The 57,671-nt window shown below is 69.5% G+C and carries 53 protein-coding genes, 1 tRNA gene and 3 rRNA genes (2 of these 57 running past the window's edge); 42 read left to right on the forward strand and 15 right to left on the reverse strand.

Features of this window, described 5'->3' with window-relative positions; all coding sequences use genetic code 11:
- Positions 1 to 44 carry the 5' portion of a DUF1844 domain-containing protein gene (locus DEI93_RS04660; protein ID WP_111011148.1) on the reverse strand. It extends 304 nt beyond the left edge of the window, so 44 of the gene's 348 nt are visible here — the first part of the coding sequence; the start codon lies at positions 42 to 44; its stop codon lies off the left edge, out of view.
- Positions 45 to 368: 324 nt separating this feature from the next.
- Here DEI93_RS04660 and infC point away from each other — a divergent pair, with 324 nt between their 5' ends.
- The 18 genes from infC to rrf all read left to right on the forward strand — a co-directional run bounded on the left by infC (position 369) and on the right by rrf (position 22,459).
- Positions 369 to 1,001, forward strand: coding sequence for a translation initiation factor IF-3 (gene infC, locus DEI93_RS04665; RefSeq protein ID WP_111011149.1), 633 nt, complete (start codon positions 369 to 371; stop codon positions 999 to 1,001).
- A gap of 88 nt (positions 1,002 to 1,089) precedes the next feature.
- Positions 1,090 to 1,284 (forward strand): 50S ribosomal protein L35, encoded by a 195-nt coding sequence (gene rpmI / locus DEI93_RS04670; protein WP_111011130.1) that lies wholly within the window; start codon positions 1,090 to 1,092, stop codon positions 1,282 to 1,284.
- Positions 1,285 to 1,330: 46 nt separating this feature from the next.
- Positions 1,331 to 1,717 (forward strand): 50S ribosomal protein L20, encoded by a 387-nt coding sequence (gene rplT / locus DEI93_RS04675; protein ID WP_111011131.1) that lies wholly within the window; start codon positions 1,331 to 1,333, stop codon positions 1,715 to 1,717.
- A gap of 175 nt (positions 1,718 to 1,892) precedes the next feature.
- Positions 1,893 to 2,714: a TrmH family RNA methyltransferase gene (locus tag DEI93_RS04680; protein ID WP_111120427.1), complete on the forward strand. Its 822-nt coding sequence runs from the start codon at positions 1,893 to 1,895 to the stop codon at positions 2,712 to 2,714.
- A gap of 98 nt (positions 2,715 to 2,812) precedes the next feature.
- Positions 2,813 to 3,853, forward strand: coding sequence for a phenylalanine--tRNA ligase subunit alpha (pheS, locus tag DEI93_RS04685; protein ID WP_111011132.1), 1,041 nt, complete (start codon positions 2,813 to 2,815; stop codon positions 3,851 to 3,853).
- The gene (gene pheT / locus DEI93_RS04690; RefSeq protein WP_111120407.1) at positions 3,853 to 6,345 is read left to right on the forward strand and encodes a phenylalanine--tRNA ligase subunit beta; all 2,493 of its coding nucleotides are present in this window, start codon (positions 3,853 to 3,855) and stop codon (positions 6,343 to 6,345) included. The genes pheS and pheT overlap by 1 nt, the downstream gene beginning before the upstream one ends.
- A 77-nt stretch (positions 6,346 to 6,422) precedes the next feature.
- Positions 6,423 to 7,481: an N-acetyl-gamma-glutamyl-phosphate reductase gene (gene argC / locus DEI93_RS04695; RefSeq protein ID WP_111120406.1), complete on the forward strand. Its 1,059-nt coding sequence runs from the start codon at positions 6,423 to 6,425 to the stop codon at positions 7,479 to 7,481.
- Entirely contained in the window at positions 7,478 to 8,674 is a 1,197-nt protein-coding gene (gene argJ, locus DEI93_RS04700; protein ID WP_258368720.1) for a bifunctional glutamate N-acetyltransferase/amino-acid acetyltransferase ArgJ, read from the forward strand. The genes argC and argJ overlap by 4 nt, the downstream gene beginning before the upstream one ends.
- Positions 8,674 to 9,651 carry an acetylglutamate kinase gene (argB, locus tag DEI93_RS04705; RefSeq protein ID WP_111011135.1) on the forward strand — a complete coding sequence of 326 codons (978 nt, stop codon included), beginning with the start codon at positions 8,674 to 8,676 and terminating at the stop codon, positions 9,649 to 9,651. Before argJ ends, argB begins: the two co-directional genes overlap by 1 nt.
- On the forward strand, positions 9,648 to 10,844 hold the full coding sequence (locus DEI93_RS04710; protein WP_111120405.1) for an acetylornithine transaminase: 1,197 nt from the start codon (positions 9,648 to 9,650) through the stop codon (positions 10,842 to 10,844). Before argB ends, DEI93_RS04710 begins: the two co-directional genes overlap by 4 nt.
- Positions 10,841 to 11,770, forward strand: coding sequence for an ornithine carbamoyltransferase (argF, locus tag DEI93_RS04715; protein WP_111011137.1), 930 nt, complete (start codon positions 10,841 to 10,843; stop codon positions 11,768 to 11,770). Before DEI93_RS04710 ends, argF begins: the two co-directional genes overlap by 4 nt.
- A gap of 59 nt (positions 11,771 to 11,829) precedes the next feature.
- Positions 11,830 to 13,026: an argininosuccinate synthase gene (locus tag DEI93_RS04720; protein ID WP_111011138.1), complete on the forward strand. Its 1,197-nt coding sequence runs from the start codon at positions 11,830 to 11,832 to the stop codon at positions 13,024 to 13,026.
- A gap of 14 nt (positions 13,027 to 13,040) precedes the next feature.
- Complete coding sequence (argH, locus tag DEI93_RS04725) at positions 13,041 to 14,480, forward strand: argininosuccinate lyase (RefSeq protein WP_111013996.1); 1,440 nt, start codon at positions 13,041 to 13,043, stop codon at positions 14,478 to 14,480.
- A complete protein-coding gene (locus DEI93_RS04730) occupies positions 14,477 to 15,136 on the forward strand; it encodes a DNA-3-methyladenine glycosylase (RefSeq protein ID WP_258372317.1) in 660 nt (219 codons plus the stop codon). The genes argH and DEI93_RS04730 overlap by 4 nt, the downstream gene beginning before the upstream one ends.
- A gap of 37 nt (positions 15,137 to 15,173) precedes the next feature.
- Positions 15,174 to 16,484, forward strand: coding sequence for a tyrosine--tRNA ligase (tyrS, locus tag DEI93_RS04735; RefSeq protein ID WP_111120425.1), 1,311 nt, complete (start codon positions 15,174 to 15,176; stop codon positions 16,482 to 16,484).
- Positions 16,485 to 17,084: 600 nt separating this feature from the next.
- Positions 17,085 to 18,604, forward strand: a 16S ribosomal RNA gene (locus DEI93_RS04740).
- Between the two features lie 502 nt (positions 18,605 to 19,106).
- Positions 19,107 to 22,235, forward strand: a 23S ribosomal RNA gene (locus DEI93_RS04745).
- Between the two features lie 107 nt (positions 22,236 to 22,342).
- A 5S ribosomal RNA gene (gene rrf / locus DEI93_RS04750) occupies positions 22,343 to 22,459 on the forward strand.
- Together the 16S, 23S and 5S rRNA genes form the textbook arrangement of a ribosomal RNA operon.
- 338 nt (positions 22,460 to 22,797) lie before the next feature.
- Here rrf and DEI93_RS04755 read toward each other — a convergent pair.
- A complete protein-coding gene (locus DEI93_RS04755; RefSeq protein WP_181436125.1) occupies positions 22,798 to 23,709 on the reverse strand; it encodes a hypothetical protein in 912 nt (303 codons plus the stop codon).
- A gap of 111 nt (positions 23,710 to 23,820) precedes the next feature.
- Here DEI93_RS04755 and DEI93_RS04760 point away from each other — a divergent pair, with 111 nt between their 5' ends.
- The 12 genes from DEI93_RS04760 to scpB all read left to right on the forward strand — a co-directional run bounded on the left by DEI93_RS04760 (position 23,821) and on the right by scpB (position 35,806).
- Positions 23,821 to 24,648 carry a hypothetical protein gene (locus DEI93_RS04760; RefSeq protein ID WP_258372335.1) on the forward strand — a complete coding sequence of 276 codons (828 nt, stop codon included), beginning with the start codon at positions 23,821 to 23,823 and terminating at the stop codon, positions 24,646 to 24,648.
- Positions 24,649 to 24,745: 97 nt separating this feature from the next.
- Positions 24,746 to 25,732: an HAD-IIA family hydrolase gene (locus DEI93_RS04765; RefSeq protein ID WP_258372334.1), complete on the forward strand. Its 987-nt coding sequence runs from the start codon at positions 24,746 to 24,748 to the stop codon at positions 25,730 to 25,732.
- 10 nt (positions 25,733 to 25,742) lie between these two features.
- On the forward strand, positions 25,743 to 25,895 hold the full coding sequence (locus DEI93_RS04770) for a hypothetical protein (RefSeq protein ID WP_181434694.1): 153 nt from the start codon (positions 25,743 to 25,745) through the stop codon (positions 25,893 to 25,895).
- Positions 25,896 to 26,019: 124 nt separating this feature from the next.
- Complete coding sequence (locus tag DEI93_RS04775; protein WP_258372333.1) at positions 26,020 to 26,925, forward strand: TlyA family RNA methyltransferase; 906 nt, start codon at positions 26,020 to 26,022, stop codon at positions 26,923 to 26,925.
- On the forward strand, positions 26,922 to 27,845 hold the full coding sequence (locus tag DEI93_RS04780; protein ID WP_111011366.1) for an NAD kinase: 924 nt from the start codon (positions 26,922 to 26,924) through the stop codon (positions 27,843 to 27,845). The genes DEI93_RS04775 and DEI93_RS04780 overlap by 4 nt, the downstream gene beginning before the upstream one ends.
- Positions 27,842 to 29,536: a DNA repair protein RecN gene (gene recN, locus DEI93_RS04785; RefSeq protein ID WP_111120525.1), complete on the forward strand. Its 1,695-nt coding sequence runs from the start codon at positions 27,842 to 27,844 to the stop codon at positions 29,534 to 29,536. The genes DEI93_RS04780 and recN overlap by 4 nt, the downstream gene beginning before the upstream one ends.
- Positions 29,537 to 29,713: 177 nt before the next feature.
- On the forward strand, positions 29,714 to 31,438 hold the full coding sequence (gene pyrG / locus DEI93_RS04790) for a CTP synthase (RefSeq protein WP_284158620.1): 1,725 nt from the start codon (positions 29,714 to 29,716) through the stop codon (positions 31,436 to 31,438).
- A 146-nt stretch (positions 31,439 to 31,584) separates the two neighbouring features.
- Positions 31,585 to 32,190 (forward strand): NUDIX domain-containing protein, encoded by a 606-nt coding sequence (locus tag DEI93_RS04795; RefSeq protein ID WP_258368754.1) that lies wholly within the window; start codon positions 31,585 to 31,587, stop codon positions 32,188 to 32,190.
- Between the two features lie 114 nt (positions 32,191 to 32,304).
- Positions 32,305 to 33,312: a site-specific tyrosine recombinase XerD gene (locus DEI93_RS04800; RefSeq protein WP_258372332.1), complete on the forward strand. Its 1,008-nt coding sequence runs from the start codon at positions 32,305 to 32,307 to the stop codon at positions 33,310 to 33,312.
- A gap of 86 nt (positions 33,313 to 33,398) precedes the next feature.
- Positions 33,399 to 34,262: a ParA family protein gene (locus DEI93_RS04805; protein WP_111011364.1), complete on the forward strand. Its 864-nt coding sequence runs from the start codon at positions 33,399 to 33,401 to the stop codon at positions 34,260 to 34,262.
- Complete coding sequence (locus DEI93_RS04810) at positions 34,246 to 35,100, forward strand: segregation and condensation protein A (RefSeq protein WP_111120524.1); 855 nt, start codon at positions 34,246 to 34,248, stop codon at positions 35,098 to 35,100. Before DEI93_RS04805 ends, DEI93_RS04810 begins: the two co-directional genes overlap by 17 nt.
- Positions 35,090 to 35,806: an SMC-Scp complex subunit ScpB gene (gene scpB / locus DEI93_RS04815; protein WP_111027425.1), complete on the forward strand. Its 717-nt coding sequence runs from the start codon at positions 35,090 to 35,092 to the stop codon at positions 35,804 to 35,806. Before DEI93_RS04810 ends, scpB begins: the two co-directional genes overlap by 11 nt.
- A 304-nt stretch (positions 35,807 to 36,110) precedes the next feature.
- Here the strand turns inward: scpB and DEI93_RS04820 are convergent, their stop codons facing one another.
- Complete coding sequence (locus DEI93_RS04820) at positions 36,111 to 36,386, reverse strand: hypothetical protein (protein WP_258372331.1); 276 nt, start codon at positions 36,384 to 36,386, stop codon at positions 36,111 to 36,113.
- A gap of 249 nt (positions 36,387 to 36,635) precedes the next feature.
- On the opposite strand from DEI93_RS04820, the gene DEI93_RS04825 reads away from it, so the two are divergent.
- The 8 genes from DEI93_RS04825 (at position 36,636) to DEI93_RS16460 (ending at position 44,578) form a co-directional block, all read left to right on the forward strand.
- Positions 36,636 to 37,409 (forward strand): pseudouridine synthase, encoded by a 774-nt coding sequence (locus tag DEI93_RS04825; RefSeq protein WP_258372337.1) that lies wholly within the window; start codon positions 36,636 to 36,638, stop codon positions 37,407 to 37,409.
- A gap of 123 nt (positions 37,410 to 37,532) precedes the next feature.
- Positions 37,533 to 38,693 carry a prephenate dehydrogenase gene (locus tag DEI93_RS04830; protein ID WP_111120522.1) on the forward strand — a complete coding sequence of 387 codons (1,161 nt, stop codon included), beginning with the start codon at positions 37,533 to 37,535 and terminating at the stop codon, positions 38,691 to 38,693.
- A gap of 254 nt (positions 38,694 to 38,947) precedes the next feature.
- Positions 38,948 to 39,664, forward strand: coding sequence for a (d)CMP kinase (gene cmk, locus DEI93_RS04835; RefSeq protein WP_111120529.1), 717 nt, complete (start codon positions 38,948 to 38,950; stop codon positions 39,662 to 39,664).
- A 3-nt stretch (positions 39,665 to 39,667) separates the two neighbouring features.
- A complete protein-coding gene (gene der / locus DEI93_RS04840) occupies positions 39,668 to 41,215 on the forward strand; it encodes a ribosome biogenesis GTPase Der (protein WP_111011359.1) in 1,548 nt (515 codons plus the stop codon).
- A 227-nt stretch (positions 41,216 to 41,442) separates the two neighbouring features.
- The gene (locus DEI93_RS04845; RefSeq protein WP_111012816.1) at positions 41,443 to 41,736 is read left to right on the forward strand and encodes a hypothetical protein; all 294 of its coding nucleotides are present in this window, start codon (positions 41,443 to 41,445) and stop codon (positions 41,734 to 41,736) included.
- Positions 41,733 to 43,493, forward strand: a complete 1,761-nt coding sequence (locus tag DEI93_RS04850; RefSeq protein WP_111120521.1) for a coiled-coil domain-containing protein — start codon at positions 41,733 to 41,735, stop codon at positions 43,491 to 43,493. The genes DEI93_RS04845 and DEI93_RS04850 overlap by 4 nt, the downstream gene beginning before the upstream one ends.
- A 74-nt stretch (positions 43,494 to 43,567) precedes the next feature.
- Positions 43,568 to 44,026, forward strand: a complete 459-nt coding sequence (locus tag DEI93_RS04855; protein ID WP_146244475.1) for a hypothetical protein — start codon at positions 43,568 to 43,570, stop codon at positions 44,024 to 44,026.
- Between the two features lie 186 nt (positions 44,027 to 44,212).
- Positions 44,213 to 44,578 carry a hypothetical protein gene (locus DEI93_RS16460; protein WP_349815072.1) on the forward strand — a complete coding sequence of 122 codons (366 nt, stop codon included), beginning with the start codon at positions 44,213 to 44,215 and terminating at the stop codon, positions 44,576 to 44,578.
- Here DEI93_RS16460 and DEI93_RS16465 read toward each other — a convergent pair.
- The 3 genes from DEI93_RS16465 to DEI93_RS04870 all read right to left on the reverse strand — a co-directional run bounded on the left by DEI93_RS16465 (position 44,575) and on the right by DEI93_RS04870 (position 47,379).
- Positions 44,575 to 44,739 carry a hypothetical protein gene (locus DEI93_RS16465; protein ID WP_349815073.1) on the reverse strand — a complete coding sequence of 55 codons (165 nt, stop codon included), beginning with the start codon at positions 44,737 to 44,739 and terminating at the stop codon, positions 44,575 to 44,577. The two genes, DEI93_RS16460 and DEI93_RS16465, sit on opposite strands and share 4 nt — an antisense overlap.
- A 119-nt stretch (positions 44,740 to 44,858) precedes the next feature.
- Positions 44,859 to 47,003 (reverse strand): RecQ family ATP-dependent DNA helicase, encoded by a 2,145-nt coding sequence (locus DEI93_RS04865; RefSeq protein ID WP_111120519.1) that lies wholly within the window; start codon positions 47,001 to 47,003, stop codon positions 44,859 to 44,861.
- Between the two features lie 82 nt (positions 47,004 to 47,085).
- Complete coding sequence (locus DEI93_RS04870; protein WP_111011354.1) at positions 47,086 to 47,379, reverse strand: DUF503 domain-containing protein; 294 nt, start codon at positions 47,377 to 47,379, stop codon at positions 47,086 to 47,088.
- 79 nt (positions 47,380 to 47,458) lie between these two features.
- Here DEI93_RS04870 and DEI93_RS04875 point away from each other — a divergent pair, with 79 nt between their 5' ends.
- Together DEI93_RS04875 and DEI93_RS04880 are read left to right on the forward strand one after the other, a co-directional pair.
- Positions 47,459 to 48,250 carry an alpha/beta fold hydrolase gene (locus DEI93_RS04875; RefSeq protein WP_111120528.1) on the forward strand — a complete coding sequence of 264 codons (792 nt, stop codon included), beginning with the start codon at positions 47,459 to 47,461 and terminating at the stop codon, positions 48,248 to 48,250.
- 131 nt (positions 48,251 to 48,381) lie between these two features.
- Positions 48,382 to 48,458 (forward strand) — tRNA-Pro (locus DEI93_RS04880).
- A gap of 818 nt (positions 48,459 to 49,276) precedes the next feature.
- On the opposite strand, the gene DEI93_RS04885 is transcribed toward DEI93_RS04880, so the two are convergent.
- Entirely contained in the window at positions 49,277 to 49,486 is a 210-nt protein-coding gene (locus DEI93_RS04885; protein ID WP_111027418.1) for a hypothetical protein, read from the reverse strand.
- Between the two features lie 2 nt (positions 49,487 to 49,488).
- Positions 49,489 to 49,812 carry a DUF7882 family protein gene (locus DEI93_RS04890; RefSeq protein ID WP_111012803.1) on the reverse strand — a complete coding sequence of 108 codons (324 nt, stop codon included), beginning with the start codon at positions 49,810 to 49,812 and terminating at the stop codon, positions 49,489 to 49,491.
- Positions 49,813 to 49,977: 165 nt separating this feature from the next.
- On the opposite strand from DEI93_RS04890, the gene DEI93_RS04895 reads away from it, so the two are divergent.
- Positions 49,978 to 50,694 carry a hypothetical protein gene (locus DEI93_RS04895; RefSeq protein ID WP_284158621.1) on the forward strand — a complete coding sequence of 239 codons (717 nt, stop codon included), beginning with the start codon at positions 49,978 to 49,980 and terminating at the stop codon, positions 50,692 to 50,694.
- Between the two features lie 273 nt (positions 50,695 to 50,967).
- Here the strand turns inward: DEI93_RS04895 and DEI93_RS04900 are convergent, their stop codons facing one another.
- The 6 genes from DEI93_RS04900 to DEI93_RS04925 form a co-directional block, all read right to left on the reverse strand.
- Positions 50,968 to 52,005 carry a GAF domain-containing protein gene (locus DEI93_RS04900; RefSeq protein WP_146244474.1) on the reverse strand — a complete coding sequence of 346 codons (1,038 nt, stop codon included), beginning with the start codon at positions 52,003 to 52,005 and terminating at the stop codon, positions 50,968 to 50,970.
- 200 nt (positions 52,006 to 52,205) lie between these two features.
- Positions 52,206 to 52,427: a cold-shock protein gene (locus tag DEI93_RS04905; protein WP_111027414.1), complete on the reverse strand. Its 222-nt coding sequence runs from the start codon at positions 52,425 to 52,427 to the stop codon at positions 52,206 to 52,208.
- 105 nt (positions 52,428 to 52,532) lie between these two features.
- A complete protein-coding gene (locus DEI93_RS04910) occupies positions 52,533 to 53,642 on the reverse strand; it encodes a fatty acid desaturase family protein (protein ID WP_111027413.1) in 1,110 nt (369 codons plus the stop codon).
- Between the two features lie 212 nt (positions 53,643 to 53,854).
- Positions 53,855 to 54,334, reverse strand: a complete 480-nt coding sequence (locus DEI93_RS04915) for a hypothetical protein (RefSeq protein ID WP_111012799.1) — start codon at positions 54,332 to 54,334, stop codon at positions 53,855 to 53,857.
- A gap of 200 nt (positions 54,335 to 54,534) precedes the next feature.
- Positions 54,535 to 55,416, reverse strand: a complete 882-nt coding sequence (locus tag DEI93_RS04920; protein WP_146244473.1) for an NmrA/HSCARG family protein — start codon at positions 55,414 to 55,416, stop codon at positions 54,535 to 54,537.
- 84 nt (positions 55,417 to 55,500) lie between these two features.
- The gene (locus tag DEI93_RS04925) at positions 55,501 to 56,394 is read right to left on the reverse strand and encodes an alpha/beta hydrolase (protein ID WP_220037911.1); all 894 of its coding nucleotides are present in this window, start codon (positions 56,392 to 56,394) and stop codon (positions 55,501 to 55,503) included.
- A 154-nt stretch (positions 56,395 to 56,548) separates the two neighbouring features.
- Here DEI93_RS04925 and DEI93_RS04930 point away from each other — a divergent pair, with 154 nt between their 5' ends.
- Positions 56,549 to 56,995, forward strand: a complete 447-nt coding sequence (locus tag DEI93_RS04930; protein ID WP_258372330.1) for a MarR family transcriptional regulator — start codon at positions 56,549 to 56,551, stop codon at positions 56,993 to 56,995.
- Here the strand turns inward: DEI93_RS04930 and DEI93_RS04935 are convergent.
- Positions 56,958 to 57,671: the 3' portion of an aldo/keto reductase gene (locus tag DEI93_RS04935; RefSeq protein ID WP_111012891.1), read on the reverse strand. Its footprint extends 165 nt past the window's final position; the window shows 714 of its 879 coding nt (coding positions 166–879); its start codon lies off the right edge, out of view; its stop codon occupies positions 56,958 to 56,960. The two genes, DEI93_RS04930 and DEI93_RS04935, sit on opposite strands and share 38 nt — an antisense overlap.

Here is a 57,671-nt window from a genome sequence, read left to right on the forward strand (position 1 = left end):
TCCCGGGCGGCACCGCCCTCCTCGGGTGACTCGTCCGTCGCGATGGGCTGGGCCTCGTCCGGGCTGTTGGTCACGGTGCTCCTCTGCTAGACTCTGAGCGGCAGTTGCTGTCCACGTGCTCACGCACCGGCAGCAGCGCGAACAAGAGGAGTCTCTCCCACCCGCGACCGCGCACCACAGGTTACCGGGTCACAACCGCTCCGCCGACGGTGGCGTCCTGTCCGACAGGGCGTCCCGACGGTCGTCCGGCCCCACGGGCCGGGGTCGGGCGGGTACCACGGGTCGATCCGTGCGTACGAACTCCTCGCATCGCGTGCCCCGTCCCGGCCGAACCGCCGGACGGAGACCACTTCACGAAGGAGTTCCGCATCAGCGATCCCCGTACCAACGACCGAATCCGTGTCACCGAGGTCCGACTCGTCGGCCCTGGTGGTGAGCAGGTCGGCGTTGTCCCCATCGCCGTCGCCCTCCGCCTCGCGCAAGAGGCAGAGCTGGATCTGGTCGAGGTTGCTCCGAACTCGAAGCCGCCCGTGGCCAAGATCATGGACTACGGCAAGTTCAAGTACGAAGCCGCGCAGAAGGCCAAGGAGGCCCGGCGCAACCAGGCGAACACGATCCTCAAAGAGGTCCGGTTCCGTCTGAAGATCGACGCACACGACTACGAGACCAAGCGCAAGCGCGCCGAGGGCTTCCTCGCGGCGGGTGACAAGGTGAAGGCCATGATCCTCTTCCGCGGCCGTGAGCAGTCGCGTCCGGAGCAGGGCGTGCGTCTCCTCCAGCGCTTCGCCGAGGACATCGCGGAGTACGGCGTCGTCGAGTCGCGACCGACCCAGGACGGCCGCAACATGACGATGGTGATCTCGCCGCTCAAGAACAAGTCGGACGCCAAGGCCGAGTCGAACGCCAAGAAGGCCGCCGTCCGCGCCGCCAACCGCGCGCAGTCGAACCCCGAGGGCGCGAAGGCAGCCGCCGAGGCCGAGGCGCCGAGCGCCGCCGAGTAACACCGCTCCGAGCACCACCCGGGCCGTCCGGCCCCGTCGCAGCGCTGCGGCACCACGACCCCCACACCCCGTACGGAAAGGCACCCACATGCCCAAGCAGAAGACCCACTCCGGGTCCAAGAAGCGCTTCAAGATCACCGGCTCCGGCAAGATCATGAAGCAGCAGGCTGGTATGCGTCACAACCTCGAGGTCAAGGCCGCCAAGCGCAAGGCCCGCCTCAACGAGGACCAGGTCCTCGCGAAGGCCGACGTCAAGGCCGTCAAGAAGCTCCTCGGCCACTGATCGGCCCTCGCCGACCATCGCCGACCCGGAACGTTAGGAAACCACCATGGCAAGAGTGAAGAGGGCGGTCAACGCCGCCAAGAAGCGTCGCGTCGTTCTCGAGCGCGCCGAGGGCTACCGCGGTCAGCGGTCGCGCCTGTACCGCAAGGCGAAGGAGCAGGTCACCCACTCCCTCGTCTACGCGTACCGCGACCGCCGCGCCAAGAAGGGCGAGTTCCGTCGCCTCTGGATCCAGCGCATCAACGCCGCGTCGCGCGCGAACGGGCTGACCTACAACCGCCTCATCCAGGGCCTCGGGCTCGCGGGTGTCGAGGTCGACCGCCGCATCCTCGCCGACCTCGCGGTCAACAACCCGGAGACCTTCGCGGCGCTCGTCGAGACCGCCAAGAACGCGCTCCCGGCGGACACGTCCGCGCCGAAGGCCGCTGCCTGAGCCATCGCGCACCCGAGAGGGCCCGACCACGTCACGTGGTCGGGCCCGCTCGCTGTCCTGGGGGCGGTCGGGAGGTCCGGTGCGGGCCCGGCCCGCGCCTCCCGGCCCGCGCCTCCCGGCCCGCGGCTCGGACGGGCGTGACGGCAGTCCCTGCCAGACTGGGCGGGTGACCGAACTGCTCGACAACCCCCGCTCCTCCCGCGTCCGGACGGTCGCACAGCTGTCCCGCAAGGAGGTCCGCGCCGAGACGCGGCGGTTCCTGCTCGAGGGGCCCCAGGCCGTGTCCGAGGCCCTGCGCTTCCGGCCCGAGCTGCTCCACGACCTGTTCGCGACCCCCACGGCTCTCGAGCGCCATCCGGAGCTCGGCGAGGCCGCGGCGGCCGCCGACCTCCCGGTCGTGTTCGTGACCGAGCAGGTCCTCGAGGCGATGGCCGACACCGTCACGCCGCAGGGTGTGGTCGCCGTGTGCGAGCAGTTCCCGACGTCGGTCAAGGACGTCTTCCGGCCGGGCGCCGGCGAGGACGCGGGTCTGCCCGGTCTCGTGGCGATCCTCGAACAGGTGCGCGATCCGGGCAACGCGGGCGCGATCATCCGTGCCGCGGACGCCGCGGGCGCGCAGGCCGTCGTGATGACCGGTCGGAGCGTCGACCCCTACAACCCCAAGGTGGTGCGGTCGACGACGGGGTCGCTGTTCCACGTCCCCGTGTCCGTCGGTGTCGAGCTGGCCTCGGCGGTGGACCGAGCACGCGCCGCGGGCTACACCGTGCTCGCGGCGGACGTGTCGGGCGACGAACTCCCGGTGGTGCGGAGCGACGGCATGCTCGACGGTCCGACCGCCTGGGTGTTCGGCAACGAGGCCCGCGGACTCACCGCCGCGGACCTGGCCCTCGTCGACCGCGCGGTCCGGGTGCCCATCTACGGCCAGGCGGAGTCGATGAACCTCGCGACGGCGGCGTCGGTCTGTCTGTACGAGAGCGCGTTCGCGCACCGGTCCTGACCGCTGGTGGTCCTCCACCGTCCGGCAGCCCATGCCGCTGTCCACGGTCCGGACGGTGTACCGGGAGGCCCGACGCCTGCCCGGTAGGCTTGCGTACCGTGTCAGAACCACTCGAGATCAGCGAGCCGGCGGTCGCCGCTGCCGTGGAGTCGGCACTCGTCGCCGTCCGCGCCGCGACGACGGTCGCGGAGCTCAAGCACGCCCGCGCCGAACACACCGGCGAGCAGTCGGTGCTCGCGCGGCTCAACGCGTCCATGCGGACGGTGCCGAAGGAGCAGAAGGCCGAGGCCGGCAAGCTCGTCGGCCAGGCGCGGGCCCGGGTGAACCAGGCGATCGCCGAGCAAGAGGCCGTCCTCGCCGTGGCCGAGGAGCGCGCCCGCCTCGAGTCGGAGCGGGTCGACGTCACGGCGCTGCCGGTGCGCCACCAGCCCGGCGCGCGACACCCGCTGTCGTTGCTGCAGGAGACGATCGCGGACATCTTCGTCGGCATGGGGTGGGAGGTCGCCGAGGGCCCCGAGCTCGAGCATGAGTGGTTCAACTTCGACGCCCTCAACTTCGACCAGGACCACCCCGCTCGCGCGATGCAGGACACGCTGTTCGTCGAGCCGGTCGAGCGGCACCTGCTCATGCGCACGCACACGTCGCCCGTCCAGGTCCGATCGCTCCTCGGGCGCGGTGTGCCGCTGTACGTCATCGCGCCCGGACGCGTGTACCGGTCGGACGAACTCGACGCGACGCACACGCCCGTCTTCACCCAGGTCGAGGGCATCGCTGTCGACCGGGGACTGACCATGGCGCACCTGCGCGGCACGCTCGAGCACTTCGCGCGGCAGATGTTCGGCGCCGACGCCCAGATCCGGCTCCGGCCCAACTACTTCCCGTTCACCGAGCCCTCCGCCGAGATGGACGTCTGGCAGCCGAACGCCAAGGGCGGCGCGCGCTGGGTCGAGTGGGGTGGGTGCGGCATGGTCAACCCGAACGTGCTCCGCTCGGCCGGCATCGACCCGTCCGAGTACCAGGGCTTCGCGTTCGGCATGGGGATCGAGCGGACGCTGCAGTTCCGCAACGACCTCAACGACATGCGTGACATGGTCGAGGGCGACATCCGCTTCTCGCAGCAGTTCGGAACGGTGGTCTGATGCGCGTCCCACTCCGATGGCTCGGTGAGTCCGTCGACCTCCCCGAGGACGCGACCCTCGAGCACGTCCACGCCGCCCTCGTGTCGGTCGGGTTCGAAGAAGAGGCCGAGCACGCGTTCGACCTGACGGGGCCGATCGTCGTCGGCCGAGTCCTCGAACGCGTGCCGGAGCCGCAGAAGAACGGCAAGACGATCAACTGGTGCCAGGTCGACGTGGGCGAACCGGAACCGCGGGGCATCGTCTGCGGCGCGCACAACTTCGACGTCGGTGACCTCGTGGTCGTCACGCTGCCTGGTGCCGTGCTGCCCGGTCCGTTCCCGATCGCCGCCCGGAAGACGTACGGACACGTGTCCGACGGCATGATCGCCTCCGCCCGCGAGCTCGGCCTCGGCGAGGACCACGACGGCATCCTCCGCTTCGCGGACCTCGGCATGGAGCCCGAGGTCGGCGCGGACGCCGTCGCGCTCCTCGGGCTCGACGACGCCGCGGTCGAGATCAACGTCACCCCCGACCGCGGGTACGCGTTCAGCATCCGTGGCGTGGCGCGCGAGTACGCCCACGCCACGGGGGCGACCTTCCACGACCCCGCCGAGCGTCCGGCTCCGCGGTCGGGTGACGGCTTCGCGGTCACCATCGCGGACGACGCACCGATCCGCGGCAACTCGGGCGCCCGGACCTTCGTGACGCGCGTGGTCCGCGGCATCGACCCGACCCGCCCGACGCCCGCCTGGATGATCGCGCGGCTCCGACTCGTCGGCGTCCGGAGCATCTCGCTGCCGGTGGACATCACCAACTACGTGATGTTCGAACTGGGCCAGCCCCTGCACGGCTACGACCTCGGCGCGCTGCAGGGCGGGCTCACCGTCCGCCGCGCGACGCCGGGCGAGACCCTCGTGACCCTGGACGACGTCGAACGCCGACTCGACCCCGAGGACCTCGTCATCGCCGATGACGCCGGCCCGGTCGGGCTCGCGGGCGTCATGGGCGGCGCGCGCACCGAGATCGGAACGGGGACGACCGATGTCCTCATCGAGGCCGCCGGATTCGATCCGGTGTCCATCGCTCGGTCGGCCCGTCGGCACAAGCTCCCGAGCGAGGCCTCGAAGCGGTTCGAGCGGGGTGTGGACCCCCTCGTGGCCGAGGCTGCGGCGGCCCGCGCCGTCGAGCTCCTCGTCGAGCTCGCGGGTGGCACCGCGGACGACCTCGGATCGACGCTCGTCGATCGCTCGCCCCGCCCGGCGGTGTCGATGCGTCTCGATGCGCCCGAGTCCGTCGTCGGCGTGGCCTACACCGAGGCCGAGGTCGTCGAGACCCTCCGGTCCGTCGGCGCCGAGGTCACGACCGACGCGGATCTGCTCACCGTCACGCCGCCGTCATGGCGGCCGGACCTCGTCGACGACGTCTCGCTGATCGAGGAGGTCGCGCGCATCGTCGGCTACGCGCGGATCCCGAGCGTGCTGCCGGTCGCGCCGCCCGGACGTGGCCTCAGCCGTGCCCAGCGTGCCCGTCGCCGCGTCGTCGCGGCACTCGCGGCCCAGGGCCTGGTCGAGGTCGTGACGGCCCCGTTCGTCTCCACGGCGACGGCTGATGCGTTCCCCGGGATCGACGCGGCCGGCGGTCCGAGCGTCGCACTGGCGAACCCACTCGACAGCGAGCTGCACCTGCTCCGTCGTTCCGGTCTGCCCGGGCTCGTCGACATCGCCCGTCGCAACACGGCGCGAGGCCTCGTCGACGTCGCGGTGTTCGAGGCGGCCTCCGTGTTCCTGCCCGCCGTGGGGGCCGAACTCGGCACGACGACGATCCCGCGCGGTGCGGAGCGTCCCGACGACGCCACCCTCGCCGCGATGACCGCGTCGCTCCCGGCGCAGCCCACCCACGTGTCGGCCCTGCTGACGGGGTCGCGGCTCCTCAAGCAGCCCGGTGTGGCGGCCGAGCCGTACGGCGTCGCCGACGCGCTCGACGTGGCGCGGACGGTCGCGTGGGCGGTCGGCGCCGAGCTGACCGTCGCGCAGACGGAACACCCGTCGATGCATCCCGGCCGTGCGGCCCTGGTGTCGGTCGGCGATCACCCCGTCGGCGTGGTCGGCGAGCTCCTCCCGTCGACGACGGCCGACGCCGACCTGCCGCGCGTGGTCGCGGTGGTCGAACTCGACCTCGACGCCCTCGTGGCTGCGGCCCCCGCCGCGGTCCTGCCCGAGGCGATCGTCTCCTACCCCGCGGCGACGCAGGACCTGTCGCTGGTGGTCGACGTGGATGTCCCGGCGGGCGCGGTGCTCGACGCCGTCCGCGATGGCGCCGGTCCGCTGCTGGAGTATGCTCGCCTCGTGGACGACTACCGGGGCGCCGGCGTGACGGAGGGACAGAAGTCCCTGACCTTCGCGCTGCGGTTCCGCGCCACGGACCGCACGCTGACCGCCGCCGAGGCCACCGAGGCCCGAGACGGCGCCGTCCGACGTGCCGGCGAGCGATTCGGGGCGACCCTGCGCGACTGATCCACTCGGGATCAGCCTCGCCCGGGGTCGCCGCCTCCGACTCCCTCGACCGAAGTCCGATCATCAAGGTGGAACCCATGTCCGTATCCGTCGCCGTGGCGGGAGCCAGCGGCTACGCGGGTGGGGAGCTCCTGCGCGTGCTCTCCGCCCATCCCGAGTTCGACGTCAGGACGGTGACGGCGTTCTCGAACGCCGGACAACCGCTCATCGCGACACAGCCGCACCTCCGCTCGCTCGCACACCTCACCCTGACCGAGACCACCCCGGAGCAGCTGCGCGGGCACGACGTCGTGTTCCTCGCGCTGCCCCACGGCCAGTCCGGCGCGATCACCGAGCAGCTCGGGGACGACGCGCTCGTGGTCGACTGCGGTGCGGACCACCGTCTGACGGACCCGGCCGACTGGTCGGCGTTCTACGGCGGTGCGTACCACGGCGCGTGGACGTACGGTCTACCCGAACTCGTGCGGGCCGGCGGATCGGGCACCGCCGCCAAGCAACGGTCCGAGCTCGTCGGGACGAAGCGCATCGCAGTACCGGGGTGCAACGTCACCGCCGTGACCCTGGGGATCGCGCCCGGGGTCGCCGCGGGCGTCGTGGAGACGGACGACATCGTCGCGGTGCTGAGCGTCGGGCCGTCGGGTGCGGGCAAGAAGCTCGCGACGACCTACCTGGCCGCCGAGATCCTGGGGTCCGCGTCCGCCTACGCGGTCGGGGGCACGCACCGGCACGTGCCGGAGATCCAGCAGAACCTCCGCGTCGCCGGGGCCTCGTCGGTGCGGGTGTCCTTCACACCCGTGCTCGTCCCGATGGCCCGGGGCATCCTCGCGACCACGTCCGCGCGGCTCGCGCCCGGTGTGGGCGCGCACGACGTCCGGCTGGCCTGGGAACAGGCGTACGCCGACGAACCGTTCGTCCACCTCCTGCCCGAGGGCGAGTACCCGCGCGTCGCGGACACGGTCGGTGCGAACACGGCGCTCGTGGGCATCGCGGTCGACGAGGCCGCTCGACGCGTCGTCGCGATCTCGGCGCTCGACAACTTGGCCAAGGGCACGGCCGGTGCCGCTGTGCAGTCCACCAACATCGCGCTCGGTCTGCCGGAGACGCTCGGTCTCTCGATCGACGGAGTCGCCCCGTGAGCGCGGTGACCGACGGGACCGCGGTGCCGTCCCTCCAGGGCGTCACGGCCGCGGCCGGGTTCCGCGCGACGGGCGTGACCGCCGGCTTGAAGCCGAGTGGCAAGCCGGACGTCGCCCTCGTCGTCAACGACGGTCCGTCCGACGCGGTCGCCGCGGTGTTCACGAGCAACCGGGCGAAGGCGAACCCGGTCATCTGGTCCCAGCAGGTCGTCGCGGACGGCGTCGCGCGTGCGGTCGTCCTCAACTCGGGCGGTGCGAACTGCTTCACCGGGTCCTTCGGGTTCCAGACGACGCACCAGACGGCCGAGGCGGTGGCCGACGTCATCGGTGTCGGTGCAGCTGACGTCGTGGTGTGCTCGACCGGCCTCATCGGGGTCGGGGGCGAGGCCTTCCGCGAGGGCGTGCTCCGCGGTGTCGGACTGGCTGCCGCCGGGCTCAGCACGGACGGCGGTCCGGCGGCGGCCGAGGCGATCATCACCACCGACACGCACGCCAAGCAGTCGGTGGTGTCCGTCGACGGCTGGACGATCGGTGGCATGGCGAAGGGCGCCGGGATGCTCGCGCCCGGGCTCGCGACGATGCTCGTGGTGATCACGACGGATGCCGACCTGGCGTCGGACGCGCTGGACCAGGCCCTCCGCGCGGCAACACGCGTCACGTTCGACCGCGTCGACTCCGACGGCTGCATGTCCACGAACGACACGGTCGTGCTCATGGCCTCCGGCGCCTCCGGGACGACCCCCGAGGTCGGTGACTTCCAGGAGGCCCTCACCGCGGTGTGCGCGGACCTCGCGCGTCAGCTCCAGCAGGACGCCGAGGGCGCGAGTCACGACATCGCGATCGAGGTCGTCGGCGCGGCCAGCGAGGACGACGCGGTGACGGTCGGGCGCAGTGTCGCCCGCAACAACCTGTTCAAGGCCGCCGTGTTCGGCAACGACCCCAACTGGGGGCGGGTGCTCGCGGCGATCGGCACGACGGACGCCGAGTTCGACCCGTACGCGGTCGACGTCAGCATGAACGGGGTTCGCGTGTGTCACGCCGGCGCTCCGGACCGCCCGAGCGACCAGGTCGACCTGACGCCGCGCGACACGCACGTGCACATCGACCTCGGGGTCGGCCCCCACGCGGCGACGATCCTGACGAACGACCTGACGCACGACTACGTGCACGAGAACAGCGCGTACTCGAGCTGATGGCGAACGGAACACACGTGGACAACGACGGACTCCTCACCGAGGACCAGGAACTCGCCGCGGTCAAGGCCGCCACGCTCATCGAGTCGCTGCCCTGGATCAAGCGCTACTCCGGCAAGGTCGTCGTCGTGAAGTTCGGCGGCAACGCGATGGTGAACGACGACCTCAAGCGCGCGTTCGCCGAGGACATGGTCTACCTGCGCTACGCGGGGCTCCACCCGGTGGTGGTGCACGGTGGCGGCCCGCAGATCTCGGCCGCGCTCGAGCAACAGGGCATCGCGTCGGAGTTCCGTGGCGGGTACCGCGTGACCACGACCGAAGCGATCACGGTCGTGCGCGACGTCCTGGCCGGTGAGGTCAACCGCGAGATCGTCGACCTGCTCGACGAGCACGGCGCGGGACTCGGGGTCGGCGTGTCCGGCGACGGCGGCTCGTTGTTCTCCGGGCACAAGCGCGGTGTGGTCATCGACGGCGAGGAGTTCGACCTCGGTCACGTCGGCGACATCACCGAGGTCGACCCAACCGAGGTGCTCGCCGCGATCGAGGCCAACCGGATCCCGGTGGTGTCGAGCATCGCGATCGACGAGAGCGATCCGGAGCAGGCCCTCAACGTGAACGCCGACGCCGCGGCGGCAGCCCTGGCGATCGCGCTGCGCGCGTCGAAGCTCATGATGCTGACCGACGTGCCGGGGCTGTACCGGAACTGGCCCGACCGGGACTCCGTGATCGACCTCATCTCGGTCGACGAACTCCGGGAACTCCTGCCGAGCCTCGAGTCCGGCATGATCCCGAAGATGACCGCCTGTCTCGATGCCGTGGTCGCGGGCGTCGGCGGCGCGACCATCATCGACGGCCGTATCCCGCACTCCATCCTCCTCGAGGTGTTCACCCTGCGCGGTGCCGGCACCGAGGTCATCCCCAACGAACGACGCGCGCCCGGACACCCGGCCGCTGCTGACGAACGGAACGAAGCATGAGCATGACGACCCAGACTGGCTGGAACGACCGGTTCGGCGCGTCGCTCATGCGATCGCTGACCCCACCGAAGATCATGCTCGAGCGTGGCCGCGGCTGCCGGGTGTGGGACGTCGACGGCAAGGAGTACCTCGACTTCCTGGCGGGCATCGCCGTGAACTCGCTCGGTCATGCCCACCCCGCGGTGGTCGAGGCCGTGACGGACCAGGCGTCGAAGCTCATGCACGTGTCGAACTACTTCGCCACGCCGCCGCAGCTCGAGCTCGCGGAACGCCTCAAGCGCATCACCGGCGCGGGGGACGCGGGTCGCGTCTACTTCGGTAACTCCGGGGCCGAGGCGAACGAAGCCGCGTTCAAGCTCGCACGGCTGAACAAGGGCGACGGGTCCCGCACGCGGATCCTCGCGTTGCAGAACTCGTTCCACGGACGCACGATGGGTGCCCTCGCGCTCACCGGCAAGCCCGCCCTCCGCGAGGACTTCGAGCCGATGATCCCCGGGGTCGAACACATCGACTCCACCATCGAGGCGCTCGAGGCCGCGATCGACGACCATGTCGCCGCACTCGTGCTCGAACCGATCAAGGGCGAGGCCGGCGTCGTCGACCTGCCCGAGGGCTTCCTCGCGGCGGCGCGAGCGCTGACGGAGCAGCACGCCGCGTTGCTCATCCTCGACGAGATCCAGACCGGCGTGGGACGCACCGGGTCGTGGTTCGCCTTCCAGGGGCACGGGATCACGCCCGACGCGATCACGATCGCGAAGGGCATCGCCGGAGGCTTCCCGATCGGCGCACTCGTCACGTTCGGGTGGGCGTCCGACCTGTTCTCCGCAGGCCAGCACGGGTCCACCTTCGGCGGGAACCCGTTGGCGACGCGGGTCGCGAACGCAGTGCTCGGCGAGATCGAGACCACCGGGCTCGTGGAGGCGGCGCGCGGCAAGGGCGAGCGCATCCGCGCCGGGATCGCAGCCATCGGCAGCCCGCTCGTCGACGAGGTGCGGGGCGAGGGCCTCCTCGTCGGGATCGGACTCACCCGACCCGTCGCCCCCGCGATCAACACGGCCGCGCTCGAGCGCGGGCTCATCGTCAACGCTCCGAACGAGTCATCCATCCGGATCGCACCGCCGCTCATCGTGTCCGACGCCGAGATCGACGAGTTCCTGGTGATCCTCGCGCAGGCGATGGAGGCAGCGGCATGACCCGCCACTTCCTCCGGGACGACGACCTCACCCAGGCGGAGCAGCTCGAGATCCTCGACCTCGCCGCGGCGATGAAGGTCGACCGCTGGGGCGCGAAGCCGCTGGCGGGGCCCCAGAGCGTGGCGGTCATCTTCGACAAGTCCTCCACCCGGACGCGCGTGTCGTTCCACGTCGGCATCAGCGACCTCGGGGGCAGCCCGCTCATCATCTCCACCGCCAACAGTCAGCTCGGCGGCAAGGAGACCCCGTCCGACACGGCGCGCGTGCTCGAACGGATGGTGTCCGCCATCGTCTGGCGCACGTACGCGCAGGCCGGGCTCGAGGAGATGGCCGCCGGGACCACGGTGCCGGTCGTGAACGCGCTGTCCGACGACTTCCATCCCTGCCAGCTCCTCGCGGACCTCCTGACGATCCGCGAGCACCGGGGCACGCTCGCCGGCCAGACGATCGCCTTCGTCGGCGACGGCGCGAGCAACATGGCCCAGTCCTACCTGCTCGCGGGGACGACCGCGGGCATGCACGTCCGTGTCGCGGCCCCCGTCGCGTTCGCACCCGACCGGCAGGTCGTCGCCGACGCCGAGCGCGTCGGCGCGCGGACCGGTGGCTCCGCCCTCGTCGTGACGGATCCCGTCGCGGCGGTGAGCGGTGCCGACGTCGTCGTCACCGACACCTGGGTGTCCATGGGCAAGGAGGACGAGAAGCAAGCGCGCCTCGAGACCTTCGCCGGGTACCGCGTCGACGACGAGCTCATGGCGCACGCCGCCGACGACGCCGTGTTCATGCACTGCCTGCCCGCCGACCGCGGCTACGAGGTGACCGAAGCGGTCATCGACGGTCCGCGGAGCATCATCTGGGACGAGGCCGAGAACCGACTGCACGCGCAGAAGGCCCTCCTCGCCTGGCTCCTCGACCACGCGGCCGACTGACCTCGGCCCGCGACGACATCCACCACCCCGCACCCCCGCATCCCCTGAGAAGGAGAACCATGGCAGACCGCGTCGTACTCGCGTACTCCGGAGGGCTCGACACCTCCGTCGGCATCGGATGGCTCAAGGACGCCACCGGCAAGGAGGTCGTGGCACTCGCCGTCGACGTCGGCCAGGGTGGCGAGGACATGGACCGCATCCGTCAGCGCGCGCTCGACTGCGGCGCCGTCGAGTCGATCGTCGTCGACGCCAAGGACGAGTTCGCCGACGACTACCTGATGCCGGCGCTCAAGGCGAACGCCCTCTACCAGAAGCGCTACCCGCTCGTGTCCGCCCTGAGCCGGCCGCTCATCGCGAAGCACCTCGCCCTCACCGCCAAGCAGCTCGGCGCGGACAGCGTCGCCCACGGCTGCACCGGCAAGGGCAACGACCAGGTCCGGTTCGAGGCAGCGGTCGCCGCGATCGCCCCCGACCTGACGAGTGTCGCGCCGGTCCGGGACCTCGCACTCACGCGCGACAAGGCGATCGTGTACGCGCAGGAGCACGACCTGCCCATCGAGCAGAGCAAGAAGTCGCCGTACTCGATCGACCAGAACGTCTGGGGCCGCGCCGTGGAGACCGGGTTCCTCGAGGACCCGTGGAACCCGCCGATCGAGGACCTGTACTCGTACACGCAGGACCCGACGGTCGAGCGCGCCGCGGACGAGGTCACCATCACGTTCGAGCACGGCGTTCCGGTCGCGATCGACGGACAGCGCTTCAGTGCACTCCGCATCGTGCAGGAGCTCAACGCACTGGCGGGCAAGCACGGCGTCGGGCGGATCGACGTGGTCGAGGACCGGCTCGTCGGCATCAAGAGCCGCGAGGTCTACGAAGCGCCCGCCGCGATGGCGCTCATCGCGGCGCACGAGGAACTCGAGAGCCTGACGCTCGAACGTGACGTCAACCGCTACAAGCGCGGGGTCGAGTCCGAGTGGGCGAACCTCGTGTACGACGGTCTCTGGTTCTCCGGGCTCAAGCGCAGCCTCGACGCGTTCATCGAGGACACCCAGCAGTACGTGTCCGGTGACATCCGCCTGCAGCTGCACGGCGGCCGTGCGACCGTGACGGGCCGTCGGAGCGAGCAGTCCCTGTACGACTTCGACCTCGCCACGTACGACACGGGCGACACGTTCGACCAGTCGCTGTCCAAGGGCTTCATCGAGATCTGGTCCCTGCCGAGCAAGATCTCCGCTCGGCGCGACCTGGCCAACTGAGGCGGAGCGGCGGCATGGCGGACGAGCAGAGCACGAGCAGGGCCGGCGAAGCCGGCGCGCTGTGGGGCGGGCGGTTCAGCAGCGGTCCCTCCCCGGAGCTCGTCGAACTGAGCAGGTCCACGCAGTTCGACTGGCAGCTGGCGCCGTACGACATCGCGGGGTCGCGGGCACACGCCCGCGCCCTCGCGGTGGCCGGGTACCTGTCCGAGGACGAACTCAGCCGGATGCTGGACGGTCTCGACCGCCTGGACGCTGCGGTCGCGGCCGGCACGGCCCGACCGGGCCAGGACGACGAGGACGTGCACTCGGCGCTCGAGCGTCTGCTCATCGAGGACATCGGGGGCGACCTCGGTGGGAAGCTCCGGGCCGGCCGCAGCCGGAACGACCAGATCGCGACGCTGGTGCGGCTGTACCTGCTCGACCACGCGCGACGGATCGGGCACCTGCTGGTGGACCTCATCGACGCGCTCAGTGCGCAGGCGGACGCCCACCGTGACGCCGTGATGCCCGGGCGCACGCACCTGCAGCACGCGCAGCCGGTGTTGCTCGCGCACCACCTGCTCGCCCACGCTTGGCCGCTGGTCCGTGACCTCGAGCGCTTCCGTGACTGGGCCTCCCGGGCATCCGCGTCCCCCTACGGCGCGGGTGCGCTCGCCGGGAGCTCACTCGGTCTCGATCCCGCCGCGGTCGCGGCAGACCTGGGATTCGCTCGCCCCACCGAGAACTCGATCGACGCGACGGCGTCGCGCGACGTCGTGGCGGAATTCGCCTACGTCACCGCTCAGATCGGGATCGACGTGTCGCGGCTGGCCGAGGAACTCATCGTCTGGAACACGAAGGAGTTCGGCTTCGTCCGGCTGCACGACGGGTTCTCGACCGGGTCGAGCATCATGCCGCAGAAGAAGAACCCGGACATCGCGGAACTCGCGCGCGGCAAGAGCGGCCGCCTCATCGGCAACCTCACCGGGCTGCTCGCGACGCTCAAGGGACTCCCGTTGGCGTACAACCGCGATCTCCAAGAGGACAAGGAGCCGGTGTTCGACTCCGTCACGCAACTCGAGGTGCTGCTCCCGGCGTTCACCGGCATGGTCGCGACCGTCGAGTTCGACACGCAGCGCATGGCGACGCTCGCGCCGCAGGGGTTCTCCCTCGCGACGGACGTGGCCGAGTGGCTGGTGCGCCGCGGTGTGGTGTTCCGTGACGCGCACGAGATCTCGGGTGCCTTGGTGCGCTTCTGCGAGGAGCGCGGCCTCGAGCTCGACGAACCGAGTGATGCGGATTACCGGTCCGTCTCCGAACACCTGACCCCGGACGTCCGCTCGGTCCTGACCGTCGAGGGGAGCGTCGCCAGTCGCGCTGGTGCCGGAGGGACGGCACCGGAGCGCGTCGCCGAACAGGTCGTGGCCCTCACCGCTCGGATCCGATCGCTGACCGAGGCGGCGCCGCTCGCGTGATCGACGAGGCGGGGGTGCTCGGCGAGCCCGCGCTGGCGGCTGCTCCCGCGCTGCTCGGTGCGACCATCACCGGTCGCGGCGTGACCGTGCGCATCACCGAGGTCGAGGCCTACATGGGCGAGACCGACCCGGGGTCGCACGCGTTCCGCGGTCTGCGGCAGCGCAACCGCCACCTGTTCGGTGCGCCAGGGACCCTGTACGCCTATCGCTCGTACGGCATCCACACCTGCCTCAACGTCGTCAGCGGACCGGACGGATTCGCCTCCGGGTCGTTGCTGCGCGCGGGCGCGGTGGTCGAGGGCGTCTCGCTTGCGCGGGAGCGACGCGGTGGCCGCGTGCCCGACGTCGGTCTCGCCCGCGGGCCGGGCAACCTCGGTCAGGCGCTCGGCGCGATGCTCACGGACGACGGTTCGAGCGTGCTCGACGGCCGCGGACCCTACGTCCTCCGCTTCGCCGACGGACTGGAGGAGCGACTCGCCTCGTCGACGACCGCGCTCCTCGACGAATCCCTCGCGGACGGCAGACCGCGGATCTCCGTCGGCCCGCGGGTCGGTGTCGGGGGCGTGGCGGGAGGGCGCGCGTTCCCGTGGCGATTCTGGTTGACGGGCGAACCGACCGTGTCCTCGTACCGGCGCCATCCCCAGGCGACGGACTGAGCGCAGTCGGGTGGGCGACGCGCACTACGATGACGGGGTGTCCAGCGATACCGTTCCCGAGGTCCTGACGCGCCAGCAGAACGACCCGTCCTTCGACTCGATCTGGGACGAACTGCAGTGGCGCGGGCTCGTCCACGTCTCGACCGACGAGACCGCATTGCGGGCAGCGCTCGAAGCCGGTCCGTTGACGTACTACTGCGGGTTCGACCCGACCGCGCCGAGCCTGCACTGCGGGAACCTGTACCAGCTCCTGCTCATGCGCCGACTGCAGCTGGCCGGCCACAAGCCGCTCGGCCTGGTCGGTGGGTCCACCGGGCTCATCGGTGACCCCCGACCGACCGCCGAACGGACCCTCAACGACCGCGCGACCGTCGAGGAGTGGGTGACGCGCCTCCGCGCGCAGGTGTCGCGGTTCCTCAGTCCCGACGGCGAGAACGGGCTGCGCATGGTGAACAACCTCGACTGGACGGCGCCGCTGTCCGCCATCGACTTCCTGCGTGACATCGGCAAGTACTTCCGCGTCAACACGATGCTCCGCAAGGACGCGGTGGCAGCTCGGCTGAACTCGGACGCCGGGATCAGCTACACCGAGTTCAGCTACCAGATCCTCCAGGGCCTCGACTACCGCGAGCTCCACCGTCAGTACGGCTGCACGTTGCAGACGGGCGGCAGCGACCAGTGGGGCAACCTGACGAGCGGCACCGAACTGATCCGCCGCACCGAGGGTGCCGTGGTCCACGCGCTCGGGACTCCGCTCATCACGAACTCCGACGGCACGAAGTTCGGCAAGAGCGAGGGCAACGCCGTCTGGCTCGACCCGGAGATGACGACGCCGTACGCGTTCTACCAGTTCTGGCTCAACACGGCGGACGCGGACGTGATCGAGCGGCTCAAGGCGTTCACGTTCCTCTCGCGCGCCGAGATCGAGCGGCTCGAGCAGGCGGTGGCGGACGAGCCCTTCCGGCGAGAAGCCCAGCGCGCGCTCGCGTTCGCGGTGACGTCGCTGGTGCACGGCGAAGCGGCGACGCGGGCGGCGATCGAGGCCGCGTCGGCGCTGTTCGGCAACGGTGACCTCGCCGCCCTGGACGCGGGGACCCTCCGCGCCGCGATCGCGGAGTTGCCGTCGGTCACGCTCGCACCCGACGTCGACGTCACACGCGCGCTGGTGGAGACCGGACTCGTCGAGTCCCTCGGCAAGGCCCGGCGTGCGGTCGAGGAGGGCGGGGTCTCGGTGAACAACCAGCGCGTCACCGACCCGACCGCGCGCATCGACGCCGATGTCCTGGCCGGGGGAGTGGTCGTGCTCCGGCGCGGGAAGAAGACGTTGGCCGGCGTCACCATCGGCTGAACCGCCTCGACCACGAACGCCCGGACTCCCGGTGAGGACGGGCGTTCTGTCGTACCTGGGGCGTCCATCAGCACTGGCGGTGCATCCTGGAGGCGGCCGCGACACGCCCGGGATGTGGGGTGGTTTGCTGGGTGGTGGGGTGGTGCGTAAAGTAATCACTCGTCACCCCAAAGGTGCGGCGGAGCGGCCGGGACAGTGTCCCGGAGCGAGCCGGCCTCAAGCGGGACCGTCCTCCACCGAGGTTCTGATCGGGACTTGCGCCTGATCGCTTCGACGCTTAGGATGTAAAACCTGCAACTGGTCCTCTCCTTCGGGATGAGCCATCCACCTCGTGTAGGGGGATGCACATCGGTTGCACAACCAAGAACACAGCTTCGTTGCTGATGTCCGGGGGTTCCCGGGTGGATGAGCGGATGCGTCTGGTCCTTGAGAACTCAACAGCGTGCACATTGTCAATGCCAATTTATTGACCCCGTGCGTGTCGGCCTTCGGGTTGGCGCGTTCGTGGACAATTCCTTTGGATTGAATGATTGTCAGTAGACAGTCTTTTCAGTCAGCATCAAATTCGCCTTCTGCTCTTCGGAGTGGTTGGGAACGTTTTTTACGGAGAGTTTGATCCTGGCTCAGGACGAACGCTGGCGGCGTGCTTAACACATGCAAGTCGAACGATGATGCCCAGCTTGCTGGGCGGATTAGTGGCGAACGGGTGAGTAACACGTGAGTAACCTGCCCCTGACTCTGGGATAAGCGTTGGAAACGACGTCTAATACTGGATATGACGGCCGATCGCATGGTCTGGTCGTGGAAAGAATTTTGGTTGGGGATGGACTCGCGGCCTATCAGGTAGTTGGTGAGGTAATGGCTCACCAAGCCGACGACGGGTAGCCGGCCTGAGAGGGTGACCGGCCACACTGGGACTGAGACACGGCCCAGACTCCTACGGGAGGCAGCAGTGGGGAATATTGCACAATGGGCGAAAGCCTGATGCAGCAACGCCGCGTGAGGGATGACGGCCTTCGGGTTGTAAACCTCTTTTAGTAGGGAAGAAGCGAAAGTGACGGTACCTGCAGAAAAAGCACCGGCTAACTACGTGCCAGCAGCCGCGGTAATACGTAGGGTGCAAGCGTTGTCCGGAATTATTGGGCGTAAAGAGCTCGTAGGCGGTTTGTCGCGTCTGCTGTGAAATCCCGAGGCTCAACCTCGGGCTTGCAGTGGGTACGGGCAGACTAGAGTGCGGTAGGGGAGATTGGAACTCCTGGTGTAGCGGTGGAATGCGCAGATATCAGGAAGAACACCGATGGCGAAGGCAGATCTCTGGGCCGTAACTGACGCTGAGGAGCGAAAGCGTGGGGAGCGAACAGGATTAGATACCCTGGTAGTCCACGCCGTAAACGTTGGGCGCTAGATGTAGGGACCTTTCCACGGTTTCTGTGTCGTAGCTAACGCATTAAGCGCCCCGCCTGGGGAGTACGGCCGCAAGGCTAAAACTCAAAGGAATTGACGGGGGCCCGCACAAGCGGCGGAGCATGCGGATTAATTCGATGCAACGCGAAGAACCTTACCAAGGCTTGACATACACCGGAAACGGCCAGAGATGGTCGCCCCCTTGTGGTCGGTGTACAGGTGGTGCATGGTTGTCGTCAGCTCGTGTCGTGAGATGTTGGGTTAAGTCCCGCAACGAGCGCAACCCTCGTTCTATGTTGCCAGCGGTTCGGCCGGGGACTCATAGGAGACTGCCGGGGTCAACTCGGAGGAAGGTGGGGATGACGTCAAATCATCATGCCCCTTATGTCTTGGGCTTCACGCATGCTACAATGGCCGGTACAAAGGGCTGCGATACCGTAAGGTGGAGCGAATCCCAAAAAGCCGGTCTCAGTTCGGATTGAGGTCTGCAACTCGACCTCATGAAGTCGGAGTCGCTAGTAATCGCAGATCAGCAACGCTGCGGTGAATACGTTCCCGGGCCTTGTACACACCGCCCGTCAAGTCATGAAAGTCGGTAACACCCGAAGCCGGTGGCCTAACCCTTGTGGAAGGAGCCGTCGAAGGTGGGATCGGTGATTAGGACTAAGTCGTAACAAGGTAGCCGTACCGGAAGGTGCGGCTGGATCACCTCCTTTCTAAGGAGCATCTGGCACTGCTGGCCTGGCCCGTTCGGGTTGGGGGTGGTGTCCAGGCGCCGGATCGAGACGAATGTTCTCGCCGGTAGCTCATGGGTGGAACATTGACAGTGGGTCCGGATGGATCTCGTGGATGCTAGTACGTCGGTTTCGGCCGGTTGGAACGGGTCTGTGGGTGAGGTTCGGGCCGTGCACGTTGTTGGGTCCTGAGGGACCAGGCTTCCCTGCTGCCTGTGTGGTGGTGGGGGTTGGGGCTTGATGCCCCCTCGTTGGGCCAGTGCCAAGTCGACCGGTTGGTCGGGGCGGGCTGGTGCCGATCGTATGTTGAGAACTACACAGTGGACGCGAGCATCTTAGACGCTTGCTGATTCGTCGCCGGCTTTCGTGGTTGGTGGTGGGTCGGCTGGTGTCACAAGAGTGCGATTCGCTCCTGACGTCGTTTGGCGTTGGGACGAGTCAACACTGAGGCCGTGCATCGTTTTCGGTGCGCGGCAATCTTTGTGGTCAAGTTTCTAAGAGCAAACGGTGGATGCCTTGGCATCTGGAGCCGAAGAAGGACGTAGAAATCTGCGATAAGCCTCGGGGAGCTGATAATCGAGCTGTGAGCCGAGGATTTCCGAATGGGGAAACCCCGCCAGGCGTTTTGCGACCTGGTGACTCCCGCCTGAATGTATAGGGCGGGTAGAGGGAACGTGGGGAAGTGAAACATCTCAGTACCCACAGGAAGAGAAAACAACATGTGATTCCGTGAGTAGTGGCGAGCGAAAGCGGATGAGGCTAAACCGATCATGTGTGATAGCCGGCGGGCGTTGCATGGTCGGGGTTGTGGGACACGTCGCTCAGTTCTGCCGGACTGGGGCGGTTACAGCGCATCATAGTCGAACCGGTTTGAAAGCCGGGCCGTAGTGGGTGCCAGCCCCGTAGACGAAATGGTGTTATGGCCGGATGTGTATCCCAAGTAGCACGGGGCCCGAGAAATCCCGTGTGAATCTGTCAGGACCACCTGATAAGCCTAAATACTCCCAGATGACCGATAGCGGACAAGTACCGTGAGGGAAAGGTGAAAAGTACCCCGGGAGGGGAGTGAAATAGTACCTGAAACCGTTTGCTTACAAACCGTTGGAGCCTCCTTGTTGGGGTGACAGCGTGCCTTTTGAAGAATGAGCCTGCGAGTTAGCGATATGTGGCGAGGTTAACCCGTGTGGGGTAGCCGTAGCGAAAGCGAGTCTGAATAGGGCGATTCAGTCGCATGTCCTAGACCCGAAGCGAAGTGATCTATCCATGGCCAGGGTGAAGCGACGGTAAGACGTCGTGGAGGCCCGAACCCACTTCAGTTGAAAATGGAGGGGATGAGCTGTGGATAGGGGTGAAAGGCCAATCAAACTTCGTGATAGCTGGTTCTCTCCGAAATGCATTTAGGTGCAGCGTTGCGTGTTTCTTGCCGGAGGTAGAGCTACTGGATGGCCGATGGGCCCTACAAGGTTACTGACGTCAGCCAAACTCCGAATGCCGGTAAGTGAGAGCGCAGCAGTGAGACGGTGGGGGATAAGCTTCATCGTCGAGAGGGAAACAACCCAGACTACCAACTAAGGCCCCTAAGCGTGTGCTAAGTGGGAAAGGATGTGGAGTTGCACAGACAACCAGGAGGTTGGCTTAGAAGCAGCCACCCTTGAAAGAGTGCGTAATAGCTCACTGGTCAAGTGATTCCGCGCCGACAATGTAACGGGGCTCAAGCACACCGCCGAAGTTGTAGATTTCGTACCCAGACAAGCCTTCGTGGTTCAGTCGTACGGAGTGGTAGGAGAGCGTCGTGTGGCGAGTGAAGCGGCGGAGTGATCCAGCCGTGGACGCCACACGAGTGAGAATGCAGGCATGAGTAGCGAAAGACGGGTGAGAAACCCGTCCTCCGAAAGACCAAGGGTTCCAGGGCCAGGCTAATCCGCCCTGGGTAAGTCGGGACCTAAGGCGAGGCCGACAGGCGTAGTCGATGGACAACGGGTTGATATTCCCGTACCGGCGAACAACCGTCCCAGTCAATCCAGTGGTGCTAAGAGTCCTAACCCGGCTCGATCCTGATCCCTTCGGGGTGATGGACGTCCGGTCTAACGCTCGACCCCATGCTGGTGCGGCTAGCGTATTAACAGGTGTGACGCAGGAAGGTAGCTGAGCCAGGCGATGGTATCCGTAAGGTGAACCTGGTGTAAGGATGTAGGGCTGACGATAGGCAAATCCGTCGTCTGTATGCCTGAGATCCGATGCATACCCGTCATGGGGAATTCAGTGATCCTATGCTGCCGAGAAAAGCATCGACGCGAGGTTGCAGCTGCCCGTACCCGAAACCGACTCAGGTGGTCAGGTAGAGAATACCAAGGAGATCGAGAGAATCGTGGTTAAGGAACTCGGCAAAATGCCCCCGTAACTTCGGGAGAAGGGGGGCCGGAACCGTGAACGGACTTGCTCCGGGAGCGGGGAAGGCCGCAGAGACCAGTGGGAAGCGACTGTTTACTAAAAACACAGGTCCGTGCGAAGTCGCAAGACGATGTATACGGACTGACGCCTGCCCGGTGCTGGAAGGTTAAGAGGAAGGGTTAGCCTCACGGCGAAGCTCAGAATTTAAGCCCCAGTAAACGGCGGTGGTAACTATAACCATCCTAAGGTAGCGAAATTCCTTGTCGGGTAAGTTCCGACCTGCACGAATGGCGTAACGACTTCCCAGCTGTCTCAACCGCGAACTCGGCGAAATTGCACTACGAGTAAAGATGCTCGTTACGCGCAGCAGGACGGAAAGACCCCGTGACCTTTACTACAGCTTGGTATTGGTGTTCGGTGTGGCTTGTGTAGGATAGGTGGGAGACTGTGAAGCGGGCACGCCAGTGTTCGTGGAGTCGTTGTTGAAATACCACTCTGGTCACTCTGGATGTCTAACGTAGGACCCTGATCGGGTTCATGGACAGTGCCTGGTGGGTAGTTTAACTGGGGCGGTTGCCTCCCAAAAAGTAACGGAGGCGCCCAAAGGTTCCCTCAACCTGGTTGGCAATCAGGTGTCGAGTGTAAGTGCACAAGGGAGCTTGACTGTGAGACTGACAAGTCGAGCAGGGACGAAAGTCGGGACTAGTGATCCGGCAGTGGCTTGTGGAAGCGCTGTCGCTCAACGGATAAAAGGTACCTCGGGGATAACAGGCTGATCTTGCCCAAGAGTCCATATCGACGGCATGGTTTGGCACCTCGATGTCGGCTCGTCGCATCCTGGGGCTGGAGTAGGTCCCAAGGGTTGGGCTGTTCGCCCATTAAAGCGGTACGCGAGCTGGGTTTAGAACGTCGTGAGACAGTTCGGTCCCTATCCGCTGCGCGCGTAGGAAATTTGAGAAGATCTATCCCTAGTACGAGAGGACCGGGATGGACGAACCTCTGGTGTGTCAGTTGTTCTGCCAAGGGCACCGCTGATTAGCTACGTTCGGACCGGATAACCGCTGAAAGCATCTAAGCGGGAAGCCGTCTTCGAGATGAGATTTCCATGCCCCTTGTGGGTGAGAGGCTCCCAGTAGACGACTGGGTTGATAGGCCGGATGTGGAAGCGGGGACTAACGACCCGTGGAGCTGACCGGTACTAATAAGCCGATGACTTGATTACACTTCCCACCCGTGCGGGTGGGGCTCGCGTCCACTTTGTGGTTCCCGATATGCGATCGGGGATCATCCGCAGCAACTGCGGAACATGATCGTGAATATCGATGGTGTTCCGGTGGTCATAGCGAGAGGGAAACGCCCGGTCACATTCCGAACCCGGAAGCTAAGCCTCTCAGCGCCGATGGTACTGCAAGGGGGACCTTGTGGGAGAGTAGGACACCGCCGGACTCAACGTGAAGATGTGGCCATCGGCCCTCCATCGGACTCCTGGGACTCGTTCCCAGGATGCCGATAGGGCCGGTGGCCATTTCTGTTTAACCCAGTGCGCCGTCGCGCCATGTGTGCGGATCCATCCGGCACGTGGTGGACTGAGCGTGGACAACGACACAGTGAACCGTCTCCGGTACGACCTCCGGATGAACGTACGAGGAGCCATGGTGGCCGACAGCCCCGAAGACGAAGCCCGCGACGACCGGCGCAACCGACGCGACGGAACCTCCCGCTCGAGCAGTGGTCGAGCAGGTGACGGTTCCACCGGGGCACCGGGTTCTGGCGCTGGTCCTCGGTCAGGGGCTGACGGTCGGCGCGGTCGATCGGGTGACGACCGGGGCGCCGCATCGTGGCGGGATGCCGGCCACCGGCGGGAGGACGGTGAGCGGCGTGACGTCGTGCGCCCCGACGGCGATCGTGGTCCCCGAGGAGGCCGGAGCGCTGAGCGCGGCGGGTACGTGCGGGGACCCCGGGAGTTCGAGCGTCGCGACGATCGGGGCGGCAGTTCGTACCGAGGGGGACCGCGAGACGGCAACGGCCGCGGTGTCGAGGGTGGACCTCGAGGATCCGGCCGTGCCGACGGTGATCGTCCTGGGCGCCTGCAACGTCCTTCCGAGGGGGAGCGTCCGCGCCGCGACGGGCGGGACTTCCGGGCGAACGGCACCCGTACGGACCGCCAGGGATGGCGCGACGACCGCGGGCGCGGACAAGGCGGTGCGAGGCCCGATCATGGCGGCGTCGGTCGGGGTGCGGCGGGGCGAGATGGTGGCCGGGCCTCGCGTCCGGCAGACGGCGGCCGCCGTCCGTACGGCGACGACCGCACACGCTCCGGCGACGACCGACGTGCCCGGAGCGACGAGGGCCGGCGCTTCGGCGACGACCGCCGGACGCGCGGTGACGACCGCCGACCGTACGGCGACGATCGGCGTGAACGGCGCGATGACCGCGGACCTGCCGGGGCCGGCCGTCGTGCTGGTTCCGATGGCGGCCGTTCGGGCGGAGCCAGCCGCGGGCAGGGTCCGCGCGACGGTCGACCGTACGGCGATCGTGACGACCGGGCGCGCGGCCAGGACGGGCGCGCCGGGGGTCGCGAACGTGCGCGCTTCGGCGACGGCTCCCGGTCTGCAGGCGCTCGCTTCGGTGAGGGGTCGCGGGACGCCTTCGTCGACCGCGATCCGTTCGGTACTCGGTCCATCCGTCCGCGTCACGATGACCCGGACGTCCCCGAGGGCATCCAGCCCCGTGATCTCGACATCCAGGCGCGCGCCGAGCTGAAGACGCTGAGCAAGGACAACTCGGACTGGGTCGCGAAGCACCTCGTGGCCGCAGCACTCCTCATCGACGACGACCCGGAACTCGCGCACGCGCACGCGGTCAGCGCCGGACGTCGGGCTGGACGCGTCGCCGTGGTCCGCGAGACCCTGGCGATAACGTCCTACCGACTGGGTGACTTCGCGTCTGCTCTCCGGGAACTCCGGACCTACCGCCGTATCTCGGGGCGCAACGACCAGCTTCCGATGATGGTCGACTGCGAGCGCGGACTCGGCCGTCCGGAGCGCGCACTCGAGCTGGGACGGTCCGTCGACCGTGCGGCACTCGACGTGCCCGTGCAGGTGGAACTCGCGATCGCGATGTCCGGAGCCCGGCTCGACCTCGGGAATCCCACAGCGGCGCTTGCCGAGTTGGAGATTCCACAGCTGGACCCGGCGACGGCCTACAGCTGGTCGCCGTCGCTCTACAGTGCTTACGCGGCGACGCTCGAAGAGCTCGGCCGCCAAGACGAGGCCGACGAATGGTGGGCCCGTGTCGATCGTGCTACCGCGGCGCTCGCCGAGGCTGCTGATGAGGATGCTTGGGAGACGGTGGATGTGGTCGAGGAAGCGATCGACGGAGCGGACGACGAGCGAGGCGAGGACGACGGGCTCGCCCCCGTCGACTCCGGGCGAGCCGATGGCAGTGGGAGCGACGACGGGGAAGCACCCAGCGATGGACTCGTCGAGCGCGGAGACGGCGTCACCGGTGACGACGGCATCGACGAAGGGCCAGACGTCGCCGGCGTCATCGAGTCGGATGACATCGACGACGAAGCGTTCGAGATCGACGAAGCCGACCCAATCGACGTCGACGGATCCGGAGCAGACCGCTGATCGGTCTGGATCGAAACCGATCGCGGGCGCGGTCGATGTGCACGACGATGGGTCCGGATCGGCGCGCACCGACTCGGCTGACGCAGCTCGTCCGCCCTTGGACGGCATCGACCTCGTCCTGACGGACCTCGACGGGGTCGTGTACCGCGGCGCCGCGGCGATCCCGCACGCGGTCGAGGCACTCACCGCGGCGTCGGCCACGGCCCGCGTCGGCTACATCACGAACAACGCGTCCCGGCGCCCGGCTGACGTCGCCGAGCACCTGCGTGGCTATGGCCTCGAGGTCGGAGCGGACGACGTCGTCACCTCGTCGCAGGCCGGCGTCCGGCTCCTGTCGACGCTCGTGCCAGCGGGGGCGACGATCCTCGTCATCGGTGGAGTCGGGTTGACGAGCATCGTCGAGGCCGGGGGCTTCCGGGTGACGGACTCCGCCGACGACGAGCCAGCGGCCGTGATCCAGGGGTTCTCACCGGATCTCGGGTGGCGACAACTCGCCGAGGCGTCGTTCGCCCTGGCCCGGGACATCCCCTGGGTGGCGACGAACATGGACTGGTCGATCCCGGTCGAGCGCGGCATCGCCCCGGGCAACGGCACACTCGTGGCGGCGGTGCACAACGCGGTGGGACGCATGCCCGTCGTCGCGGGCAAGCCAGAACGGGCGATCTTCGAGACGGCGGTCGAGCGGTTCGGGGGAACGCAGCGACTGTTCATCGGCGACCGGCTCGACACGGACATCAAGGGTGCCAACGACGCCGGTATCCCGAGCGTCCTCGTGCTCACCGGCATCGACCGAGCGAAGCAGGTCCTCGCCGCGGATGAGCGATCGCGGCCGACGTGGGTCCTCGGTGACCTCCGCGGTCTCGCCGAGCCGTACCCGGTGACGCACCGCGAAACCGACCGCGACGGAGCGCGCATCGTGCGGGTCGGCGGGGCACGCGTGAGGATGCAGGCACACGTCGTTCGCGTCGAGGAGCGCGGCGACGACCCCCTCGACCTCCTGCGGGCAGGGGCGACCGCGATCTGGGAATCGGGGCTCGCGATCTACGGTATCGACGTCGATCCGGCGCTGTACGGCGGCGAGTAGCCTGGACCGCATGGGTGAGCACGACGAGACCGGAGGGGACGCATTGATCTCCCGAGTCCGGCTCATCGAGGACCAGCCGCTCCCCGAGCGCGCCGACGCCTTCGCGCAGCTCCATGACGAGCTCCGCACGCGTCTCGAGGGTGGTGGCAGCGCGAGTGCGTGACGGGCGGCCCGCCGCGGGTGCTCGGACCGCTGGTGACGCCGATGCCGGTGTGCACGCTGGTTCTGGTTCTGGTTCTGGTTCTGGTTCTGGTTCCGGTGCTGCTACCGGTGCCGCGGAGCGTTCGGTGCGGCTCGACGCGCTGCTCGCCGAGCGGGGACTCGTGCGGTCCCGGACCGCCGCCGTGAAGCTGGTGCAGGCGGGCCGGGTCGCGGTCGACGGCATCACCGCGGTGAAGCCGTCGTCGCCGGTGCGCCCCGACGCCATGCTCGCGGTCGAACCGGACGACGACTGGGTGTCGCGGGCGGCGCACAAGCTGGTCGCGGCGCTCGACGCCTTCGAGGTGGACCCGGCGGGCAGGGTGGCGCTCGACGTCGGGGCATCGACCGGCGGCTTCACGCAGGTGCTCCTCGAGCGAGGAGCGTCCCGGGTCATCGCGCTCGACGTCGGTCACGGGCAGCTCGACCCCCGCGTGGCGTCGGACCGCCGCGTCGTTGTCGTCGAGGGGATGAACGCCAGGAACCTCGAGCCCGATGGCTTCCGCGCCCTGGATCCCCGGGCCGCGGCCACGAGTCTGGTCGTCGCCGACCTGTCGTTCATCAGCCTGCGACTCGTGCTCCCGGCGCTGGCCGACGCGGTCCCGGCCGACGAACACGTCCTGCTCGTGAAACCGCAGTTCGAGGTGGGGCGGTCGGGCATCCGTGAGGGCATCGTCCACGATCCTGACCTCCGCGACGACGCCGTCATGAACGTGCTCTGGACCGCGCACGACCTGGGGTTCGGCGTAGCGGGCGTCATCGCGTCGCCGATCCTCGGTACGCACGGGAACCACGAGTTCCTCGTGCACCTGGTGCGGGGCGGCGGGACACAGCCCACGGAGTGGCGATCCCGGGTGACGGTGCTCGCAGCGAACGCCGTGCGGGGCACGACGTCCGTGCGGGGCACGACGTCCGTGCGGGGCACGACGTCCGTGCGGGGCACGATGTCAGCGCGGGATCGAACGGGTACGGACAGGAACGAGGAAACGCGATGACCGGCGAACGACACATCCTGCTCGTCTCGCACACCGGCCGGCGGGACTCGATCGACGCCGCGCTCGAGGTGTGCGACCTGCTGCACGCCGCAGGCCTCGTCCCGGTGATGCCGTTCGACGAGTACGCCGACATCCGGCGTGCCGAGGCCTCCGTGGGCCAGGTCGACATCCTCGGGGTGGACGTGCAGACGTCCGAACTCGAGATCGTGATCGTGCTCGGCGGGGACGGGACGATCCTCCGTGCGGCGGAACTGGTGCGCGACGTCAACGCGCCGATCGTCGGGGTCAATCTCGGTCACGTCGGGTTCCTCGCCGAGAGCGAGCGCGACGGCTTGGCCGAGACCGTGCAGCGTGCGCTGAGCGGCGACTACCACGTCGAGGAGCGGGTGACCCTGCAGGTCGACGTCATCCTGGGGCAGGACGTCGTCTACTCGTCCTGGGCGCTCAACGAGGCGACCGTCGAGAAGGCCGCCCGCGAGCGGATGCTCGAGGTCGTCATGGAGGTCGACGGCCGCCCCCTCTCGTCGTTCGGGTGCGACGGTGTCGTCATGTCCACCCCGACCGGGTCGACCGCGTACTCGTTCTCGGGCGGCGGTCCCATCGTGTGGCCGGACGTCGACGCGCTCCTCATGGTGCCGCTCGGGGCACACGCGCTCTTCCAACGACCCATCGTCGTCGGTCCGAACTGCACGTTGGCCGTCGAGGTCCTGCGCCGGACGGCCGGCCTGGGCGTGCTCTGGTGCGATGGACGACGCACCCACGACCTGCCTCCCGGCGCGCGCGTCGAGGTCCGGCGCTCGCCGCAGCCCGTCCGGGTCGCACGTCTCAAGGACGCGCCGTTCACCGACCGGCTCGTCGCGAAGTTCCAGCTGCCGGTCAGTGGATGGCGTGGGCCCCAGCACGACGAGGACGGATCGTGATCGACGAGATCGGGATCCGGGACCTCGGGGTGATCGGCGAGGCGACGCTGGAACTCGGCCCCGGGTTCACGGTCGTGACGGGTGAGACGGGTGCCGGCAAGACGATGATCGTGACGGCGCTCGGCCTGTTGCTCGGGGCGCGCGCCGACGCGTCGTCGGTACGGCGGGGGAGTGCGTCGGCCGTCGTCGAGGGCCGCTGGCGGATCGAGGCCGACTCGCCGGTCGTCGAGCGCGTCGAGGACGCCGGCGGAGCGGTCGAGGACGGCGAGCTCATCCTGACGCGGACGGTCTCCGCCGAGGGACGCAGCCGCGCGACCGTCGGCGGACGGAGTGCGCCGGTCGCGGTACTCGGGGAACTCGCCGACCGGCTCGTCACGGTGCACGGGCAGTCCGACCAGATCCGCTTGACCTCGGCGACCGCGCAGCGCGCCGCGCTCGACGCCTTCGGCGGCTCGGCACTCCGCGACGCGCTCGCCGCGTACACCACGGCGTACGACCGCTGGCAGCAGCATGCGGGGGACCTCGAGGGCCTGACGCGCGATCGGGAGGAACGCATCCGGGAGGCGGACACGCTGCGGGCCGCGAGCGCGGAGATCGAGGCGGCCGACCCACAACCCGGCGAGGACGTCGAGCTCACGGAACGCGCCGAGCGGCTCGGCAACCTCGAGGAGCTCCGCCTCTCCGCCGGCCTGGCCCACGAGGCGCTCTCGAGCGAGGCGCTCGACGGCACACCCGACGTGGTCGGGCTGGTCGAGGCGGCGCGCCGCGCGGTCGAACGGGTGATCGGCTTCGACGCGGAACTCGCGCCGATCCTCGACCAGCTCACCGACATCGGGTACCAGGTCGGCGAGGCGGCGTCGACGTTGTCGAGCTACCTCGGCTCGCTCGACGGCGATGCCGCGCACGACCTCGAACTCGTCAACGAGCGACGGGCCGTGCTCGCCGCGCTCGTCCGGAAGTACGGGGACGACGTCGACGACGTCATCGCGTTCGGGCGGCGGGCGTCCGACCGTCTGCTCGAACTCGACGGGGACGACGACCGCATCGTGGCGCTCGAGGCCGCGGTGGAGTCGGACCTCGCCGTGCTCGAGGAGACGGCGACCGCCCTCACCGCCGCACGGACGACCGCGGCCGAGGACCTCGCCGCACGGGTGACCGACGAGCTGGCGTCGCTCGCGATGTCTGGGGCTCGACTCGTCGTCGAGGTGACGGATGCCGGTGAGTACCGGCAGGCCGGACGGGACCAGGTCGCGATCCTGCTGCAGCCGCACTCGGGATCCGACCCGCGGCCGATCGGCCGGGGTGCGTCCGGCGGCGAGCTGTCCCGCGTGATGCTCGCGATCGAGGTCGTGATGGCCGGCACGACCACCGTGCCGACGTTCGTCTTCGACGAGGTCGACGCCGGGGTCGGGGGAGCGGCGGCGATCGAGATCGGACGCCGCCTGGCCCGCCTCGCGCGGACGACCCAGGTCGTCGTGGTCACGCACCTCGCGCAGGTGGCGGCCTTCGCCACGAACCACCTGCGGGTCGTCAAGGACGCCTCGGGTGCCGTCACCTCGAGCAGCGTCCAGCGCCTGCAGGGTGAGGACCGACTGCAGGAGATGGCGCGGTTGTTGTCCGGACTCGACGAGAGCGAGAGCGGTATCGAGCACGCGCGCGAACTGCTGCAGATGGCGGCGGCGAGCGTCTGAGGCGGGCGGCGGTCGGGCCTCCCGGCATCCTGCGCGCGCCGTGCGGACCGGACGAGCGCTCCGTCGGCGTCGCGTCCTGGGGCGTGGCGCCGCGACACACCCGGACCGCCGCCGGCACCGCCCGCCGCTCCGGGCGGCATCGACGGGGTGACGCCCCGTGCCATACAATGGAAGCCCGTGGCGGACATCTTCAGCGGCGGTACTCGATCCTCTTCTCCTGACCAGCCCTCCAAGGTCACGAAGCACATCTTCGTCACCGGTGGCGTGGTCTCCTCGCTCGGCAAGGGCCTCACCGCCGCGAGCCTCGGCAACCTCCTCACCGCGCGGGGCCTGCGCGTCGTGATGCAGAAGCTCGACCCGTACCTCAACGTCGACCCGGGCACCATGAACCCGTTCCAACACGGCGAGGTCTTCGTCACCGACGACGGTGCTGAGACGGACCTCGACATCGGCCACTACGAGCGGTTCCTCGACATCAACCTGTCGCAGTCCGCGAACGTCACGACGGGGCAGGTCTACTCGTCGGTCATCGCCAAGGAGCGCCGGGGCGAGTACCTCGGCGACACGGTGCAGGTGATCCCGCACATCACGGACGAGATCAAGCGCCGGATGCGGGAGCAGGCGAGCAACGACCCGCAGCCCGACGTGATCATCACGGAGGTCGGTGGCACCGTCGGCGACATCGAGTCGCAGCCGTTCATCGAGTCGGCCCGCCAGGTGCGACACGAGCTCGGGCGGGCGAACGTGTTCTTCGTGCACGTCTCCCTCGTGCCCTTCATGAACGCCTCGGGCGAGCAGAAGACGAAGCCGACGCAGCACTCCGTCGCCGCGCTGCGCTCGATCGGGATCCAGCCCGATGCGCTCGTGCTCCGCTCGGACCGCCCCGTGTCGGACTCGAACAAGCGGAAGATCGCGCTCATGTGCGACGTCGACGAGGGCGCGGTCGTGAACGCGGTGGACGTGCCGTCGATCTACGACATCCCGACGATGCTGCACAACCAGGGCCTCGACGCGTACATCATCGACGCGCTCGGGCTGTCCGCGGGCCCGGTCGACTGGTCGAGCTGGAACGAGGTGCTCCGCGCGGTGCACGAGCCGAAGCGCGAGGTCACCATCGGACTGGTCGGCAAGTACATCGACCTGCCGGACGCCTACCTGTCCGTCACCGAGGCGTTGCGAGCCGGCGGCTTCGCGCACAACACCAAGGTGCTGCTGAAGTGGGTCGTGTCGGACGAGTGCCAGACGCCCGAGGGTGCGGCGAAGCACCTGGGTGACGTCGACGGCATCTGTGTGCCGGGCGGTTTCGGCGTCCGCGGGATCGAGGGCAAGCTCGGTGCGCTGCGGTTCGCCCGCGAGAACGGGATCCCGACCCTCGGTCTGTGCCTCGGTCTGCAGTGCATGGTCATCGAGTACGCGCGCAACGAGGCGGGTCTGCCGCACGCGTCGTCGTCCGAGTTCGATCCGGAGACGCCGTTCCCCGTGATCGCCACCATGGCCGAGCAGGTCGACATCATCGCCGGCGGCGACCTCGGCGGGACGATGCGGCTCGGCCTGTACCCGGCCGAGCTCGGCGAGGGCACGCTCGCCCGCGACCTGTACGCCGCGGCGGAGGCATCCGAGCGACACCGTCACCGCTACGAGGTGAACAACAAGTACCGCGACCAGATCGCCGACGCCGGTCTCGTGTTCTCGGGGACGTCGCCCGACGGCACGCTGGTCGAGTACGTGGAGCTCGACCGGTCGGTGCACCCCTTCTACATCGGCACCCAGGCGCACCCGGAGCTGCGGTCGCGGCCGAACCACGCGCACCCGCTCTTCGCCGGCCTCGTCGCCGCGGCGCTGGACCGTCAGGAGGCCTCGCGACTGTTCGAGGTGCAGGAGCCGGAGACCGAGTCCGTCTGACCACCGGCGACGCGGACGGGAGGGACGGTGCCGGTCGGTACCGTCCCTCCCGTCGTCCGTCCTCCCCATGTCCGCGTCGCGCTGCGCCGTCCACTGCCGCCCCGGCGGTCGAGTGTCGTCGTCGCCGCGAGGTGCAGGATAGATGCGTGACCGAGACCGCGACGAACGACCCCGAACCCACGCCCGCTGAGACCCCGCTCGCCGACGAGCACCTGGAACCACCGCTCAAGGCGTCCGAGGTCGTGTACGAAGGCGCCGTCTGGGACATCCGGAAGGACACGGTCGACTACAACGGCGAGGACATGGTGCGCGAGTACATCGCGCACACCGGCGCCGTCGCCGTCTACGCCGAGGACGACGAAGGCCGGGTCCTCGTCATCCAGCAGTACCGGCACCCGATCCGCAAGCGGGACTGGGAGCTGCCCGCCGGGCTGCTCGACCAGCAGGGGGAGGACCCGCTCGACGCCGCGAAGCGCGAACTCGGCGAGGAAGCCGATCTCGAGGCCGACGACTGGTCCGAACTGCTCCGCTTCACCCCCTCGCCGGGCGGCAGCGACGAGGTGATCATCGTCTACCGTGCCCGCGGCGTCCGTGCCAAGGACGAGGCGTTCGAGCGCTCCTTCGAGGAGGCCGACATCGTGAAGCGGTGGGTGCCGCGCGAGGACGTCGTGCAGGGCGTGCTCGGCGGCCGGCTCGGCAACGCGATCCTGTCCCTGGCGGCGCTCGCCGTGGACCGGGTCGAGTCCCGCTGACGCCGAGGGCCGAGCCGGGATCGCGGGGCCCGGGCCACGTCGCAGGCCCGCTCGACCTCGCGGGCTGGGTCCCCGTCCCGCGGACCGGGACCTCGGTCGCCTAGCCTGGATGCCGTGACGACGTACGACGCTGCCGTGGGCAGCTACCTGCGCCACGTCGCCGTGGAGCGGGGACTGTCCGAGCACACGCTCGCGGCGTACCGACGAGACCTGACGGCCTTCGGACAGTGGCTGGAGTCGGACCCCGACGGGGCGGTCGTGGTCGAGGACGTCCGACGTCTCACCAAGTCGCACGTGTCCGACTTCGTCACCTCCCTGGCCACCCGGCCCGAGGGACCGCTCGCGCCCCGGAGCATCGCCCGGATGCTGTCGTCGATCCGGTCGTTCTCGGCGTTCACCGCTGCGGAGGGCGTCCTGCCCGCGGATCCCGCCGCGTCCGTGCGACCTCCGAAGTCCCCCATGCGACTGCCGAAGGCGATCACGATCGACCAGATGGGCGCACTCCTCGCCGCCGTCGACGGAGACGATCCCGTGCAGCTCCGCGATCGCGCGTTGCTCGAACTCCTGTACGCGACGGGGGCCCGGATCTCCGAGGCGGTCGGCCTCAGCGTCGACGACGTCACGGCCCTGCCGCCCGACGATGACGACGAGGACGGGGACGAGTCGGAGATCGCCGTGGTCCGCGTCACCGGCAAGGGCAACAAGCAGCGGATCGTGCCGCTCGGCAGCTACGCGCGAGCCGCCATCGACGCCTACCTGGTCCGGGCCCGGCCGGTGTTCGCCGCGCGCGGCACGGCGACCCCCGCGCTGTTCCTCGGTGTCCGCGGGGCGCGCATGTCCCGGCAGAGCGCATGGCTGGTGATCCAGGCCGCTGCCGAACGCGCCCACCTGACCGCGCACGTCTCGCCCCACACGTTCCGGCACTCGTTCGCGACGCACCTGCTCGAAGGCGGAGCCGACGTCCGGGTCGTGCAGGAGCTGCTCGGCCACGCGTCCGTGGCGACCACGCAGATCTACACGCTCGTGACCGCCGACATGCTCCACGACGTCTACGTCACGAGCCACCCGCGGGCGCGACGACCGACCCGTGCAGGTGTGCGCACCGGCGGTACCCGGGCCTGATCGGGCACGCGTCGCCGAGCGTGCGGCGCGGGGCGGCGTGGGGTGCGCCTCCCGGCCGCGTCGTCGGCCGCCGCTACGATTGCAGCGTGCCCACGAACCCGACGACCCAGCCCGCGATCGGTCCGACCGGGCGACCCGTTCGGACGTTCCCCGTGCCCGAAGAACTCGACGGCCACGGGCCCGCCCGCATCATCACCCTGTGCAACCAGAAGGGCGGCGTCGGCAAGACGACGACCTCGATCAACCTCGGCGCAGCGCTCGCCGAGTACGGACGCCGCGTGCTCGCGGTCGACTTCGATCCGCAGGGTGCGCTGTCGGCGGGACTCGGTGTCCGCACGCACGACGTCCCCACCGTCTACGACCTGCTCATCGGCACGGTGAAGGACCCCAACACGATCATCCAGGGCACGGGGACGCCCGGGCTCGACGTCATCCCCGCGAACATCGACCTGTCCGCAGCCGAGGTCCACCTGGTCAGCGAAGTCGCTCGCGAGCAGATCCTCGCCGGGGTCCTGCGGAAGGTCTCGCGCGACTACGACGTCATCCTCGTCGACTGCCAGCCCTCGCTCGGACTGCTCACCGTCAACGCCCTCACGGCCGCGCACGGCGTGCTCATCCCACTCGAGTGCGAGTTCTTCGCGCTGCGCGGGGTGGCGCTGCTCATCGAGACCATCGACAAGGTGCGCGACCGGCTCAACCCGGCGCTCATGCTCGACGGCATCCTCGCCACCATGTATGACTCCCGGACGCTGCACTCGCGCGAGGTCATGGAGCGGGTCGTCGACGCGTTCGGCGACAAGGTGTTCGAGACCGTCATCGGGCGCACCGTGAAGTTCCCCGACGCCACGGTCTCCGCGCGACCGATCACCCAGACCGCGCCCGACCACCCCGCCGCGGCTGCGTACCGGGCGCTCGCGCGGGAACTCGTCTTCCGTGGCGCCGTCGCCTGACCCGACGCGGACGGCACCGGAGGCCCTGACCGCGTCGGCCACCGAGACCGACGGGCGCCCGGGGTTCCGGGTGACGCTGGCGAACTTCGACGGGCCGTTCGACCTGCTCCTGTCGCTCATCACCAAGCGTGAACTCGACATCACCGAGGTCGCGCTCAGCGCCGTGACCACCGAGTTCATCGCATACGTGCGGGCGGCCGAGAGCGCTGAGGAGCTCGACGAGGCGAGCGAGTTCCTGGTCGTCGCCGCCACCCTGCTCGACCTGAAGATCGCGGGGCTGCTGCCACAGGGCGAACTCGTCGACGCCGAGGACGTCGCCCTGCTCGAAGCACGCGACCTGCTGTTCGCGCGGCTGCTGCAGTACCGGGCGTTCAAGCAGGCCGCGCACTGGTTCGGGGCGCAGTGGGACACCGAGGTGCGCCGGCACGTCCGGTCCGTGCGGCTGGAGGAGCGGTTCCGGGCTCGGACCCCGGAGCTCGTCTGGACACTGTCCGTACAGGACTTCGCGGCGCTCGCGGCCGTCGCACTCGCCCCGCGGGCGATCCCGACGGTGGGGCTCGACCACCTCCACGCGCCGCTCGTCAGCATCCGCGAGCAGGCCGCGATCGTCGTGTCGATGCTCCGCAACGGCGGCGAGGTGACGTTCCGGCAACTGATCGCCGGCGTGACCGAGACGGGTATCGTGGTGGCTCGCTTCCTGGCGATCCTCGAGTTGTACCGGAACGCCTCCATCGCGTTCGAACAGCTCGAGCCCCTCGGGGAGCTCACCATCCGCTGGACCGCGGACCACTGGTCCGACGAGAGCCTCGCCAACTTGGGAGCCGACTATGACGGATGACAGCAGCGGCGGTCGTGCCGGCGGCTCCGACGAGCCCGGCGGCGCCGACGAGATCGCCGAGGCCCGCTTCGCCGAGCAGGAGCTTCGTGACGGCGAGGCAGTGGACGCCGCGAACGGCGCCGATGATGCTCGGAGTGGCGCGGCAGGCCTCGACGTGCCGATCGACCGTCAGATCGAGGCGATCCTGATGATCGCGGACGAACCCCAGACCCCGATCGCGCTCGCGACCGCGGTCGGCGCGCCCGTGCCCGCGGTCCGGCAGGCCATCGAGCGCCTCGTCCATGACTTCGACGGGGCGGACGGCGGGGTCCGCCGGGGGTTCGAACTCCGTGAGGTCGGCGGCGGTTGGCGCTTCTACGTCCGGTCCGAACTCGACCCGGTGGTGGAGCAGTTCGTGCGCGCCGAACGTCCCGCCCGTCTCTCGCAAGCAGCGCTGGAGACCCTGGCGGTCGTCGCCTACAAGCAACCGATCACACGAGCTCAGATCGCGTCGATCCGCGCCGTGAACGTGGACGGCGTCGTTCGGACCCTCGTGGCTCGCGGACTCATCGCGGAGTCCTTCACCGACAGCGAGACCGGCGCGATCAACTACGTGACCACGGACCTGCTGCTCACCCAGCTCGGGATCAACACGCTCGAGGAGCTGCCGCTCATCTCGCCGCTCCTCGAGGACGGCACGGAAGGATTCGCCGATGGCCGCGCATGACGACGACCGGGACCCGAGGGGGCGGGATCGGTCCGACCGATCGAGGCCGGACCGGAACGGGCACGGCCGCGCTCGTCCCGGTGCCGGAGGCGCTGATCGTGGTCGTCCGGATCGAGACGGTCCGGATCGCGGCCGTCCCGATCGCGGCCGGCCGTACGGCGACCGTGGGCGCGGTGACGGCGCCCGAGGTGACCGGCCGAACGACGGTCGGCCGTACGGCGACCGTGGTCGCGGCGACAGCGCCCGTGGCGACCGGCCGTACGGCCAACATCCGTCCCGCGACCGTCCGACGGGAGGCTTCGGTTCACGCGGCGAGGGTCGCCGTGGCGGCGGCCCCGAGCGACGTCGGGACGACCAGAGCGACCGTTCGGGTGTTCCGCGGGACGGGTTCCGTGGCGGGCGACACGGCGGGGACGACTCTCGGCCGCGAGCCGGGCGTGACGATCGCCGACAGGACGACCGGGGTGGCCGCGAGCGGGACCCCCGGGCCGGCCGCGAGCGGGACCCCCGGGGCGGCCGCGGGCGGGACCCCCGGGGCGACGCGCAGCGGTCCGACCCCGCGGACTCCCGGGTGTGGCACAACGGTCGTCGGTACGTCGGCGGCACCGCGAACCCGCGGAACCAGCGCCGTGACGACGACGGACGACCGGGGCGCCGCACTCCCGCCGCCCGGCCGGACACCAACCCGCTCCGGCCCGGTGCCGTGGATGAACGAGGGCTCCCGCTCGAGGGGACGCCAGAGCGCCCCATCATCCCCGAGTGGGATGACGCGACCGGCTCGGGAACCGGGCGTGGAGGTCCGGATGGGGCGGGCCTCCCGGCCGGCGATCTGCCCCAGGGAGAGCGCCTGCAGAAGGTGATCGCGGCAGCGGGGATCGCGAGTCGGCGGGTGGCCGAGAACCTCATCGCCGAGGGACGCGTCACGGTCAACGGCGAGGTCGTCGATGCTCTCGGCCGACGCGTGGACCCCGAGCACGACGAGATCGCCGTCGACGGTCTCGCGGTGCAGGTGGACGCCTCGCGTCGATACGTGATGCTCAACAAACCGACGGGCGTCGTCTCGAGCATGCACGACGAGCACGGACGGCCCGACCTGTCGCAGTACGCCGACCGGTACGACGAGCGACTGTTCAACGTCGGGCGGCTCGATGCCGAGACCTCGGGCCTCCTGATCCTCACGAACGACGGCGCGCTCGCGCACGTCCTCGCCCACCCGTCGTTCGGCGTGACCAAGACCTACATCGCGAAGGTCGAGGGCGGCGTCACGCCCGCGACGATCCAGCGCCTCATCGACGGTGTCGAACTCGAGGACGGTCCGATCGCGGCGGACAAGGCGCGGTTGCTCGAGAACGCGCGCGGGTCCTCCCTGGTCGAGATCACGTTGCACTCCGGACGGAACCGGATCGTGCGTCGCATGCTCGACGCGGTCGGTCACCCGGTCGAGGAGCTCGTGCGTCGGTCGTTCGGGCCGCTCCACCTCGGCACGCTCGGCGTGGGCCGGCAGCGTGCGTTGACGGCGCAGGAGCTCGGAGCGCTGCTCACCATCGCGCGACGGCATCGGAACCGTGGATCGGACCGCGTGGAGCGGGACCCGGAGGACTGACGCGCTGCGGCCACGACGAGCCGTCGCGTCGGGCATCGGTAGGCTCGGGTGGTGCCCGCGGTACCGGGGCGCCCCGAGCGCCGTCGTCCTCGGGCCCCTGCGTGTGATGGAGAGGACACGACCGTGACCCGAACGGATCCGTCGGCCTCGTCCGGGCCCTCCCGCACCGCCCCGACCGCCGCGCCCGAGTCCACCGGCCAGCGTCGGGTCAGCGGACAGGTCCGGATCGTCGGGACCGGGCTCCTCGGCGCATCGATCGGACTCGCGCTCCGGCAACAGGGCGTGGACGTCGTCCTCGACGACGCCTCGCCTGCAGCGCTCGCGCTCGCCGCGGACTACGGGGCCGGTCGACTCGCGTCCGACGGTGACCGCCCCGGCCTCGTCGTCGTCGCGGTGCCACCGGACGTGACCGCGTCGGTCGTCGCACGCGAGTTGGACGCACACCCGGACGCGGTCGTCACCGATGTCTCGAGCGTCAAGGCGGGTCCGCTGGCAGCGCTCCGACAGCGCGGAGCGGACGTCAGCCGATACGTGGGATCGCACCCGATGGCGGGTCGCGAGCGCAGCGGCGCCATCGCCGCGCGCGCGGACCTGTTCATCGGACGGCCCTGGGTCATCGCGGGCCACCAGGGCATCACGCATCAGCGTGCCGTGGCCGTCGAGGACCTCGCGCTGGACCTCGGCGCGACCGTCGTCGAGATGGACGTCGACACCCACGACGAGGCCGTCGCCCTGGTGTCCCACGCGCCCCAACTCGTGTCGACGCTGATGGCCTCGCAGCTGCGCAACGCCCCCGACACGTCGCTCGGTCTCGCGGGTGGCGGCGTTCGCGACGTCACCCGGGTGGCCGCGAGCGATCCCGGCCTCTGGGTCCAGATCCTCGGTGCGAACGCGCCGCGGATCCGGCCGGTGCTCGAGGCGTTCCGCGCTGAACTCGACGCCGTCATCGCCGCGCTCGCCGAGCCCACGGCCCCGGGAGCCCCCAGGACGATCGCGGGCGCGATGGCCGCCGGCAACCTCGGCGTGGCCCGGCTGCCCGGCAAACACGGCACGACCCGGCGGTACAGCCAGGTCGTCGTGCTCATCGATGACCAGCCCGGCCAACTGGCCCGCCTGCTGACCGAGATCGGGCAGATCGGCGTCAACCTCGAGGACCTGCGCCTCGAGCACTCGCCGGGAGCACCCATCGGCATCGTCGAGGTCTCGGTGGTACCGGAGGAAGAACAGCGGCTACTCGACGAGCTCGAGCGCCGTGGATGGAGGATCGCAGCGGCATGGGCATGAACGGCACCGACGAAATGGGCACCGACGAGATGGGCACCGACGAGATGGGCATCGACGGGACGGACACCGCGGCGATGGGCGACACGGCGCTCGGCGACAGCGGCGTGACCGGTGGTCCGGACGGCCCCGACGCCGGCCTCCCGACTCCGGGTGGTGCGCCCGGTCCGGCGACACCGGGCGGCGGTGCTCCCGGTGGCGGGATCAGTGACGTGCTCGGCGGCGCTCCGGACGGTCCGGCCGGCGAGCCGGGCTCGATGCGGGACCCCCTGCCCGCGGGTCTGCCGCAGGGCGCGTACGTCGCGAAGTTCGTGGTCGCCGTGGACGGTCCGGCGGGGAGCGGCAAGTCGAGCGTGTCGCGGGCGGCGGCGCGGGTGCTGGGCTTCGACTACCAGGACACGGGAGCCGCCTACCGGGCGCTCGCGTGGCACGCGCTCCGGTACGGCGTCGACCTGGACGACCCGGCAGCCGTCGTGGCGTCCTGGGACACGTTCCGCTACCAGATCGGCACCGACCCCGACGACTACTTCGTCCGCGTGGGCGACACGGACGTCACCGAGGCGATCCGGACACCCGAGGTGACCGCTGCGGTGGCGCACATCGCCAAGCTCCCGGCCGTCCGGGCCAAGCTCGTGCAGTTGTTCCGCGACGTGATGCGCCGTGCGGACGCGCCGGGGATCATCACCGAGGGGCGCGACATCACGACCGTCGTCGCGCCGGACGCCGAGGTGCGGATCCTGCTGACGGCGGACGAGTCGGTTAGAATGGCCCGACGTTCTGCTGAGGTGACGACGCAGACACCCGAGGAGACGGCCCGTGCCCTGGCGCGACGTGACCAGGCCGATGCTCGGGTCGTCGACTTCATGAACGCCGCGGACGGTGTCACCACCGTCGACTCCACCGATCTCGACTTCGACCAGACCGTGCAGGCGGTGGTCGATCTGGCCCGAACGGCCACCACCCCACAGGACTGACACATGGCGCATCTCGACGACCTGAGCGACGACGTCGCCGACTCCTCCGGCGGGGACTCGTTCCCCGAGTACGACCGCGCGCTCGGCGAGCGGCTCGACCAGCTCGACGACGCCGACGCGGAACAGCGGGCGAACGCGCTCCGGGCTGGACTCGAGGACTACGACCTCGACGAGGAGGACATCGAGCTCCTCGACGGCGCCGAACTCGGTGAGGACGGTCAGACCTATCTGCCGGCCCTGCCGGTGCTCGCGATCGTGGGACGTCCGAACGTCGGCAAGTCGGCGCTGGTCAACCGGATCCTCGGCCGCCGCGAAGCAGTCGTCCAGGACGTCCCGGGTGTGACGCGCGACCGGGTCTCCTACAAAGCGGAATGGAACGGCAAGCGCTTCACGCTCGTCGACACCGGCGGGTGGGAGCCCGACGCCACGGGCATCAACGCGTCCGTGGCGGCGCAGGCCGAGGTCGCCGTGGACTTGGCGGACGCGGTCCTGTTCGTCGTGGACGCCACCGTCGGCGCGACCGCGACGGACGAGCACGTCGTGCGGATGCTCCGGGGAACCGACAGGCCGGTCATCGTCGCCGCGAACAAGGTCGACGACGAGCGCCGCGAGCTCGACGTCCACGAGCTGTGGAACCTGGGCCTCGGCGAACCGCACCCGGTGTCGGCCCTGCACGGTCGCGGCGTCGCCGACCTGCTGGACCTCGTCGTGACGACGCTGCCCGACACCTCCGCGGTCGCCAAGCAAGAGGTGGGCGGCCCCCGTCGCGTCGCAATCCTCGGCCGACCGAACGTCGGCAAGAGCTCGCTGCTCAACAAGGCCGCGGGCGAGGAACGGGTGGTGGTGAACGACCTCGCCGGGACGACGCGCGATCCCGTCGACGAGCAGATCGAGCTGGGCGGCCGGGTCTGGCGCTTCGTCGACACGGCGGGCATCCGCAAGCGGGTGCACATGCAGCAGGGCGCCGACTTCTACGCGTCGCTCCGCACCACGGCGGCGCTCGAGAAGGCCGAGGTCGCGGTCGTCATCCTCGACGTGACCGAGCCGATCTCGGTGCAGGACCTGCGGATCATCGACCTCGTCCTCGAGTCCGGCCGCGCGCTCGTGCTCGCGTTCAACAAGTGGGACCTGCTCGATGACGACCGCCGGCGGTACCTGGAGCGTGAGATCGAGCAGGACCTGGCACACGTGGCCTGGGCGCCGCGCGTCAACATCTCGGCTCGGACCGGTCGGCACCTCGAGAAGCTGGTGCCCGCGCTGACGGTCGCGCTCGACTCGTGGGACACGCGCATCCCCACCGGGAAGGTCAACGCCTTCATCGCGGAACTCGTCCAAGAACACCCCCACCCCGTCCGCGGCGGCAAGCAGCCGCGGATCCTGTTCGGGACGCAAGCGTCCTCGCGACCCCCGACATTCGTCCTGTTCACCACCGGGTTCCTGGACCCGCAGTACCGGCGCTTCATCACCCGACGCCTCCGTGAGGTCTGGGGCTTCGAGGGGACCCCGATCACGGTCAACATGCGCGTGCGCGAGCGGCGGAAGCGGCCGTAGGTCCGGAACATCGAGGGGGGGTGCCGTCGTCACGACGGCACCCCCTCCTCGATGCCCGCGGGCGTCCTCGGCTGCCCCGCCTGCTCGATCTCCTCGCAGCCGTTGGTCAAATATCAGTTGATCGGTCGGCTAGCCTGAGGGAGCGGGACGGGGGCCCCGCGGGTGCTGCCGGGTCTGTCACCGGCCCGGCAGCACAGCAGACCTGGGCGACGGGACGAGGGGGGACCATGGCGGGATCGACGACGGACGAACTCCGCATCAGCCGCGCGGAACTGGAGGCGCTCGCACGCACGCTGGACGAGGCCGCGGACCGCGTGCTGATCGACCCGCGCATGCTCGGCCCGCACGACGACGCGGTCGGGCGAGCCGACGTGGTCGCGGAACTCGACGACGTGGTCGCTCGACAGGTGGCGCGATCCCGCGCGTGTGCCGACGACCTCCACCACCTCGGTGCCTTTGCGCGGACCACCGCTGACCGGATGGCGGAATGCGACGGGCTGTTGGCCGTCGCGGCGCGATGACCGACGACGACCCGGGCGCGGGAGACCCAGGTCAGCTCCGATCGTTGGCGCGCAACCGTGATGCGGTCCTGCGTGCCACCTCGGCTGCGGTCCGCGCCGTCCGCTCGGCAACCGAGTTCGACCACACCGCATGGGCGGGGTCGGCCGCGGACGCCTTCGCCGCGACCGTGCCGTCCGTCCTGGCCTCGGCACTCGTCCTGGAGGCCGGTCTCCAGTTCCACGAAACGGCGCTCGCCCGGTACGCGGACGGCGTCGCTGCGATCCAGGAGGAACAGCGCGAAGCCCTCCGTCAGCTCGCCGAGGCCGAGGCGACCATCGGGTCCGAGCGGACATGGCTCCTGGACCTCGACGACCAGTTCCACCGCGTCACGGCACTCGGTGGGGGTGAACCCGGGGACCTCGCGGGCCTCCGTCAGCAGCGCGCTCGTGCCGAGGACACGGCGGCGCTCGCCGAACGGGAGCGCGCAGACGTGGAATCGGCGCTTGAGGACCTCCGCGTCCGGAGACGTCGCCTCGACGGCGCCTTCGTCGAGGCGCTGCACGACGCCGACGATGCGAACGCGGTGCTCCGGCGCGCAGGCGTGGCGGCATCGGCCACGGACCTCGTCGCCTTGCTCGCCGCGATGACGCCTGAGCAGGTGAGGTCCTACGCAGACGCGCACCGTGCGCTCGTGCGGGCTGCCTTCTCCGGCAGCGCCGACGCGGTCAGGCACCGCTGGGACAGCATGGGCGCCAGTGATGGCACCACGGCCGTCCAGTCGGCGCTGCTCGCAGCACTGCCGTCGTTCTTCGGGTCGCTCGACGGGGTCCCGGTGGAGGCGCGCGTCGCCGCGAACCGGCACGTGGCGGTGCGCCGCATCCGTCGGTTGGACCATGAGCGTGCCGCCCTCGTCGCGCGTGGCCGCCGCGGCGAGGGGGACCTCCGACAGCGCATCGCCCAGCTCGACGCGGAACGCGCGTACCTGGCACTCGTCGCGGCCGGACGCCGACGGACGTACCTGCTGGACATCGACCACAGCCGCATCATCGAGGTCCTCGGGACGCCGAGCCCGGCGACGAGGCACGTGATCACCTACGTGCCCGGGACCTTCACCAACCTCGACGCCATGTACGGCGGGGGAGTGCGGCAGGTGCCCGCATACCTGTCGAGGCGACACCAGGAGGACGCGGTCGTGTTCGTTTACAAGGACGGCCGATTCCCCGGAGTCGTGGAGCCCGACGGGACAACGACCGCGAAGGGCTTCGTGATCGAGGCCAACGACACGGCCTTCGCGCTCCGCAGTGGCCGACAGTTGGCGTCGTTCACCCGCGGCGTTGAGTCCGACCCAGTCTTCGCCGCTGCCCGGTCGACGGCGATCGGACACAGCTGGGGCCTGGCGAACGTCGCCGCGTCCGAGGTCGCCGGAAGCCGGTACGACGCCGTCGTCTCGCTCTCCGGGGCGGGGATGCCGCTGGACTGGCGCGCGGACCCGGCCACCGAGTACTTCGACTACTCGTACAACGACGTCCTGCAGGTGCTCCAGGCGCCCGTGCTCGATGCCGTCTGGCAGGGTGTCAACCCGCGGCACGAGCCGGCGTTCGAGCACGGTCCGTACTACCGCAGCCCCGCTGACGACGCCGCGGATCGCACACCCGGGCTCGCGGCGAGGGTCGAAGCAGAGCTCGGTGCCCTCACGAGCAACCATTCGCTGGTTGCGTCGAACGCGCCGGCCAACCGCCCGCTCCTCCAGGACCTCGACCGGCAGGTGCTGCGTTGACCGGTCCGCTGACGAACCCGTTCGCCGGTACCGTCTGCGCGATCGCCGTACTGACCGCACTCGGAGGCTGCGCCGTGATCCAACCACCCTCGCCACCCACGCCGACCAGGACCCCGGGCGAACCGACCATCGCTGAGGTCAAGGCCGGCGTGCAGCGCCGGGAGCACCAGATCGCCGATCTCGTCCCCGCCGAACTCGTCGACCGCACGCGGTCGCTGGACGAGGGCTCATTCCTGGGCTGCGCCGACGGCCGACAATCCTGGACGGGCCGGACGTGGGTGTACCTGCATGACGCCGATCAGGTCCGGCCTGCGGTCGAGATGATCCGGCGGGCGCTCGTCGAGGCGGGAGACGGCGTCGTGTCGATACGAACGGACGCTGCCGGTGATCGCGGGGTCACCTTGACCCTGCCCCACGACGAGCAGTACCTGATCGGACCCGGGCCGGATTCGGACCCGACGGCGATCTGGATCGACTCGTTCTCGCGGTGCGTCGTGCTGCCGGGGGGTGTGCTGCCTGGCGACTCCTACTGATGCATCGCTGCCGTGACGTGCCGTGCCGTGCCGTGCCGTGCCGTGCCGTGCGGCCGGTCGTCGTGCTGGGGTCGTGCGGACGCTTGGCTCGCGTCGCCGGTCGCTCGACCACCCGTGTGAACCGTTCTCTCAGCGACCGATGCGGCACCATTGATGCTCGGGATCGACCCGGAGGGCAGAACGAGGATGACGCAGGCGTCGCACGGCGGTGCACTCGGCCACGGCCAGCGCAACGGTCTGCACGGACTCGCAGCGCTCGCGGACAGGGCGTGGTGCCGGTTGCGCCTCGACCGCCTCGCCGGTGGGCGTCAGGCCGGGTACGTGATCCGTGAGGACATGCGGCGGCATCCGCGGACGGTGCGCGCGTTCCGATGGATCCGTTGGCTCCTCGTGACGGAGACGCTCGTGGGGCTCACCGCCATCGTCATCGCGGTCGTGCTCACACGGGCCGGCGTCGCTGTTCCATGGGCAGTGTGGTTCCGGGCGACCGTTGTGCTCCTGATCACCCTGACCCTCTCCGTGTTCGCGTGGCGGGCGCAGCTCGGGTACTAGTGGGCGTACTCACGGCTGCGGCTGTTCAGCAGGATCTTCCCCGTCGTCACGCTCGTCATCGCCGCGATCCCCGGCCTGTACCCGTTCTGGATGGTCGTCGAGCAGATCCTGTTCTCGCTGCTCATGATCGGGATCGGTGACTTCTTGACGTCGGACCACATGCGCGCCGCGTTCCCGAAGCCCGCGCCGCGGACCAGGAGTCGACGGGAACGGAGCTGAGGCAGCCGGAGCTGATGCGGCTCGCGCTGGATCCGTCCGCGCTGGCGTTCCGGGTGGTCGGTCAGGCCACCACAGCGAGTGCGAAGGGCAGGACCTGCTCGACTCCGGCCTGCCGCAGCACGCGTCCGGCGACGGTCATGGTCCACCGGCTGTCCACGAGGTCGTCGACGAGCAACACCGGCCCGTGGTGTTCCTCGAGCGCGGCTCCGAGGTCGGGTCCGACGCGCACGCTGTCCCAGATGCCGGCGAGTCGATACGCACTGTTCGTCGCGCCGTCCGCGCGCATGGTGCCGCCCGTCCGCTCGAGAGTCCCGAGGAACCGCAGCTTGCCGATCCGCGCGAGCTCCCCCGCGAGCGAAGCGACCAGGAGCGGTCGCGTCCGTGACGGAAGCGCGACGACACCGGTGGGTCGGGCCTCCCAGGGCCAGTCGCGCAGCGCGCGGACGCAGCCCTGCATGAGCTCCGCGCTGATCGGGGTGTCGGCGCTGTCCGGCGCGAACAGCGCGCGGAGCGGGCCGCCCCAGCCGAGGTCGGTGAGGCGTGCGACGGCCCGGCCAGTCACGACCTGTTCGGCTGGAGTGATCTTGCCCTTGACGGGGACGTGGAGCCGGTCCATCCCGGACGGCCACTGGAGTCGCGGCGGGATCTCGACGCCGACCTGGTCGAGCGTGCGAGCTGCCTCGGACGAGGCGGCTTCAGCCACATCGGTCGGGTACCACGCGCCGGCGCAGATGTCGCAGCGGCCGCAGGGTTCCGCCGTCGGGTCGTCGAGGTCCTGCTGCAGCATCTGCATCCGGCACGTCGTCGCGTGCTCGTACCGGATCATCGACTCCTGCTCGGCGATGCGCGCCTGCGCGACTCGTGCGTATCGCTCGGCGTCGTACTGCCACGGTTCACCCGTGGCGACCCAGCCGCCGGACACGCGGCGGACCGCGCCGTCGACGTCCAAGACCTTGAGCAACAGCTCGAGCGTCGATCGCTTGATGTCGACGAGGCCTTCGAGCGCCACCGTCGAGAACGCCCGATCCCGCTCGAGTTGCCGGAGCACGGCGTTCGCACGGTCCTCGGACGGCATCGAGGCGTTCGCGAAGTACTGCCAGATCTCGCGGTCCTCGCGACCGGGGAGCAGCAAGACGTCGGCGTTCGGGGTGGCCCGACCTGCACGCCCGATCTGCTGGTAGTACGCGACCGGCGAGGACGGCGCCCCGACGTGGACGACGAACCCCAGGTCCGGCTTGTCGAACCCCATCCCGAGGGCGCTCGTGGCGACGAGGGCGCGGAGTTCGTTGTCCTTCAGCTGCTGCTCGAGCTGCGCGCGTTCCTCGGCGTCGGTGCGACCGGTGTAGGCCCGGACGGCATGGCCGGCCTCGCGGAGGAGGCGAGCGATGTCCTCGGCCGCCGACACCGTCAGCGTGTAGATGATCCCGCTGCCCGGCAGGTCCTGCAGGTGCGCGATGAGCCAACCGAGGCGAGCACGCGCGTCCGGGAGGTCCAGCACACCGAGACGCAGCGAGGCCCGCGCGAGCGAACCCCGGATCGTGAACACCGGTGCGTCCGGCGTGACCGTGAGCTGTTCCTCGACGTCGGCCACCACCCGGGCATTCGCGGTCGCGGTCGTCGCGAGGACGGGAACCCCGTCCGGCAGGGCTCGGATCAGGTCGGCGAGACGCCGGTAGTCGGGGCGGAAGTCGTGACCCCAGTCGGAGATGCAATGGGCCTCGTCGACGACGAGCAGGCCGAGCCGTTCGACCAGGGTCGGGAGCTGTTCGTCTCGGAAGCGCGGGTTGTTGAGGCGTTCGGGGGAGACGAGGAGCACGTCGACCTCGTCGGCGCGGAGCGCGGCGGTGATGTCGCCCCACTCGTGCGCGTTCGCCGAGTTGATCGCCATCGCTCGAACGCCGGCCCGTGCCGCGGCCGCCACCTGATCCCGCATGAGCGCCAGCAGTGGCGAGACGAGGACGGTCGGACCGGCGCCGCGGCGACGCAGCAACAACGTGGCGAGGAAGTAGACCGCCGATTTACCCCATCCGGTGCGCTGCACCACGAGCGCACGCTGCCGGTGTTCGACGAGCGCACTGATCGCCTCGAGCTGGCCGTCGTGGAACACGGCGTCCTGCCGCCCGGTCAGGGCGTGCAGCGCCTCGAGCGCCTCGGCGCGGAGGGCTTCGGACGGGGCCACGACGGTGGCGGGATCGCTGGTCACCACTCCATGGTGACAGGCGGGGCCGACAACACCTGGGCCTCCCGGCCATCCTGTGGACAACGAGGCGGGTAGGCGCTCTGTGGGATCAGTCCTCGGAGCTGATCAGGCGGCGTCGTGCCGACAGCAGGTCGACCTCCGGCCGCTCGGCCATCCACTGCTCGGCCGCGTCGAGTACCTCGACGACGTGCCCGGCGGAGGCAGCCACGGCCGCCAGCCCGACGCCCGCGCGGCGGTGCAGGTCGAGATGGTCGGTCTCCGCAGCGCTCACGGCGAACCGGCGGCGGAGCTCCGCGACGATGGGACGGACGACCGCACGCTTCTCCTTGAGGGAGTGCACATCACCGAGCAGCAGGTCGAACTCCAGGGTCCCCGTCCACATGCGCTCCAGTCTCCACCGGAGTCCACAGGATCCGTCGGGAGGCACCGCGCTCGTCGCGGACTCGTCCTACCGTGGTGGCATGAGCGATCGACACCTCGACATCCCCGGCTCCCGGCTCGCGTACGACGTCTCGGGCGCCGGTGACCGCGTCGTCATCGTCGCGCACGGCCTCGGCGCCAGCCGGGCGGCGGAGGACGCCGAGGGCGTGTTCGACTGGTCCGCGGTCGCCGCGGACGCCCGCCTCGTCCGGTACGACGCTCGCCGCCACGGGGTCTCCACCGGTCGCGCGCAGCCGTCCGACTACCAATGGGCGGCGCTCGCCGACGACCTGCTGGCGCTCGCGGACGCCGTGTCGCCGGATGCACCAGTTGATGCCATTGGTGCGTCGATGGGCACGGCGACGATCATCTGGGCAGCCACGCGACGCCCAGAACGGTTCCGTCGCCTCGTGCTCAACATCCCGCCGACGGCGTGGGAGACACGGGCCAACCAGGGGAACCTGTACCGGGCGGGTGCCGACCTCGTCGAACGCGAGGGGATGGACGGGTGGCGCCGTGCCATGGCGGCAGCTCCGCCGGTGCCGATCCTGGAGCAGGGCGGGTGGGCGTTCGATCGCGACCCCGATGTGCCTGCGGACTTGCTGCCGTCGGTGTTCCGCGGCGCCGCCGGGTCGGACTTCCCCGATGCCGACGCCGTCGCCACGATCGGACACGAGACGCTGCTGCTGCCGTGGGCGACGGACTCTGGGCATCCGGTGAGCACGGCCGAACGGCTCGCCGAGCTGCTGCCGTCCGCCACGCTCGAGGTCGCTGAGACGCCGGACACGATCCGGGGGTGGGGCGCGAGAGCTGCGGCGTTCCTCCGCGGCTGAGGACGGTCCTCCCCGGCGGTCTGGCCCGCCGAGCGCCCGCTGGCTGGCGTGCGCGGCCGGGAGGCGCGGGTCCGCTATGCTTGTCGGGTCGCTCTGGTCGGAGCGGCACCAGAGTCCGCTCGTCGGGCTCTCGGGCTGTGGCGCAGCTTGGTAGCGCACTTGACTGGGGGTCAAGGGGTCGCAGGTTCAAATCCTGTCAGCCCGACCAAGGGGCCAACGTGAAAATCGTCTGAAGAACCGGCTCACAAGAAGAAGCCCACCGAGGATCTCGGTGGGCTTCTTTCTCGTTTCGGCGGCTGCCTGTGCTTTCGAGCTGTCCGGCAAGCTCGACCCAGGGCACGAGGGTCTGCTGCAGGTTCGGCACGAGCGTTGCAGGGCCGGTCTGCCCGTCCGATCGGCCCGATGGAACGATTCGCAGCAGGCGACGGCGCACGGCGCCGTGCAGACGTATACCTCATGATGAGCGTTTCGTAAACCCTCCTGTTCGGGACGGGGCCGTCCTTACGCTTCAAGTGCTGGCTCAGTCCCCGTCAGCCGCTCCGAGCACTCGTGACCTTGGCTCGCTGTGTCTCACGAATCCGTAGGAGCTGACCTTGTATCGAGTCGATCGTGCCGCCGATTTCCATCTTCCAACGCTGACTCGGGAACGGCATCTCCCGCAGCGATCGGTTCGCCTGCACACCTACCGTGTCAGCCCGCGGCTCCGCTCCTCGGCGCTTGCAGAGAGGCTGGGTGGCTCGTGGGTGCCAGGAGCCGACAGGTGCGGTCTGCTCGACATCGAGGGGACGGCGTGGCCATGGTGAGGCGGAACGCGGTCACTGCCCGGTCCACCGGAGCGCAATGGCTCTTGTCGGTCGGCAGGACACCGCTGCTCCGCGTTGACACGCCCGCAGAAGCAGAAGTGTTCGGCAGGGAGCTTGCAACGGCGCTCGGGCTGACGTTCGACACCACCGGCACGCTGGGCTGACGACCAGGCCGTTCGGTGGTGGGCAGTGAGGCTCGTGCTGAGGCGGGGCCGCGAGCGCGTCAGTCCGCGTCGATACCGGTGATGGCGATGCTGACACCGGGCTCGATCAGAAGTTCGGTCTGCCGGTATGAGCCTTCGCCGTGGTTCACGCGCATCCATGTCGGGGCTTCCGCCCGGACCGCAGCGAGCAGCGTCGCCTTGACCTCGTCGAGGTCCGCGTCAGTCACGCTGTAGTCGATACCGCCGTAGGTGATGTTGATCCGCTTCATGGTCAGTTGTCGCCGTTCCCGGTCGCCGGTGAGCGCGGTTCCTCGAGGACCTGAAGCCCTTGCGCTGTGTTCGAGGAGAGCTCCAGGGCGGCTATCCACTCCCGGTTGAGAGCGGGCATCCGGCTACCGTAGAACTTGAACACCAGCGGGATCGTCGGATGGATCCAGATGGTGGTTCGGCCGTCGCCGACTCGTCGGTCGTCTTTCCAAGAAAAGTAGAACGCTTCGTTCCGGCGCAGCTTCAGGCCGATCACGATCTGCAGATGCCCGAGGAGCCGGTCGTCGAACTCGACGTTGAGCGAGTGGTCGTACGTCAAGCTACCCATGATGCGCCCTCATCCAATTTGGACATCAGGGCCGCCCATTGGCGAACAAGATGCGGCCGCCCGCAACCTGCGAAGCGCCCTGGGGCTATCCTACTCGCGATATCCGAGGCCGGGCCCCGGCGGCCATGACGTTCTCGTGTCCGCGACGCTGCAGGAGTCGTCGGGATGGCCCTGCTGCACGCCGTCCCCGCTCTCCGTCTCGGGCCGAGAACGACCGAGGGCGGGGGTCTTCTGCTCGAGGCTCCGGACGAGGTCTTCGTCGACGATGCCTTCGTGTTCGCGGGGCTCTGGCACGTTCATGACCTGGCTTGCTCGGCCGAGGAGGATCTCCGCTGGGGCGACGTCACCGCTCTCGAGGAGCACCGAGAAGGCGACGGTGTCCGGGGTGCCGCTGGTCTGCTCGGACCCGGAAACGTGGCTACCCGGGGCAGCCCGATGGAGGCCGCGACAGCTCGACCTGTCGGAGCGCCCGGATCGGTGTGCACCAGGAGCCGTGCAGCGGCGTGCGAGTGCAGATGCTCCGGCGCGTACGGTCGACTCATGAAGCACGTGACGTACTCGGACAAGTCGCTCCTGTTGGGCGACACCACGGCAGATCTGCTCCTCGAGTACGCCAGTGCCCTCGGCACCGACGGCACCGCGGACGCCGTCACCGTCAAGGCGATGAGCTCCGATGGCGACGACGTCGAAGCGACGTTCCTCCTCGGCGAAGGCGCACCGCTCATGGCTGAGACCTCGACCACCACAGTGCCCGAGCCCGACAACGCAGACGCGGACACCTATCTGCGGGAAAAGATCGAAGCCCTCGTCCACCCGGCCAAGGCGACGACCCTGCCGCAGGGAGACGTCTACCCGGACGACTACGCCGAGTTCCAGTCGTGAGAGCCGCCGCCACGGCTGTGGACACGCACCTCTGCGCGTCGGTGCGCGATCTCGTGCGGGGAGGAAGGGCCTCCCCAGCGGGATCATCCGGAGGCTAGCTGCCGAGCAGCAGCACTCGTCCGCCGCCCGAGGCGCGACGTGCTGCGGCTCCCCCCGCCGCGGGGGAGAGCCGACTGTGCTCGGCGAGAGGCCTCCCGTGGATCAGTCAGCGCTGACATGGCCCGGAGGGCCATGCCGGAGACCACGCGCACGCGGGCCGGGAGCAGCAGCGCGTCACCGTCGGTAGAGCTCGCGCCGGACGCGGACCGCGTAGTCACGGAGCAGATCGAGTTCGACGGAAGCCTCGTCCCGCGGCTTCGGGTCGAACACGCACACGGCGCCCACACGCGTGCCGTCGAGCGTCTCGAGTGGGTACCCGGCGTAGAACCGCACGTCGTTCCGCGGCAGCGGCCGCTTCGCCTGCCAGGCGTCCCCGACGACGAGCGGGCCGGAGCCGAGCACCGTCGTCCTGCAGAACGAGTTCTGCAGAGGACTGCTGCCGACCGGGAACCACCGGCCGGCCTTGGTCCACTGCCGGTTCTCCGGGATGAAGGTGATCGCCGCACCCTCGGTGCGGAAGACCCGCGCCATGCTGTCGACGATGCGGTCGAACCGGGCCTCCCGAGCCGTGTCGAGGATGCCGAGCTGGTCCACCGCCTCGTACCGCTCCTGGCAGGGCTGAGGCGCGTCGCGGTGCCACTGCGGGCTCCGCGCAGTGGCGCGCTGATGTGCGAGGAGCGCCCTGGACACCTCGAGCACCCGGGGCAACCCGTTCATCGTCGTGCTGTCCACGGCCAGGATGACGACCTCGTCCCGTCCCGCCTGCAGGGCTGCGGCGAGGTCCGACTGGTCCTCGCGGTGGGCGAGCACCACGATCACCTCGGTCGTCGGCAGCAGTCGCTGCCGGAACCGGTCCACCTGCTCGAGGAGGTCTGCCGCGGCCTCAGCCACGGCCCCGGCGGAGGTCCGTCCGTGGATCACGCTGTCCGTGAGGGTGACGACGACGACGTCGTAGTTGACGCACCGCAGCGTGTTCGCTGCAGCCGCGAGCGGCTCACCGGACCAGGCCGACCACGACACGGCCGTGACGTCAGCCCCGCGGCCGGTCATCGCGGCGAGCGCATCCGCCGTGATGCGCGCGCCCTGGTCGAGGGCGCTGCCGGGCGGGAACAGCGCGTCCCCGAACACGAGGACGCGATCGGGGTCCAGTCCCGTCGCTGATTCCGTGACGACCTTCGCGGTCGTCGGTCGAAGTGCTGCGAGCGACGTCATCGTCATCTCTCCTGATCGAAATGCGGTGATCCGGCCCGGTGGTGTTGCCGGCCCACTCCTCACGATAACGAGCCGAACCGAGCCTGAGAGGCCTCGCAGGGAACCCAGATCGGGGGCCATGGCCGAGAGCGATGACGTATTCCGTCCGTGCGCTTCGTCCGGTGTCCGCAGGGCTCGTCATGCGCGTACGGCGCTGGGCGTCAACGGAGCGGGCGGATGTTCTCGGCCTGGGGCCCTTTGTTGTGTCCCTTCTTCCCTGGACCGAGGTCGTACTGCACGCGCTGGTGGTCGTTCAGGACGCGTTCTCCGCCGGCCGGGACGATGCTGGAGAAGTGGGCGAAGACGTCATCGGTGCCGTCGTCGGGGGTGATGAAGCCGTAGCCCTTGGTGTTGTCGAACCATTTCACGGTGCCTGTGGACATGTCGTGCCGGCCTGATCTCGGATGGTCGAGCCGGGCACGGGATGCAAGTGGTCCGGAGGGACCTCGACCGGGATCACGCGGATCGGCCGGCCGAGGCTGGTGTGGTCAATGGATGCGGAGTTCCGCGACCATGGGGCATGCGAACGGGTCGCGCGCGGAGAGACCGACGCGGTTGAGGTAGCGGACGACGATGCCGTAGCTGCGGAGGAGCGTGGTCTCGGTGTAGGGCACGTCGAGCGTCGCACAGTGGTCGCGGACGAGCAGACGGGCCTGCTTGAGCGCCGGCCGCGGCATGCTCGGGAAGAGGTGGTGCTCGACCTGGTAGTTGAGGCCGCCCATGAGGAACGACACCCACCAGCCGCCGCGGATGTTCCGGGAGGTCCGCACCTGTCGCGAGAAGAAGTCGACTTTCGCATCGTGAGCGATGGTGGGCATCCCCTTGTGGTTGGGCGCGAACGAGGCGCCCATCATGATCCCGAAGACGGCGAGCTGGACGCCGAGGAACGCGCACGCCATGCCGAAGGGCAGGAACCAGAACACGGCCGTGAGGTAGAGACCGAACCGGACCGCGAGGAGTCCCGCCTCGAGCCAACGGTGCCGAACGTCCGCTTTGGTGTCCTTGCCGGTGGCGACTGAGCGCACCGCGAGCCAGTGGAGGTTGATGCCCTCGAAGGCGAGCAGCGGGAAGAACGCGTAGCCCTGCACCCGCATCAGCCACCGCAGGGGCCCCCGCACCTCGGCAGCGTCCTCCGGGAGGAACCGGATGGTGTCCGGCGCGATGTCCGGGTCCTTGCCGACCGTGTTCGGGTTCCCGTGGTGCCGGGTGTGCTTGTTCATCCACCAGGAGTAGCTCAGCCCCACCAGGAAGGTGCCGATGTAGCGGCCGGCGCGGTCGTTCCACCGTTGTGAGGTGAAGATCTGGCGGTGCGCGGCCTCGTGGGACAGGAACGCGAACTGCGTGAAGATCACGCCGAGTGCGGCGGCGACGATGAGCTGGAACCAGGAGTCACCGAGGAACGCGAACGCGACCCATGCAAGGGTGAGCGTGCCGGCCAAGCTGCCGAACAGCGACCAGTAGAAGCCGGTTCGGCGTCGGAGCAGGTGGTGGTCCTTCACCTGCGCGAGGAGCGCGGAGTACGTCGACGTGCCGGAACGGCCGCCGGAGCTGGGGCGGGTGCGGGTGTAACCCGCGGCGATCGGATCGGTGGTCGTCAAAGGACCAGCCTTCCGTCAGGATCGGTCCTTCAACCGGTGCAGCAGAGTTCACGCAGTCGCGCTTGGTAGCGACGATACGCGACCGACATGCGAGTCGGCCTTCCCCGGGGTACGAGTCCGGCCCCCGCACGATCCGACCGGGAGGCGCCCACCGCGGCCGTGGACCAGTCGCCGGCTCCGCTGCGGCGGAAGCAGGTCGGCCGATCCGAGTGTCAGTGGAGGCGCCAGCGAGCGACGACGAACTGGTCAGGGGACATTCCTGCTGCCACGGCCGCATCGAGCCAGGCGATCTGACTCGCTGTCGGTGCTGTGCGTCCACGGACCGTCTGGTAGAACACGACGTCGCCCTCATGGCCCGCAGCGACCGACCAGGCGCCGGCCCAGCTGCCCCGCTGCTCGGCGATGCGTTCGAGCGCTGCCCTGGACGGTGCATGGGAGACGGGGTCCTGGATCTGGTCGTGCCGGCCCAGCCTCGGGTCCCAGCACGACATCATCTGGGGACGGTCATCGTGGCTGTCGTGCCGGAGCTCGTCGAGCCACCGGGCGTCCCACCCGTACGCGGTCGCCATGGAGGCGACCGCGAGTTCCACGAACATCGGCTCGATCCGCCGGCTCACGACCGGCTTCCTCCCGTACGCGTCGGCGATGGGGGCACCAGTCCACTTCGGGAACGCCACCTCCACGCTCGGCACGACGTGGGATCCGAGGTGCTCGTGAGAAGTGGGACTGAGAGTGCGAGGATAGGCGGACATCCCTCGAGCCTAGGCAGGTGCGCATGTGGCCCTGGCCAGGAGCGGCTCTGGTCGCCGTCGACGACATGGAGGACCTCGGGTCCGCCGCGGGGCCGCCCGGCTCCCGCTGCGCCTCGCGGACACAGCGGGAGCCGGATCGGTCACGCCGCTGCCGGGTCCTGTGGGCGACGGCGCTGCGTCTCGAGCCAGCCTCGCAGGTCGGCAGCCTCGGGGACGATCTTCCGCGTCCCGGGTCGATCGGCCAGGTATGACGGCGAGGTCGCGAACCAACTGAACATGGCGTGCATGTCCGCGTCGGAGGCGAGGACCTCCACCGGGAGCGCCTCGAACCGCGCTTCGATGCCGTAGACCTCGCCGATGGTGGCGGCGACCTGGTCCATCGTGGGTTCGTCGCCGGCGATCTCGATGGCCGAGCCGGCCAGCAGGTCCGGGTCGAGCAGCAATCGCGCCGCCGTGCGGCCGACGTCACGGACGGCGATCATCTGCATCGGCAGGTCGGCCGGCATCGGGAACCGCAGCACGAAGTCGTCGGCGTCGCTCGTCGGCAGCTGTTGGAGCAGGTTCTCCATGAAGAAGGCCGGTCGTACGAAGGTCGCCGGCACGTCCAGCTGTTCCAGGCGCTCCTCGACGCGACGCTTGCTCTCGAAGTGGGGGACGCCGGTCCCGCGCTCGGCGCCACCGACCGACGAGTACACGACCCGTGGGACGCCGGCACGGGCGGCGGCGTCGGCGACCGTGATCCCGCGACGGGCCTCCCCTTCGGTGCCGTCGGGGCCTTCGAAGGTGGTGAAGAAGAAGAGTCCTGCCGTGCCGGCGAGGGCGCGCTCGAGCGCATCGCGGTCCTCCTGGTCCGCGGCGACGACCTCGACACCGCGGTCTCGGAGGGCGGAGGCGGCATCGGCGTCCGGATGGCGGACGAGGGCGCGCACCGGGGCTCCGGCGGCGAGCAGCTCGTCCACCGCTGCTGATCCCTGGTTGCCTGTCGCGCCGATGACGGCGAAGGGGGTTCGAGAACTGGTCATGATGCTCCGATCAGAGATGGCGTCGTCGGTCAACGCCGGATGGGTTGGTTGTTCCGGGACAGCGGGGACCGCCGTCGGGGGGGGTCAGAGAGAGGAGAGGACGCGGATCCGGTCGGCGAGCGCACGGCCGGACACGTCGGCATCGGGCGCGATCGAGTCGAATTCGTGCGGAACGCCGGGGCGCAGGTGCAGCTCCACCGAAACACCGGCGCGGCTCAGGGCGGTCGCGTAGGCAGTGTCCTCGTCGCGGAAGACGTCGAGTTGACCGACTTCGATGTAGGCGGGCGGCAGCCCTGCATGGTCGTCGAGACGTGCGGGCGCAGCGGTCGCCGGGACATCCGGGCCGCCGGCACGGTCACCGAGCAGCGCGGGCCAGGCGGTGCGGCTGTCGTCGTACGACCAGATCAGGAACGGTTCGATGTGCGGATCCGGGGTGGTCGTCCGGTCGTCGAGCATCGGCATCAGCAGGATCTGCTGTGCGATGGCCGGCCCGCGCCGGTCGCGGCTGAGGATCGACACCGCAGCCGCCAATCCACCGCCGGCGCTGTCACCCATGACGCCGATCCGGTCGACGTCCACGCCGAGCTCGTCCGCGTGGGTGTGCAACCAGGTGAGCGCTGCGTAGCCGTCCTCCAGGGGGGTCGGGTAGGGGTGCTCGGGGGCGCGTCGGTACTCGACGGACAGCATCGACACCCCGCTGAGCGACGCGTACCGGGCGACGGGGCCGTCGAACTGCTCGATGTGCCCGAAGATGTAGCCCCCACCGTGGAAGAAGATCGCGGCGGGACCGGGCTCGGCACCCTCCTTCACGTACCAGCGCGCGGTGATGGTCGCGCCGTCCGCCGTCGGGATCGTCCGTTCGGTCACGGTGACGTCGGGCGAGGCCGGGACCGCGTCGCTGGCGGCTGCCAGGATCGGTTCCCACATCATCCGCCGTCCCTCGACGTCTCCGACGGCGGGCAGGGTCATCGACGCCATCGCTTGCCCCATCGGAGCCATTGCGATTGCGACTTCGGGATCCAACTCGAGTGCCATGAGCGCGCTCCTGTACTTTGCGAATCGTTTGCTTCGGATTCGAAGCGATGCCAGAACGGTAGCACTGCTTCGAAGCTGAAGCAAATAGGATCACGGCATGGAGAACGCGCCCCTCGCATCGATCCGGCAACTCGACGCGTACTTCGCGCTGATCGAGGTGAGCAGCCTGCTGCGACACTCGATCGAGCAGCAGCTGCGCGACGCCGGGAAGCTCAGCTCCGTTCAGTTCCAACTGCTGGCGACGCTGGGCGACCGATCATCGGGGAGCGCTCGCATGACGGATCTGGCAGACGGCGTGGTCTCCAGCCGCAGTGGCCTCACCTACCAGGCGCCCGGTGCCGTGTTGGGGAAGGTGCGCGCACGTGCGCAAGAACCCGCCGCGATCCGCCAGCGCTCGCGGCACCCGCCCCGGTTCCTCTCGGACCGCGACAGCCGGGTGAGCGCGATCGGCGACGCTGACAGGGCCGTCCGAACGACTGCCGGCATGCCCGGGAACTCGGAGCCCCTCAGAACTCCTCGTGCGTCCGGGGGTCCTGCCCGCTGACCCGGCCGTCGGGGCGGGCGAGCCCGGACAGCGCAGCGACCTCGTCCTCGCTCAGCTGGATCGCGAAGACGTCGAGGTTCTCCGCCTGCCATGACGGGTCGGCCGCCCGGGGGAGCGGGATCACGCCGAGCGTGACCGACCAGGCGAGGACGATCTGCGCGGGGGAGACCGCGTGCGCCTCGGCGATGCGCCGTACCACCGGGTGCTCGAGCAGGTCGGTACCGCGGCCGAGCGGAGACCAACCCTCGGTGAGGATCCCACGCCGGGCGTTCTCGGCCTGCAGGTCGAGCTGCGGGAAGTACGGATGCACCTCGATCTGGTTGACGGCCGGCGCCACCCCCGTCTCGTCGATCAGGCGGTCGAGGTGGTCCGGCAGGAAGTTGGACACGCCGATCATCCGGGTGAGCCCGCGCTCCCGCGCCTCGACGAGGGCGCGCCAGGCTTCCGTGTAGAGCCCGACCCGCGGGTTCGGCCAGTGGATGAGCACGAGGTCGAGGTGGTCGAGGCCACTGCGGAACAGGCTCTCCTCGACGTACTGCAGCGCGAGGTCGGCGCTGTGGGCACGCCCCGGCAGCTTCGTCGAGAAGACGACGTCATCGCGGGGCACCGGAGCGGTGCGGAGCGCGCGCCCGACCGTGCCCTCGTTGTCGTAGATGAACGCAGTGTCGAGCAGGCG

It is taken from the genome of Curtobacterium sp. MCBD17_035 (assembly GCF_003234815.2).
GTDB lineage: Bacteria > Actinomycetota > Actinomycetes > Actinomycetales > Microbacteriaceae > Curtobacterium.

Bases quoted from the DNA above. Each gene is read 5' to 3' on its own strand.
- rpmI (WP_111011130.1), top strand. From the start codon at position 1,090: ATGCCCAAGCAGAAGACCCACTCCGGGTCCAAGAAGCGCTTCAAGATC.
- rplT (WP_111011131.1), top strand. From the start codon at position 1,331: ATGGCAAGAGTGAAGAGGGCGGTCAACGCCGCCAAGAAGCGTCGCGTC.
- pheT (WP_111120407.1), top strand. From the start codon at position 3,853: ATGCGCGTCCCACTCCGATGGCTCGGTGAGTCCGTCGACCTCCCCGAG.
- argC (WP_111120406.1), top strand. From the start codon at position 6,423: ATGTCCGTATCCGTCGCCGTGGCGGGAGCCAGCGGCTACGCGGGTGGG.
- argB (WP_111011135.1), top strand. From the start codon at position 8,674: ATGGCGAACGGAACACACGTGGACAACGACGGACTCCTCACCGAGGAC.
- DEI93_RS04710 (WP_111120405.1), top strand. From the start codon at position 9,648: ATGAGCATGACGACCCAGACTGGCTGGAACGACCGGTTCGGCGCGTCG.
- argF (WP_111011137.1), top strand. From the start codon at position 10,841: ATGACCCGCCACTTCCTCCGGGACGACGACCTCACCCAGGCGGAGCAG.
- DEI93_RS04720 (WP_111011138.1), top strand. From the start codon at position 11,830: ATGGCAGACCGCGTCGTACTCGCGTACTCCGGAGGGCTCGACACCTCC.
- argH (WP_111013996.1), top strand. From the start codon at position 13,041: ATGGCGGACGAGCAGAGCACGAGCAGGGCCGGCGAAGCCGGCGCGCTG.
- DEI93_RS04770 (WP_181434694.1), top strand. From the start codon at position 25,743: ATGGGTGAGCACGACGAGACCGGAGGGGACGCATTGATCTCCCGAGTC.
- DEI93_RS04780 (WP_111011366.1), top strand. From the start codon at position 26,922: ATGACCGGCGAACGACACATCCTGCTCGTCTCGCACACCGGCCGGCGG.
- scpB (WP_111027425.1), top strand. From the start codon at position 35,090: ATGACGGATGACAGCAGCGGCGGTCGTGCCGGCGGCTCCGACGAGCCC.
- cmk (WP_111120529.1), top strand. From the start codon at position 38,948: ATGCGGGACCCCCTGCCCGCGGGTCTGCCGCAGGGCGCGTACGTCGCG.
- der (WP_111011359.1), top strand. From the start codon at position 39,668: ATGGCGCATCTCGACGACCTGAGCGACGACGTCGCCGACTCCTCCGGC.
- DEI93_RS04845 (WP_111012816.1), top strand. From the start codon at position 41,443: ATGGCGGGATCGACGACGGACGAACTCCGCATCAGCCGCGCGGAACTG.
- DEI93_RS04850 (WP_111120521.1), top strand. From the start codon at position 41,733: ATGACCGACGACGACCCGGGCGCGGGAGACCCAGGTCAGCTCCGATCG.
- DEI93_RS16460 (WP_349815072.1), top strand. From the start codon at position 44,213: ATGACGCAGGCGTCGCACGGCGGTGCACTCGGCCACGGCCAGCGCAAC.
- DEI93_RS16465 (WP_349815073.1), bottom strand. From the start codon at position 44,739: ATGTGGTCCGACGTCAAGAAGTCACCGATCCCGATCATGAGCAGCGAG.
- DEI93_RS04870 (WP_111011354.1), bottom strand. From the start codon at position 47,379: ATGTGGACGGGGACCCTGGAGTTCGACCTGCTGCTCGGTGATGTGCAC.
- DEI93_RS04875 (WP_111120528.1), top strand. From the start codon at position 47,459: ATGAGCGATCGACACCTCGACATCCCCGGCTCCCGGCTCGCGTACGAC.
- DEI93_RS04885 (WP_111027418.1), bottom strand. From the start codon at position 49,486: ATGAAGCGGATCAACATCACCTACGGCGGTATCGACTACAGCGTGACT.
- DEI93_RS04890 (WP_111012803.1), bottom strand. From the start codon at position 49,812: ATGGGTAGCTTGACGTACGACCACTCGCTCAACGTCGAGTTCGACGAC.
- DEI93_RS04895 (WP_284158621.1), top strand. From the start codon at position 49,978: ATGGCCCTGCTGCACGCCGTCCCCGCTCTCCGTCTCGGGCCGAGAACG.
- DEI93_RS04900 (WP_146244474.1), bottom strand. From the start codon at position 52,005: ATGACGTCGCTCGCAGCACTTCGACCGACGACCGCGAAGGTCGTCACG.
- DEI93_RS04905 (WP_111027414.1), bottom strand. From the start codon at position 52,427: ATGTCCACAGGCACCGTGAAATGGTTCGACAACACCAAGGGCTACGGC.
- DEI93_RS04920 (WP_146244473.1), bottom strand. From the start codon at position 55,416: ATGACCAGTTCTCGAACCCCCTTCGCCGTCATCGGCGCGACAGGCAAC.
- DEI93_RS04925 (WP_220037911.1), bottom strand. From the start codon at position 56,394: ATGGCGTCGATGACCCTGCCCGCCGTCGGAGACGTCGAGGGACGGCGG.
- DEI93_RS04930 (WP_258372330.1), top strand. From the start codon at position 56,549: ATGGAGAACGCGCCCCTCGCATCGATCCGGCAACTCGACGCGTACTTC.